The sequence below is a fragment of the Sediminibacillus sp. JSM 1682029 genome (assembly GCF_041366435.1).
GTDB lineage: Bacteria > Bacillota > Bacilli > Bacillales > Amphibacillaceae > Sediminibacillus > Sediminibacillus terrae.
In genome coordinates this window covers 1-57,671 of sequence record NZ_JBEWYY010000014.1, presented here as the reverse complement: position 1 = coordinate 57,671, position 57,671 = coordinate 1, and the positions used below count along the sequence as shown (strand labels likewise).

Annotated in this window: 52 protein-coding genes and 1 riboswitch; of the genes, 6 read left to right on the top strand and 46 right to left on the bottom strand. The window is 44.5% G+C overall.

Annotated features, from left to right (window positions below; all coding sequences use genetic code 11):
• Positions 1-12 precede the first annotated feature (12 nt).
• The 5 genes from ABVF09_RS18010 to ABVF09_RS17990 all read right to left on the bottom strand — a co-directional run bounded on the left by ABVF09_RS18010 (position 13) and on the right by ABVF09_RS17990 (position 5,430).
• Positions 13-705: a ComFC family protein gene (locus ABVF09_RS18010; RefSeq protein WP_371069783.1), complete on the bottom strand. Its 693-nt coding sequence runs from the start codon at positions 703-705 to the stop codon at positions 13-15.
• A complete protein-coding gene (locus tag ABVF09_RS18005) occupies positions 705-2,300 on the bottom strand; it encodes an ATP-dependent helicase ComFA (protein WP_371069782.1) in 1,596 nt (531 codons plus the stop codon). Before ABVF09_RS18005 ends, ABVF09_RS18010 begins: the two co-directional genes overlap by 1 nt.
• On the bottom strand, positions 2,281-3,123 hold the full coding sequence (locus tag ABVF09_RS18000; RefSeq protein WP_371069781.1) for a DegV family protein: 843 nt from the start codon (positions 3,121-3,123) through the stop codon (positions 2,281-2,283). The genes ABVF09_RS18005 and ABVF09_RS18000 overlap by 20 nt, the downstream gene beginning before the upstream one ends.
• Positions 3,124-3,307: 184 nt before the next feature.
• Complete coding sequence (locus ABVF09_RS17995; protein WP_026570984.1) at positions 3,308-3,988, bottom strand: response regulator; 681 nt, start codon at positions 3,986-3,988, stop codon at positions 3,308-3,310.
• A gap of 296 nt (positions 3,989-4,284) precedes the next feature.
• A complete protein-coding gene (locus ABVF09_RS17990; protein WP_026570985.1) occupies positions 4,285-5,430 on the bottom strand; it encodes a sensor histidine kinase in 1,146 nt (381 codons plus the stop codon).
• A 213-nt stretch (positions 5,431-5,643) separates the two neighbouring features.
• Between ABVF09_RS17990 and ABVF09_RS17985 the strand changes: the two genes are divergently transcribed.
• Positions 5,644-6,276, top strand: a complete 633-nt coding sequence (locus ABVF09_RS17985) for a YigZ family protein (RefSeq protein WP_371069780.1) — start codon at positions 5,644-5,646, stop codon at positions 6,274-6,276.
• 90 nt (positions 6,277-6,366) lie between these two features.
• Here ABVF09_RS17985 and nagB read toward each other — a convergent pair whose 3' ends face one another.
• Positions 6,367-7,098 (bottom strand): glucosamine-6-phosphate deaminase, encoded by a 732-nt coding sequence (gene nagB, locus ABVF09_RS17980; protein ID WP_202616133.1) that lies wholly within the window; start codon positions 7,096-7,098, stop codon positions 6,367-6,369.
• Positions 7,088-8,281 (bottom strand): N-acetylglucosamine-6-phosphate deacetylase, encoded by a 1,194-nt coding sequence (gene nagA / locus ABVF09_RS17975; protein ID WP_153463179.1) that lies wholly within the window; start codon positions 8,279-8,281, stop codon positions 7,088-7,090. The genes nagB and nagA overlap by 11 nt, the downstream gene beginning before the upstream one ends.
• 182 nt (positions 8,282-8,463) lie before the next feature.
• On the opposite strand from nagA, the gene ABVF09_RS17970 reads away from it, so the two are divergent.
• On the top strand, positions 8,464-9,186 hold the full coding sequence (locus ABVF09_RS17970) for a GntR family transcriptional regulator (protein ID WP_371069779.1): 723 nt from the start codon (positions 8,464-8,466) through the stop codon (positions 9,184-9,186).
• 407 nt (positions 9,187-9,593) lie between these two features.
• On the opposite strand, the gene nagE is transcribed toward ABVF09_RS17970, so the two are convergent.
• The 5 genes from nagE to ABVF09_RS17945 all read right to left on the bottom strand — a co-directional run bounded on the left by nagE (position 9,594) and on the right by ABVF09_RS17945 (position 14,006).
• The gene (gene nagE, locus ABVF09_RS17965) at positions 9,594-11,519 is read right to left on the bottom strand and encodes an N-acetylglucosamine-specific PTS transporter subunit IIBC (RefSeq protein ID WP_153463175.1); all 1,926 of its coding nucleotides are present in this window, start codon (positions 11,517-11,519) and stop codon (positions 9,594-9,596) included.
• A 160-nt stretch (positions 11,520-11,679) separates the two neighbouring features.
• Positions 11,680-12,273, bottom strand: a complete 594-nt coding sequence (locus ABVF09_RS17960; protein WP_051390451.1) for an REP-associated tyrosine transposase — start codon at positions 12,271-12,273, stop codon at positions 11,680-11,682.
• Positions 12,274-12,453: 180 nt separating this feature from the next.
• Positions 12,454-12,600 carry a hypothetical protein gene (locus tag ABVF09_RS17955; protein ID WP_371069778.1) on the bottom strand — a complete coding sequence of 49 codons (147 nt, stop codon included), beginning with the start codon at positions 12,598-12,600 and terminating at the stop codon, positions 12,454-12,456.
• Positions 12,601-13,459: 859 nt separating this feature from the next.
• The gene (locus ABVF09_RS17950) at positions 13,460-13,792 is read right to left on the bottom strand and encodes a helix-turn-helix domain-containing protein (RefSeq protein ID WP_026570991.1); all 333 of its coding nucleotides are present in this window, start codon (positions 13,790-13,792) and stop codon (positions 13,460-13,462) included.
• A gap of 79 nt (positions 13,793-13,871) precedes the next feature.
• The gene (locus tag ABVF09_RS17945) at positions 13,872-14,006 is read right to left on the bottom strand and encodes an anti-repressor SinI family protein (RefSeq protein WP_081704646.1); all 135 of its coding nucleotides are present in this window, start codon (positions 14,004-14,006) and stop codon (positions 13,872-13,874) included.
• Positions 14,007-14,029: 23 nt separating this feature from the next.
• Positions 14,030-14,116: riboswitch (cyclic di-GMP riboswitch) on the bottom strand.
• A gap of 365 nt (positions 14,117-14,481) precedes the next feature.
• On the opposite strand from ABVF09_RS17945, the gene ABVF09_RS17940 reads away from it, so the two are divergent.
• From ABVF09_RS17940 to ABVF09_RS17930, 3 genes are all read left to right on the top strand, one after another.
• On the top strand, positions 14,482-15,093 hold the full coding sequence (locus ABVF09_RS17940; protein WP_035427028.1) for a class D sortase: 612 nt from the start codon (positions 14,482-14,484) through the stop codon (positions 15,091-15,093).
• Between the two features lie 398 nt (positions 15,094-15,491).
• On the top strand, positions 15,492-16,502 hold the full coding sequence (locus ABVF09_RS17935; RefSeq protein ID WP_371069777.1) for an LCP family glycopolymer transferase: 1,011 nt from the start codon (positions 15,492-15,494) through the stop codon (positions 16,500-16,502).
• A gap of 27 nt (positions 16,503-16,529) precedes the next feature.
• Positions 16,530-18,551, top strand: a complete 2,022-nt coding sequence (locus ABVF09_RS17930) for a penicillin-binding transpeptidase domain-containing protein (RefSeq protein WP_371069776.1) — start codon at positions 16,530-16,532, stop codon at positions 18,549-18,551.
• Between the two features lie 400 nt (positions 18,552-18,951).
• On the opposite strand, the gene hxlB is transcribed toward ABVF09_RS17930, so the two are convergent.
• The 33 genes from hxlB to nikB form a co-directional block, all read right to left on the bottom strand.
• A complete protein-coding gene (hxlB, locus tag ABVF09_RS17925; RefSeq protein ID WP_035427030.1) occupies positions 18,952-19,515 on the bottom strand; it encodes a 6-phospho-3-hexuloisomerase in 564 nt (187 codons plus the stop codon).
• The gene (gene hxlA / locus ABVF09_RS17920; RefSeq protein WP_153463167.1) at positions 19,512-20,132 is read right to left on the bottom strand and encodes a 3-hexulose-6-phosphate synthase; all 621 of its coding nucleotides are present in this window, start codon (positions 20,130-20,132) and stop codon (positions 19,512-19,514) included. Before hxlA ends, hxlB begins: the two co-directional genes overlap by 4 nt.
• A 21-nt stretch (positions 20,133-20,153) precedes the next feature.
• Positions 20,154-21,107, bottom strand: coding sequence for a sugar kinase (locus ABVF09_RS17915; RefSeq protein ID WP_153463165.1), 954 nt, complete (start codon positions 21,105-21,107; stop codon positions 20,154-20,156).
• A gap of 79 nt (positions 21,108-21,186) precedes the next feature.
• A complete protein-coding gene (locus ABVF09_RS17910) occupies positions 21,187-22,467 on the bottom strand; it encodes a TRAP transporter large permease (RefSeq protein ID WP_153463163.1) in 1,281 nt (426 codons plus the stop codon).
• Positions 22,464-22,958, bottom strand: a complete 495-nt coding sequence (locus ABVF09_RS17905; RefSeq protein WP_371069775.1) for a TRAP transporter small permease — start codon at positions 22,956-22,958, stop codon at positions 22,464-22,466. The genes ABVF09_RS17910 and ABVF09_RS17905 overlap by 4 nt, the downstream gene beginning before the upstream one ends.
• Positions 22,959-23,276: 318 nt before the next feature.
• The gene (locus tag ABVF09_RS17900; RefSeq protein ID WP_026772246.1) at positions 23,277-24,287 is read right to left on the bottom strand and encodes a TRAP transporter substrate-binding protein; all 1,011 of its coding nucleotides are present in this window, start codon (positions 24,285-24,287) and stop codon (positions 23,277-23,279) included.
• A 1-nt stretch (position 24,288) separates the two neighbouring features.
• The gene (locus tag ABVF09_RS17895) at positions 24,289-25,296 is read right to left on the bottom strand and encodes a substrate-binding domain-containing protein (RefSeq protein ID WP_371069792.1); all 1,008 of its coding nucleotides are present in this window, start codon (positions 25,294-25,296) and stop codon (positions 24,289-24,291) included.
• Between the two features lie 1,081 nt (positions 25,297-26,377).
• Positions 26,378-27,352: an ABC transporter ATP-binding protein gene (locus ABVF09_RS17890; RefSeq protein WP_026571002.1), complete on the bottom strand. Its 975-nt coding sequence runs from the start codon at positions 27,350-27,352 to the stop codon at positions 26,378-26,380.
• The gene (locus ABVF09_RS17885; RefSeq protein WP_371069774.1) at positions 27,345-28,331 is read right to left on the bottom strand and encodes an ABC transporter ATP-binding protein; all 987 of its coding nucleotides are present in this window, start codon (positions 28,329-28,331) and stop codon (positions 27,345-27,347) included. The genes ABVF09_RS17890 and ABVF09_RS17885 overlap by 8 nt, the downstream gene beginning before the upstream one ends.
• Complete coding sequence (locus ABVF09_RS17880) at positions 28,328-29,536, bottom strand: anhydro-N-acetylmuramic acid kinase (RefSeq protein WP_371069773.1); 1,209 nt, start codon at positions 29,534-29,536, stop codon at positions 28,328-28,330. Before ABVF09_RS17880 ends, ABVF09_RS17885 begins: the two co-directional genes overlap by 4 nt.
• On the bottom strand, positions 29,536-30,453 hold the full coding sequence (murQ, locus tag ABVF09_RS17875; protein ID WP_371069772.1) for an N-acetylmuramic acid 6-phosphate etherase: 918 nt from the start codon (positions 30,451-30,453) through the stop codon (positions 29,536-29,538). The genes ABVF09_RS17880 and murQ overlap by 1 nt, the downstream gene beginning before the upstream one ends.
• 19 nt (positions 30,454-30,472) lie before the next feature.
• Entirely contained in the window at positions 30,473-31,300 is an 828-nt protein-coding gene (locus ABVF09_RS17870) for an ABC transporter permease (RefSeq protein ID WP_153463149.1), read from the bottom strand.
• Positions 31,301-31,334: 34 nt separating this feature from the next.
• The gene (locus ABVF09_RS17865) at positions 31,335-32,279 is read right to left on the bottom strand and encodes an ABC transporter permease (protein ID WP_153463147.1); all 945 of its coding nucleotides are present in this window, start codon (positions 32,277-32,279) and stop codon (positions 31,335-31,337) included.
• Positions 32,280-32,333: 54 nt separating this feature from the next.
• Positions 32,334-33,893: an ABC transporter substrate-binding protein gene (locus ABVF09_RS17860; RefSeq protein ID WP_235162506.1), complete on the bottom strand. Its 1,560-nt coding sequence runs from the start codon at positions 33,891-33,893 to the stop codon at positions 32,334-32,336.
• A 1-nt stretch (position 33,894) separates the two neighbouring features.
• Positions 33,895-34,968 (bottom strand): serine hydrolase domain-containing protein, encoded by a 1,074-nt coding sequence (locus tag ABVF09_RS17855; protein ID WP_371069771.1) that lies wholly within the window; start codon positions 34,966-34,968, stop codon positions 33,895-33,897.
• Between the two features lie 19 nt (positions 34,969-34,987).
• The gene (locus ABVF09_RS17850; RefSeq protein ID WP_371069770.1) at positions 34,988-35,833 is read right to left on the bottom strand and encodes a MurR/RpiR family transcriptional regulator; all 846 of its coding nucleotides are present in this window, start codon (positions 35,831-35,833) and stop codon (positions 34,988-34,990) included.
• Positions 35,834-36,500: 667 nt separating this feature from the next.
• Entirely contained in the window at positions 36,501-37,493 is a 993-nt protein-coding gene (locus tag ABVF09_RS17845) for a Gfo/Idh/MocA family protein (RefSeq protein ID WP_371069769.1), read from the bottom strand.
• Positions 37,494-37,549: 56 nt separating this feature from the next.
• Complete coding sequence (locus ABVF09_RS17840) at positions 37,550-38,320, bottom strand: carbohydrate ABC transporter permease (RefSeq protein ID WP_371069791.1); 771 nt, start codon at positions 38,318-38,320, stop codon at positions 37,550-37,552.
• Between the two features lie 50 nt (positions 38,321-38,370).
• Positions 38,371-39,369: a carbohydrate ABC transporter permease gene (locus ABVF09_RS17835; protein WP_051382208.1), complete on the bottom strand. Its 999-nt coding sequence runs from the start codon at positions 39,367-39,369 to the stop codon at positions 38,371-38,373.
• 168 nt (positions 39,370-39,537) lie between these two features.
• Positions 39,538-40,830 carry an ABC transporter substrate-binding protein gene (locus tag ABVF09_RS17830; protein WP_035427076.1) on the bottom strand — a complete coding sequence of 431 codons (1,293 nt, stop codon included), beginning with the start codon at positions 40,828-40,830 and terminating at the stop codon, positions 39,538-39,540.
• A 149-nt stretch (positions 40,831-40,979) separates the two neighbouring features.
• On the bottom strand, positions 40,980-42,407 hold the full coding sequence (locus tag ABVF09_RS17825) for a response regulator (RefSeq protein WP_371069768.1): 1,428 nt from the start codon (positions 42,405-42,407) through the stop codon (positions 40,980-40,982).
• On the bottom strand, positions 42,382-43,863 hold the full coding sequence (locus ABVF09_RS17820; protein ID WP_026571014.1) for a sensor histidine kinase: 1,482 nt from the start codon (positions 43,861-43,863) through the stop codon (positions 42,382-42,384). Before ABVF09_RS17820 ends, ABVF09_RS17825 begins: the two co-directional genes overlap by 26 nt.
• The gene (locus tag ABVF09_RS17815) at positions 43,860-44,858 is read right to left on the bottom strand and encodes a sugar-binding protein (RefSeq protein ID WP_026772238.1); all 999 of its coding nucleotides are present in this window, start codon (positions 44,856-44,858) and stop codon (positions 43,860-43,862) included. Before ABVF09_RS17815 ends, ABVF09_RS17820 begins: the two co-directional genes overlap by 4 nt.
• A 352-nt stretch (positions 44,859-45,210) precedes the next feature.
• The gene (locus ABVF09_RS17810) at positions 45,211-46,089 is read right to left on the bottom strand and encodes an aldo/keto reductase (RefSeq protein ID WP_371069767.1); all 879 of its coding nucleotides are present in this window, start codon (positions 46,087-46,089) and stop codon (positions 45,211-45,213) included.
• A gap of 102 nt (positions 46,090-46,191) precedes the next feature.
• A complete protein-coding gene (locus ABVF09_RS17805; RefSeq protein WP_026571016.1) occupies positions 46,192-46,983 on the bottom strand; it encodes an SDR family oxidoreductase in 792 nt (263 codons plus the stop codon).
• Positions 46,984-47,668: 685 nt separating this feature from the next.
• Positions 47,669-48,199 carry a chromate transporter gene (locus tag ABVF09_RS17800; RefSeq protein WP_026772236.1) on the bottom strand — a complete coding sequence of 177 codons (531 nt, stop codon included), beginning with the start codon at positions 48,197-48,199 and terminating at the stop codon, positions 47,669-47,671.
• Positions 48,200-48,787 carry a chromate transporter gene (locus ABVF09_RS17795; RefSeq protein WP_037329382.1) on the bottom strand — a complete coding sequence of 196 codons (588 nt, stop codon included), beginning with the start codon at positions 48,785-48,787 and terminating at the stop codon, positions 48,200-48,202.
• A gap of 33 nt (positions 48,788-48,820) precedes the next feature.
• Positions 48,821-50,434, bottom strand: a complete 1,614-nt coding sequence (locus ABVF09_RS17790; RefSeq protein ID WP_371069766.1) for a gamma-glutamyltransferase family protein — start codon at positions 50,432-50,434, stop codon at positions 48,821-48,823.
• A 115-nt stretch (positions 50,435-50,549) separates the two neighbouring features.
• Complete coding sequence (locus tag ABVF09_RS17785) at positions 50,550-51,527, bottom strand: ABC transporter ATP-binding protein (RefSeq protein WP_153463131.1); 978 nt, start codon at positions 51,525-51,527, stop codon at positions 50,550-50,552.
• Positions 51,496-52,491 (bottom strand): ABC transporter ATP-binding protein, encoded by a 996-nt coding sequence (locus tag ABVF09_RS17780; RefSeq protein WP_371069765.1) that lies wholly within the window; start codon positions 52,489-52,491, stop codon positions 51,496-51,498. Before ABVF09_RS17780 ends, ABVF09_RS17785 begins: the two co-directional genes overlap by 32 nt.
• 8 nt (positions 52,492-52,499) lie before the next feature.
• A complete protein-coding gene (locus ABVF09_RS17775; protein WP_371069764.1) occupies positions 52,500-54,032 on the bottom strand; it encodes a glutathione ABC transporter substrate-binding protein in 1,533 nt (510 codons plus the stop codon).
• 22 nt (positions 54,033-54,054) lie between these two features.
• Complete coding sequence (locus ABVF09_RS17770; protein WP_371069790.1) at positions 54,055-54,897, bottom strand: ABC transporter permease; 843 nt, start codon at positions 54,895-54,897, stop codon at positions 54,055-54,057.
• A gap of 71 nt (positions 54,898-54,968) precedes the next feature.
• On the bottom strand, positions 54,969-55,910 hold the full coding sequence (nikB, locus tag ABVF09_RS17765) for a nickel ABC transporter permease (protein ID WP_153463122.1): 942 nt from the start codon (positions 55,908-55,910) through the stop codon (positions 54,969-54,971).
• A gap of 304 nt (positions 55,911-56,214) precedes the next feature.
• Here nikB and ABVF09_RS17760 point away from each other — a divergent pair, with 304 nt between their 5' ends.
• Complete coding sequence (locus ABVF09_RS17760; RefSeq protein ID WP_153463119.1) at positions 56,215-56,670, top strand: Lrp/AsnC family transcriptional regulator; 456 nt, start codon at positions 56,215-56,217, stop codon at positions 56,668-56,670.
• Positions 56,671-56,847: 177 nt separating this feature from the next.
• On the opposite strand, the gene ABVF09_RS17755 is transcribed toward ABVF09_RS17760, so the two are convergent.
• Positions 56,848-57,303 (bottom strand): IDEAL domain-containing protein, encoded by a 456-nt coding sequence (locus ABVF09_RS17755; protein WP_026571018.1) that lies wholly within the window; start codon positions 57,301-57,303, stop codon positions 56,848-56,850.
• Positions 57,304-57,671 lie beyond the last annotated feature (368 nt).

The window sequence follows — 57,671 nt, the reverse complement described above, 5'->3', positions numbered from 1 at the left end:
GGGTTCCTTGGCTTAACTGCGGGCGAGGGTTAGGGAAAACACTTCCGGGCAGCCTTGATTTTTCAAGGTACGGGCTGCATGGCGAAGGGTGGTTCCGGTGGTGTAGATATCGTCGATCAGAATCACAGGTTTGTCGGTCGGCTTGGTCAACGTAAAGGGGTTTTCTGTAAAAATGCGCTCGCGGCGCGTTTTTTTGGACTGTTTTTCTCCGTGGGTTCTCGTCAAAAGCTGCTCCGCCGGTTTGCCCAACAAGTCAATCAACGCTGCGGCCTGATTAAACCCTCGTTCGTAAAGCCGTTCTTCGCTTAGTGGAATTGGAACCAATGTCGCACGCTTACGGAAATCCCTGGTGAAGACTTGATGAAAAGTATCACGGAACTCATGCTCGAAGGCTTCCCGCAATTTGTAATCGCCACGATATTTCCACTTGGCAAGCATCGTCTGCATCCGCCCATTATAGGTATAAACGGACCGGTTTCGGGTAAGTACTCCCTCCCATTGAGAAAGCTGTTCCCAACGCTGGCAGTCCCGACAAGTCTCCCCTACACGATCAACATGCCGGCCGCACTTGTCACACAGGTTCCCCTCCAACTTTTCCAACGCTGCTTCACATTTCCCGCATAAATGCGTAATTCTGTCAGGAAGCAGTAAATTCCCCCAGTGTACTTCCGGCACTACTTCTTCATCACACCATAAACAGTGCATCAGAATTTCACCGCCCGATTGTTCATTTCCTTAATCGAACGGACAGCAGCCACCATTGACCTCGTTTTCCCGGCATGAAAAAACAGCACCTCTCCATCCGGGTCATCCGGGCTTCTTCCGGCCCTTCCGGCAATCTGGACGAGGGCAGCTTCATCAAATACTTCATGACCGGAATCCAGTACGACAACATCGACAGAGGGAAAGGTGACCCCACGTTCCAATATCGTCGTAGTTATCAGTAGCTGCAGTTCTCGATTTCGGAACTGTTGCACCTTCTTTTCCCTATCCTCGTCGGCAGCATGGACGGAGGCAATCGCAAGTTCCCCCCATTCTTTTCGCAGAAGAGGACCTATCGCTTTTTCCATCTTTCCTGCAAGCTCGACATACGGCACGAATACCAAGAGCTGCCGTTCCGGATGCCGGCGCTGCCTCAACCAGTCAAAGAATGCCACTGGCGGCATATTTTTTTGCAAGTCCTTCTTCATTTTATTGGAAAAAATCAGGCGTGGAACCGGAAGCAGGCAGCCATGAAAACGGATCGGCACAAAAACACAGTCCAGTTGGCCATGTTCAAGGCGACGACGCTGCTCTTTTCTCGGAGTGGCGGTCAAATAGATACGGGATGCCCCGATTTTTGCTGCCCTTGAGGTGGCGAACGGCAATGACGGATCGTTGTGATAGGGGAAAGCATCTATTTCATCGATGATCAAAATATCGAAGGCTCGGGCAAAACGCAGCAATTGGTGGGTGGTGGCCAACACAAGTTGACCGTCAGCCGCTTTTTCTTCGCTTCCTCCATACAAAGCGGAAATCGAAGTGCCGGGGAAAGCCTGACGAAATCTCGGCAGCAATTCCCTGACCACATCGGCACGCGGTGTAGCCAGGCAGACACGCTTCCCCGCTTCCAATGAGCCACCGATGCCGGCAAAAAGCATCTCCGTTTTACCTGCCCCGCATACCGCCCACGTCAGCAGCTCACCTGCGCCTCTCTCCATCACTCCTCTAATACGGTCAGAAGCTTGCTGTTGGGCATGGGTCAGCTCTCCGTCCCATCTACATGCTTCTTCCTGAACCGGCCATTTTGGAGGGGGGCCTGTCCAGACATACAACTGCTGACATTCCAGTACCCTTCCCATTTCCACACAATTGCGGCAGTAAATGTGGGTTTGGTTGCATCGAGCACAAGGAATTTCCGCAAACATCCGGCGGAGCTTGTTCCCACACCGGCGGCAGCGCCACCCCCACCAGCGGGACTCGATTGCTTCTACAGCTTGAAGCATTCCAGTTTCGGTTAATTCGTTCCATAATACTTCTTCGATTTTCATTTCTTCACGGAGCAGTAATTTTCCTGAAAAGCGGTTGGCTATGGAAAGTAAATCTTTTGCGGAGAATACGTCGGAAAGTGTTTCTGAGGAAATATTTGTAGAAGGAATCCAGTCGAAAGCAGGGTGAACATACGACTGAATAGAGGAAAGAAAGTTAGAGATATAAACCAGCTCCTTTTCCTGAAATTCCACGTCCCGCCCAAAAAGCGGGACATTAGCATATAAATAAAATGAAATGATAGCAATAAGCTTATTTAAAATACCAGCCAAGTCCGATGGCGCCTTCGCCAAGGTGGGTGCCGATGACGGGGCCAAAATAACTGACGACCACTTCGGCGTTCGGATACTTTGCTTCGAAATCCTGTTTCATCTGCTGTGCCTCTTCCTCGCGCAATGAGTGAATGACGGCCGCCCGGATCGGCTTACCCGTTTCCGCGTCGGCTGCAAACAAATCTTCAATCCGCTTCAAAGCACGCTTGCGGGTCCGGATTTTTTCAAACGGAACGATTTTTTTATCTTCAAAGTAAAGCAGCGGTTTGACCTGTAGCATGCTGCCCAACAAAGCTTGTGCGCCATTCAGACGGCCGCCTCTGTGCAGGTTGCTCAAGTCATCGACCATGAAATAAGCGATCATCGACTGCTTCATTTCATTGAGCCTGGACAGGATTTCGTCAACCGTCGCATTGTTTGCCGCCATTTCAGCTGCTTCCAATACATAAAAGCCTTGTACCATACAGCTCATTTCAGAGTCGTACGGATATACGTCGATTCCTTCGACCATTTTCCCGGCAGAACCGACAGCCTCGAACGTCCCGCTGATTCCGCTTGATAAATGGACGGAAATGACCGCGTTATAGTCCTTGGCCAATTCCTCCAGCTTTTCCGTGATCAGGCCGATCGAAGGCTGAGAGGTTTTCGGGAGTTCTGCGGCAGCCTTCACTTTGGGATAAAACTCCTCTGCCGTGATATCGACTTCCTCCTGATAGGACTCGTTCTCAAATATGACATTGAGCGGCACCATATGTATATGCTTGTCGCGGCGGACTTCTTCTGGTAAGTAAGCCGTACTATCTGTCATTACAGCAATTTTCATAAAATCTACCTTTCATGGACAAATTTTCGATTGTGCTCACCTACTATTTTACAAGCAGGTGCCTCGATAATCTAGCACAAAAATGGTTTGCGCGCTACTTTTAATAGAATCACGTCCATACCAAAAAGGGATTCTCACAGAATCAACAAAAAGCCGGGGATCACCCCGGCTCCTTCTTCGCTGTTTATAATACTTCGACCCAGCCATTCCGGATAGCCGAAACAACTGCCTGTGTCCGATCATTTACATTCATTTTTTGCAAGATGTTGCTGACATGATTTTTGACTGTTTTTTCACTGATATACAGTGCTTCCGCAACACCGCGGTTGCTCTTACCATCAGCCAATAACTGGAGCACTTCACACTCTCTTCGTGTTAGCAAGTGCAATGGTTTGCGATAATCGATTTGCTTTTCCGCCGGCTTGTTGGCACTTTCCTCTGCCAGTCTGCGATACTCCTGGACAAGGTTGTGGGTCACTTTCGGATGTAGATAAGAACCGCCTTCGCTGACGACCTTGATTGCTTCGATCAACGCATCGGAATCCATTTCCTTCAACAAATATCCTTGCGCACCGGTTTTCAAAGCATGTGTGACATAGTTCTCGTCATCATGGATCGATAAAATAATGACGCTTATGTCCGGGTGTTTTTCAATCAAATCCGACGTTGCCTGGACACCATTGAGATTCGGCATATTGATGTCCATCAATACGACATCCGGATTGAACTCTTCCACCAGCTTCACAGCAGTGGAACCGTCATCTCCTTCGGCGACAACATTGAATGAAGGCTCGAAATCTAGAATTCTTTTCACACCTTCACGGAATAACTTGTGGTCATCGACTAGTAATATGTTGGTTGTCATACTCTGCTCCTCCTAATTGCATGAAGTGAAACTTCCTTCAGCGGGAAATGCATGCCCGCCAATGGCCAGAATAAATCAACATGTAACAGGGGCAGCAGCTTCCCGCCGCCATGCGCGTTGATTTTTCCTCTTGTTGTAATAGTTGCTATGATTTCTACCACCAGTTACTAAACCTTATCTGCTGTCGCAGCATGTCTCTTTCTCTTTATTATACATGATATAGTTGGATTTGTATTAATTTGTGCCAGTTTCTCTAAGATTTTATGGTCAACAAATTACGACAATCCTCGTTTCTGCTATTCTTCCGGCTGGTTCAACGGCACATTGATAATGACGGAAGTGCCTTCGTTGATTTTAGAGTAAATGTCGATTTCCCCATCCAACATTTCCACTCGTTCCTTCATACCGATGATACCGAATGACTTTTCCCTTCTGTTGCCCATTTCAAACCCTTTCCCATTATCCTTGATGACCAATCCAACTTTGTCCTCCATGATTTCCATTTTCACTTGGATCAAGTTCGCCTCTGAATGTTTGACGGCATTTTGCACAGATTCCTGCATTAAACGGAACAAGGCAACTTCATACTTGGTATCCAGTCTCCGTTGCTCGCCAAGCGGTGTGAATTGGATTTTGATCCGGTTATATTCTTCGGTATTCGTCAGGTATTTTTTGATTGTCGGAACAAGCCCGAGATCATCGAGAGCCATCGGCCGCAAATCATAAATGATCCTTCTTACTTCCGACAAAGAAGTATGGACCATTTTCCGCATGCTTTTCATTTCCTGGACAGCTTCTTCCACACTCCGCTCGCGGAAAGTCCGGTCGACCAGTTCAGAGCGCAAAAGGATGTTAGCCAACATCTGGGCCGGACCATCGTGCATTTCGCGGGAAAGACGTCTGCGTTCCTCTTCTTGTGCTTCAATGATTTTCAAACCAAATTCCTGTTTTTGCTGAGCATCCTGCAGGACTTCGGAAACCTGCTTGAAATCATCATTCAAGTAATTCAGCACAACCGAAATTTTTCCGACCAGCCCTTCCGCGCGCTTGACTGTCTGTTCCAGTGAACGGAGGCGGCGCTCGATTTCATCACGTTTTTCACGGAGGTTTCTTTCTTTTTCCCGTTTCATTGTCAGCTCGGATTGTAACGTATGGGTTTGATCATAAACTTCTCTGATTTCTTTTTCTGTAAAATTATCAAAATGCTTACTAACTTCGGATAGTCTAATTCTGGAGAACCGCACTTTTTGTTCGAGATCGTCGCCTTCTTCGATAACATGGATGACCTTACGCTTTGTTTCAGCTAATTCATTTTGCAGCTGTTCATATTCTTTACGTGACTCTTCGCCTATGTAAAAGACTTCATCCTTACTGTTTTCCACGGTATCGATCATCTCAGTTATAATATGGTCCAATGCTTTCTCATCTGCTTTCTTTGTCATCTTTCTCCACCTATCTCCTCATAGTACATTCGAAGGATAAATCAGGCTTATGGGGGTAATTTCCCCTGTACTGCTAAATTTTTCATAAAAAAGTTCCTTCAAATATTTCCAAGTTGCCTAAAAAAGCCCCACACGCGCAGCCAGCAGATTCTCAATTATTTGCGGCACTTGTTCTTACTTTATATAATGAAGATTTAGGAGGTTAAATGCAAGATGCTAAATAGCTATTTTACCGTAAAATCCGACGGTTCCGATGAAATCGTCATTCAAAAATCGCGCTTTATCGGCCATGTGAAAAGAGTTGAAACCGAAGAAGAAGCACAAGCATTCATCAGTGAAATCAAAAAAAGACATCATGATGCCACCCACAACTGTTCTGCTTATATGATCGGTGAACAGAACCTTATTCAAAAAGCCAATGATGATGGCGAACCGAGCGGAACTGCCGGCGTTCCCATTCTCGAGGTTTTGAAAAAGAAAGACCTTAAAGATACTGCCGTTGTGGTCACCCGTTATTTCGGAGGAATCAAGCTCGGAGCCGGAGGACTGATCCGTGCATATTCGAGCACCACCTCCCAGGCTCTGGAGACAACCGGCATCGTTAAACGCCAGCTGATGCAAAAATTTCTTATCACGGTCGACTATGCGCTGCTCGGCAAATTGGAAAACCAGCTCCGGAATTCGCCACATTTGTTGAAGGAAATTGGCTATCAGGAAAACGTGGAATTCTCCGTCTATGTCGAAAGTGGACAGGAAGAAGCGTTCACCGAGTGGATCGTCGATTTGACCAGTGACCAGGCTGAAATCACAGCCCAGGGGAACTCATACTTGGAAATCGATGTTTGACCGTTTTTTCGACAAAAAACAATTATTTCCCGGGAAATTTTTTAAAGGAAAGAGGAAAGGCAATCCCTCTGTGAAAAATCACTGGATTGCCTAAACACTAACCTTTGATAATGCTGCTTTGTCGGCGATGACTTGAACATTGGGATGTTTTTGCAAGATTGATGCGGGAAAGTCCTCCGATACTTTACCGTGCAGCAGTTGATCTAATGCCCGAGCCTTTTTCTCCCCTGATACGAGTAACACAATCTGCTTGCTATTCATGATGGTGGCAATGCCCATCGTGATTGCTTGTTTTGGTACCTCCTGCTCATTCTCAAAGAAACGGGCATTTGCTTTTCTGGTTGAAGCTGCCAGATCAACAACATGAGTTTTCGTCGTAAACCGAGTTCCCGGTTCGTTGAAACCAATATGGCCGTTCGTACCAATTCCTAATAATTGAAGATCGATTTCTTTATGATCCTTCAGCAGCTGCTCATACCGACGGCACTCGCTCTCTAGATCATCCGCCTCTCCATTCGGCACGAAAGTCTTTTGTTTATCGATATCAATATGGTCAAAAAACTTTTCGTCCATGAAATAACGATAGCTGTGCGGGTCGCTTCCCTGCATTCCGACATATTCATCAAGGTTGAAGGTTGTCGCACTCCGGAAGGATACTTGGTCACTTCGATGTGCCTCTATCAGGCGTTGATAAACGCCCTCGGGGGTCGAGCCTGTCGCCAGACCGAGCACCGGTTTTTCCAGTCTGTTCACTGTTTCCATGATTAATTGGGCGCCGGCCACGCTCATAGCTTGGTAGTCCTCTACTTGTTTAATTTCCACTTTTGTCCGCCTCCTCATATGCCAATTCTCCGCGGCAAAACGTATATTTTACCGATACATCATCTTCCACCAGCAAAATGTCGGCATCTTTGCCCGGAGCAAGGCTGCCTTTTCTCTCGTACATATTGATTTGTTTTGCCGGATTCACTGCCGTCATGTTGATAATGTCCCGCAACGTCGCATTGGTTGTTTCCAGTATATTTTTCGCGCCTTGATTCATTTTTAAGATTGATCCGGCCAGGGTTCCGTCACTTAACGTCGCCCGGTCCTCTGTTACCGTCGCTTCCTGTCCACCAAGATCATAGGTCCCCGGTTGCAAGCACTTTGCCCGGAGCGCGTCGGTTATGAGCAGGAGCCGTTCACTGCCAATGTTTTGGTAAATGAAACCGATCATTTCCGGAGAGACATGAATTTTATCGGCAATCAACTCGCTTTTCAGTTCTTCCAAAGTGAGAGCCGCTCCTACCACCCCGATATCCCGGTGATGAATCGGCGACATGGCGTTGCATAAATGGGTAACCTGTCTGACACCGTGCTCGACCGCTATTCGCATATCGGCAATCGTTGCTGCGGTGTGACCTGCCGAAACGTTAATGCCTTGACTGGCGAGATACCTGATCAGTGCTCCCTCCACGTCTTTTTCCGGAGCCATTGTAATCGTCTTGATTTTATTACCGGAAATACGCTGCCATTTTTCAAATTGTTCGACCTCCGGAGCGAGGATGTGCTCCTTCGGCTGTGCACCTGCTTTCTTTTCCTCGATAAACGGTCCTTCTAAGTGGATGCCGATGATTTCAGCTTGTGCCGGCTTGTTTTGATAAGATGCCACGTTCGCCAATGCGCGGTGGATATTGTCCTCTGATTGGGTAATGGTCGTTGCAAGAAAACTGGTGGTTCCTTCTTTTGGGAGGGCTGAAGCCATGGTCTCCAATGCTTCCGGGGTCGCATCCATGACGTCAGCACCGTCGGCACCATGAATATGCCCGTCGATAAATCCCGGGACGGCATTGAGACCTTTCGCGTCTATATTGGTCGCTGTCGTGAATTTGTGATCTTTCAGTTGACTCATGTGGCCGATTTCCGTTATTTTTCCTTGTTCAGCTATCAAATATCCGTTTTCGATGACTTCTTCTTCCGCGAAAACCTTGACATTTTTTATAAGTAACGTGTTTTCCTTCGCCACTGTCGCTCGCCTCTTTTCATTTTATTGCAAAAATCATCGCCTGAAGTTACTTTTAAGGTATCATAATGAGATATAGTTGTCTATACATTAAGATAAGTATATACTTAGCCCGAATATTTTGATAAAATTTTTAAAGATACGTTAGTTTTCCCAAACAAGCCAACTGATGAAAGGAGAAGGATATGGTCGATAAAAATTCGCCGTTACCTATATATTATCAATTGGAAGAAGAAATCAAACAGCTGATCAAAACCGAGCAGCTCAAGCCGGGAGAACTGCTCCCTTCCGAACGGGAATATGCCGAGAAACACCATATCAGCCGGATGACCGTCAGACAGGCGATCAACAATCTGGCGGCTGAAGGATTGCTGTTCCGGCAAAAAGGCAAAGGCACCTTCGTTGCCGAGCAAAAATTCGAGCAAAATTTACAGGGACTGACCAGCTTCAGTGAGGATATGCGGGCTCGCGGCCTCAAACCTTCCAGCAGACTAGTCAGTTTTGAAGAGATTGTAGCAGATGAAAAACTGGCCGCCAATCTTGCGGTGGAAGTAGGCGCGTCCATTTTTAAAATCGAGCGGATCCGGATGGCGGATCAAGCGCCACTGGCCGTCGAAACCATCTATACTTCAAAAAAAATCGCTGGAAACATGACGAGAGATGACTTTGCTCCGTCGTTCTATGACTATATCGAAAGCACATTGGGGTTCACCATCAAACATGCCAATCAGGAAATCGAATCGGCACTTGCCAATGAAAAGGAAATCGAACACCTACAGCTGAATCCAGGCGATCCCGTCTTATTGATCGAACGACTCACCTACTTAAGCAATGATGAACCGTTCGAATACGTGAAATCCGCCTACCGTGCAGACAAATACAAATTCAAACTCCAGATGCCTCGCTGAAACAAGTTGAGTGAATTCAGCACAGGCTCCGACGTTGGGTCTGGGAGTTGGTGTCTGCTGGGATTTGGGATTTGGGGATTTGGGGTCAGTCCCCGATTGTTCATTTTAAGGCTTACCAGAGTGAAAAAGGCCGTTGTGGGGTCAGTCCCTATAGCGGCCTTTTCGTACGCGTTAAAGTTGAAACATTTGATTCCATGGGCTTTATATCGGCCAGGGGACTGACCCCCTAATTTATTTTCCACAGTTTATGGCTGAAACGGGGGACAGAACGGGGGACAGTCCCCTATGCCAGTGAATCATTCATTTTTCGGTTTTCATTCTTATTTGGGGTCAGTCCCCGAACCTACACGAAACCCCCGGCTGTTTGAGGTACAGCCGGGGGTTTTGTATGCTTCTTCTTATTATGTTTACTTTACTTCGACGATATTGGCTTGGTTCGCTTTGATGCTTCCGGTTTGAACCAGGTTCACTTGATCATTTTCTTCTAGATTCGTGAAGATGACAGGCGAAATGGTGGAAGCTGCATTTTCTTTAATAAAGGCAAGATCAACCTGAAGAAGTTTGTCTCCTTTTTTCACTTGCTGACCTTCTTTTACAAAAACCTCAAAGCCTTTGCCTCCAAGCTGCACCGTATCCAGTCCAACATGGACAAGGACTTCATGACCGCTCTCGGCTTTAATTCCGACAGCATGATTGGTCGGGAAAACGTTAATAATTTCACCGTCAACCGGAGCGACAAATAAGCCTTCATCCGGCTCAATCGCAAATCCTTCTCCCATCATTTTCTGAGAAAAGACCTCGTCCGGGACTTCAGTGATATCGATCATTTTCCCAGAAGCCGGAGCAACAAAATCATCGCCGCTAAGTTCTCCTAGAGCCTCTTTGTTACCCTCTGCCTGATCGTTTACTGACTCTTCTCCGGGAGCTTCCATGTTATTGTTTTCCATCCGCTTCCGCATTGCTTCTGCCAGGAAGTCAACGGTAGTTCCGACCACGACGTGTAAGTTACGCTTGTTCAACTTCATGACACCATTGGCACCCTGCCGTTTTAACGCCTTTTCGTCGACTTGCTCCATGTTGTTCATTTCCAAACGTAGTCTGGTTGCACAATAATCCAGATTTTTGATATTTTCCGGACCGCCTAAAGCTTGTAAGTAATGATATGCTTTTGCATCATAATTCTTGCCGCCTTTTGAAGCGATCCCGCTCTCGTCGGCATGTTCTTCGTCCTCGTCTTCACGACCAGGTGTTTTTAAATCAAGTTTGATAATTAACAAGTAGAAAACGACAAAGTAAATCGCGGCGAAGACCAATCCTTGTATAAACAGAATGATCGGGTTTTGGGCTATGCCGAAATTCAACACATAATCAATAAAACCTGCCGAAAAACCGAACCCGTGCCGGACATCGAGCCATAGAGCAACCATCATGGATATACCGGTCAATACGGCATGCACTACATACAATAGTGGAGACAAAAACATGAACGAAAACTCTATTGGTTCTGTTACACCTGTCAAAAATGCGGTGAAACCGATACTGAACAACATGCCGCCGACTGCTGCACGGCGTGTCTTTTTAGCTGCGGCATACATTGCCAGACATGCTGCCGGCAGACCGAACATCATGATAGGGAAGAAACCGGCAAGGAAAGTTCCTGCTGATGGATCTCCTTTCAAGAATCGGTTGATTTCTCCACGTACCGGTTCAGAGGCTCCATCAGGCACGAACGAGCCAAAGTCAAACCAGACGAGGGTGTTGATCACATGGTGCAAACCGACTGGAATCAGTAACCGGTTGAAGAAACCATATGTTCCGACGCCAAGTGCTCCCGCACCAAGCATCCATTCACCCAGACCATTGATTACTGCTTGGATTGGCGGCCAGATGATTCCGAAGATACCAGATAATATTACCATGACAATTGCTGTAATTATCGGAACAAATCGTTTACCGCCAAAAAACGCCAGCCAGTCTGGAAGTTGAATATTGGAATATCGATTGTATAGAAGACCCGCAACAATTCCGGCGATAATACCACCGAACACTCCCATATCCAAATCATCCCCAAAGGATCCTACACCGCCAGTCAGTACCAGGAAAGCAACGGCACCCGACAAAGCAGCAGCTCCGCTTCCATCCCTGGCAAATCCCATTGCGACACCAATAGCGAAAATAAGTGCCAGATTATCTAATATCCCACTTCCAGCTTGGCTGATAAACTGGATATCCAACATGTCGTCGGCACCTAGTCTAACCAGCAAAGCCGCAGCAGGAAGCATAGCGATCGGGAACATTAGTGATTTACCAATCCGCTGTAAAAACGCTAACATTTCATCCACTCCTCTTGCTGTTTTTGAAAACGCTGTAGAAAGTATAACATCAATGATATATAGATGTCTATACCAATTTGTTGTAAGGGGACAGTTCCTCCCTCCGCAATATTCGGCTAAACCTATTATAGAGGGACTGTCCCCAAATAAAAACCAAAAATTATTGGTCTTCCGGGATAGGACCTGGCAATACCGGAGCCAAAGCGGTCACTTTTGTTTTCCTGTCATTGACATACTCATGGTAATGGAGCCTTCTTGGTTCGAAGAAATAGGATAACAGCTTATTTGGCTCTATGATTCTTTTGTGCATTTCGGGAAATATATATTCATGGTAACTGCTCCAGCGGTATTGTTCGGGGAGGGTACAAATTTTGGCAGCGCAAGGATTTAAATGGATATAGCGGGAAACATGCAGGAAGTATTGTATAGAGGTGATGTAATGGGCATGAAACCTTCCTTGAAAAACGTGTCCGACTAAATCATATTTATTGTTGAAATAAATAGCGTATTTCATGTGCAGGATTTTCATAAAGCTGCTCGGGGATTGATCAGTGGCTTCCGCGAGGAGATGGATGTGGTTAGGCATAAGACAGTAGGCATGCAAAATGAATGGATATTTTTGTTTCACAAGTTGAAGGATCTCTAAGTACTGCCGAAAATCTTCCTCCTCTCTAAACAAGGCTTGCTTCCTGTTCCCGCGGGCTGTGATGTGGTAAGTTCCACCCGGAATCCATGCTCTCGACAATCTCGCCATACGCATTTCTCCTTTCATTTTCTATTTACAAACATACCATTCGACAATATTTCCAAAAACCCTTTTCTATGCTTCGGCAGGATTTAGTGGGGTCAGTCCCCCACTTTGGTATATTGGTAGAGCGATAAAGCCAACATGCAAAGAAAAAAGCGTTGAATCGTTTCAACGCTTTTTTCTTCATTAGGCATTATCTGATTTCAATACTTGATACTGGTTCAATTCCCTGATTAAATGTTCGATAAATTCATGGGAATCATTTATTTGGGCACTCTCTGTTTTATCAATTAATTTAGTCAATACATTTTTATATAACTCTTGTTCTTTCATTTTTTCACCTCAATTTTCTATCAATCTATCAATCACTTTAAATAGCAGAATAATCTGACAACTAACCTTTTTGAAACATAATATCATTACTATACCATCTTCTGGGACAAAAAAGCGATGTTTTTTTCAAAATTTGACAAATTTTTCAGGCAGCTTTTATTTTTTTAGCAGGCTACACTCAATTGCCGGTTGGTTCCTCTTCTCTCCAGTACTTCATCCCCTACCAACAAGCGAGTTCGATTTTAGTAAAAAACGAGATTATCTGTGAATGTAATTAATTTGGAATTCAACTGTTTTCTGAAGGCGGTATAAAAACAAAGCTTCAATATAAAGATCACATTCAACCCTGCCAATATGAAGGATTCTACCAATCCATATACCCCCATTGCACGAATGCTAATCACGGTAATCTCGGACTCAGCGGATTCACAACCCCTCTCCCATAAAGGATAATCTCCAAGAAACATGCACCTAACATAAGGCTCCATGCTCTGTTTTGTACGGTTATGAGGAAAAGCAAAATCTGTTCTCGTCCTACAAATCGGCAACATCCGGAAACACTGCTTTTACAAGAGCTGCATCTCCCACTTTCCTTCATGCAATTAATTCAATCTGTCATTATACCATTCCTTTACCGCTCTACCAGAATGGGGGTCAGTCCCTAAAAATTCTTGGGACTTACCATCTAAAACCTGCTTGGCCTACGTCCCCCAAGGTTTTCCTTTTGTTAAACAATGCTTTACTGATTTACCGTACTAATAAGATGAGGGACTGACCCTTTTATATAAATTCTTTCCCCACGAAACGCAAAACACCCAGAGGGGTTCATCCCTCCGGGTGTCAGTTTTTCTATTCTTATTTATTTTTCCTGGTTGATTCTCCAACGGTTAAATTCGAGAAATTCTCTGAATTGCTCTTTTGAAACTCCTGAGTCCATGGCATCTTGAACGAGTTCCAACCAATCTTCGTCCAACTGCTTCTTCATTTCTTCGCTGTCTTCCTTCATTAGCAGTTCGTTGATGGACACTCCCAATACAGCGCCGACTTTCTCCATAAACTGTATAGAGGGATTGGTTTGCAGGTTTCTTTCGATAGAGCTCAAGTATGATTTGGCCACACCAGCTTGTTCTGCCAATTCAGATAAGGACATTTTTTTCTCTTGACGTAATTGTTTGATTTTATCCCCGATCAAGGCCATTCACCTTCTTTCAACCAGATTATATCATAAGAAAGGTGAATGGTTCTATATAAAGCACAAAAAACAATCACAGTTATTTGCTGTTCATGGAGGTGTGTTGTGTTAAAAAGAGCCTGACGTCTTCTAGTTCCAGTCCGATTTGTTTTGCTTCTTCCATCAGGTTTACCCAATCTTTATCCAAAACTCTATCGTCTACCGTTTTCAACATACAATTTACCCTCCAATATTCTGTCAGGCAGCACAGCCATCCTTGCACCTAGGCGCTTTAGATCTGTTGCTTTGCGTCCTTACTTTTCAATAAGTTTGCCTTTTTACTGAAGAAGCAATGTTATATTCAAAATATACTATATTTCCCATGGCTTTCCTACGGGGTATTTTTGTCTAATAACTACTAGTTTTGTAAAGGGCAAAAAACAGCAAGTAATGAAATTCTCCCATTAAAATGACAAAATACCGCTCTATTCGAAGTTGTTTCTTTTTTCTGGCGTTTTTCCGAAACAATATTCCGGGCAGATGGCCCTAATGTGATATATCTGCTAGGATCACTTTGAAAAGATTAGCGAATCACAAAGGTTATTGTCTGTTGTTTTGCCTACGGAAAACTGGTAAATTTAAACTGCAAGTAAGCCAAATTGACGGATTTCTATTGCTTTCAAAAAATAAATCGGAAATGGGAAAGAGAGATGAACCGGGTGAAAAAAATAGCGTTTCTGGTAATGATTGCTGGAATTGTATTATTGAGCTGCGGATTCATACAGTTGATGCACACAGAACGTGCCCAGCAAAACAGTCTTGCTGATGCTCATGCTTTACTGAATGGAGAGAAAACGAATGAAAGAATGAATACCGCTCAAACATCCGAACAAGGAGCAGCCAACACGGCTGAGTATCTTCCGGGACAAGGAGAAACGGCCGGGATTCTGTCAATACCAAAAATAGGCGCTGAACTGCCGATTGTGGAGGGAACCGATCCAGATGATTTGGAAAAAGGAGTAGGTCATTATAAAGGAACAGCATATCCAGCCGAAGATGACCAGATTGTCCTTTCCGGACATAGAGACACCGTTTTCCGACGGATGGGAGAAGTAGAAGTCGGTGATATATTTATTGTCAGGCTTCCATACGGGGAGTTCCGTTATGAAATGAAGAGCGCCAGAGTTGTCGATGCCGATGACCGAACCGTAATCAAGCCCACTGCACCGGAAGAAATATTGACACTGACAACCTGCTATCCCTTTTCCTATTTAGGCAATGCCCCTCAGCGCTATGTTATCACCGCTGTTCCCGTGGAATAACCAATTAGCAGCCTTTGGGACCAGTATTGGGGTCAGTCCCCGTAAAAGTCCTACATAGAATATAGACGACTTCTCCGTGATACGGGGGACTGTCCCCAAAACAGGAGCTTCACCCCGTTATTTCACTATAAACCCTATAATATCGGCTTTTTGCCATTGAGGGGGTCTGACCCTCCTTTAATTGTTTCTACCTTTTCAAGCGTTTAATGACCGAAGCGGGGACTGACCCCCGAATCCTGACCCCCGAATCGCTGACCCCGAATCGACCCTGCATCGATCTCTTCTCCTTTCCTTCTGAATTCACAGTTTTTTTGGTTTCTGTTTTAGACGTTGGCCGGGTTAATGGGGTATAATGGTTTTTGGAATCTTTTAACTAAAAAATAAAAAGGGGTTATGCAGTGGCACGGCAGACGCACAGGAAAAAGCGCGGAAATCGGCGGCGCTTGCTGCTCTGGTTGGGCGGTGTATTATTAGTAGTGCTTATTGCGGCGGCTGGATACGGAATCTATTTATACGAAAAGTTGCAAGACACTGTTGAAAATATCCATGAACCCTTGAACGGAGAACTACAATCAGAGGAAACCGGCACGAACAACCAGTCAGGAAACAATCAAACCGCCGATGGACAATCAAATTCATCTGACGACGATACTGTCACGAAAACCGATGACGAACAAAAGACGTTGAATTTCCTATTACTAGGAGTTGATGAACGCGACAATGACCAGGGGCGTTCCGATACGATGATCCTGGTATCCGCCAATCCAAATACCGATTCTATGGTGATGATGAGCATCCCCCGTGATACATACACCGAGATCCCCGGAGAGGGAATGGATAAAATCAATCACGCGTATGCTTTTGGCGGTACTGCACTTGCTGTCCAGACGGTCAAACAAACCTTCGATGTCCCCATCGATTTTTATATAAAGATAAACATGGAAGGGTTCCGGGACGGCATCGATGCTCTGAACGGGGTGACGGTTGAAAATAGTTTCGCCTTCACTCGGGATGGCATGGATTTCCCAAAAGGAGAAATCCATTTGAATGGCGAAGAAGCTCTCGCCTATACGAGAATGCGAAAAAAAGATCCGCAGGGGGACTTGGGACGGAATGAGAGACAGCGTCAAGTCATTCAGGCTTCCCTGGATCAGGCAGCTAACTTCTCCAATTTCACAAAGATCGGCCGAATTCTTGATATTATCGGAGGAAACGTCCGGACCGATATGAAAATGGAAAATATCCGGAATGTGTATTCCAATTACCGCCAGACCCGTAAAACAATCGATACACTGGAAATCAAGGGATCCGGAGAAACACTGGATGATGGCATTTGGTACTACATGGTCAAGGATGAAGAATTGGCACGGCTGCACGCAGAACTGAAGGAACATATGCAAGCCCGCTAACGATAAAAGAAAGGAAGGGTTCACTACGTGAGAAAAATTTATAGTTTGCTAGCAATGGTTACACTGATATTGGGACTGTCAGCTTGTTCCAACGATGAAGTCACCCCCGAAAAACGGATGGATGAATTTGTAGGACACTGGAACGATAAGGATTTTGAAGCTATGTATAAAATGGCTTCTTCCGAATCTAAAGAGGCTTACCCAACCGAGGAATTCGTCGATCGGTACGAAAAAATCTATAACGATTTAAATGTGGAAAATCTGAGTGTCAGCTATGAAAAACCTGAAGAAGGGGAAGAAAACAGCGAAGAGGAAGATAAAGCTTCTTTCCCGCTTTCAGTTGAAATGGATACCATCGGTGGACCGATATCTTTTGATTATCAAGCCACGATGAACAAGATAGAAGATGAAGATGGAGAGACTGACTGGGTAGTCAATTGGGATCCAGGCTACATTTTTCCGCAATTGAAGGATGGCGGGGAAATTTCGTTCCAAAGCGAGTCTCCTGAAAGAGGGGAGATTTTCGATCGGAATCAAAACGGACTTGCAATAAATGAAGAAATTTACGAAATCGGCGTCGTTCCCGGGGAATTCGGGGAAAACGCAGAAGAAACAAAAAAAGAAATAGCCGACCTTCTAGCAATGAATGTCGATTCCATCAATACAGCTTTGAACGCTGAATGGGTGCAAGATGACTCCTTTGTTCCGCTGAAAAAAGTACCAAAAACAAACAAAGAACAACTGGATGCCTTGTTTGAACTAGGACCGGTGTTGAGCCAAACTACCACCGGCAGGGTTTATCCATACGGGGAGTCGGCTTCTCATCTGGTCGGATATATCGGCTCTGTCACTGCAGAAGAAATGGAAGAAGCAGAGCCGGGTGCGTATTCCAATGGAGACGTTATCGGAAAACGAGGATTGGAATTATTGTTTGAAGACCGTCTCAAGGGAGAATCCGGAGTGACGATTGCTGTTACGAAAGAAGGAGAAGAAGACCAGATACTGACCCAGAAGGAAGTCAAAGACGGAGAAGATATCACGGTCACCATTGATGCAGATATCCAGCAATCGATTTACGATTCGTACGAGGATCAAACAGGGACAGCCGCTGCTATACAGCCGAAAACCGGTGAAACACTCGCACTTGTGAGTGCACCTGGATTCGATCCTAACGAACTTGCATATGGCATCAGTCAATCAAGACTGAAAGAATTGCAGGAGGACGAACAAAAGCCGCTGCAAAACCGTTTCAGCGCTACTTTTGCCCCAGGATCTTCGATTAAACCGATTACCGCAGCAATCGGACTTGAAACAGGGGCAATCGATCCGAAAGAAGCAATCGAAATCAACGGTCTCACCTGGCAAAAAGATGAGTCCTGGGGTGACTATCGTGTAACACGGGTATCTGAAGGCAGCCCTGTCGATTTGACAGATGCACTCGTCCGATCCGATAATATTTACTTCGCTCAGCAGGCGCTGGAAATCGGCTCCGACAAATTGATTGACGGCCTTAACCAATTTGGTGTCGGGGAAGACTTCCCTTACACCTATCCAATCGAGGCTTCGACCGTTTCCAATAATGGTGAAATCGATAGTGAAGCAATGTTGGCCGACACAAGCTACGGTCAAGGCCAATTGGAAATGAGTGCACTGCATCTGGCAGTTGCCTACACCACTTTGCTAAACGACGGTAATATGATTCAGCCGACCTTGGAAGAAAGTGAAGAAGACAGCAAGGTTTGGAAGGAAGGCATCGTCAGCGGGAAAAACATCGATACAATCCGCGATGCACTTCGCAAGGTCGTGTCCGCTCCGAACGGGACGGCGCACAGTGCAGCTTCGTTGGACATCAATTTGTCTGGGAAAACAGGAACGGCCGAATTGAAAAAAAGCCTGGACGATGAAAATGCCGAGGAAAACGGTTGGTTCGTCACCTATCCTGAAGATGAAGACCTCTTAATTTCCATGATGATGGAAAACGTGAAAGAACAAGGTGGCAGCCATATCGTAGTCGACCGGGCCGTTGAAGCATTACAGGAAATAAAATAGCTTCCAGCTATTGACTGCCGGGAAGACAGTGATGAGGGATGACAACTTGCAAATAAGCTGTCATCCTTCTTTTTGTTCTCTAAACTAGGATCCTTAATGTGCATGAAACACTTTTCGAAAAACCATGAAAAAGGTGAATCAAAATCCGCAGCTTTTCACAGAAATACGTTACACCCTTTATCAATGGGATGCTAATTGTACTCGGTAATGCTCGGTTTTTCTTTTCTTCTTTTTCCAAAAGCTATCATGATTTCGTTCTTGAAAACACAGGAATCCATCCGCTGATTTGGGTAATCGTAACATTCTTTGCTTTGTTTGCCTACGCTATGTCATAATACTTCCCCACAATAAAACCCCAATAACAAAAGGGACTATCGGTTTGACAGTCCCTTTTAAAATCTTATTCCAAATTTGTATGCTGTTGTTTTAGTGCCTCGTGACTGGTGCTCTTGAACGCTTCTATTGCGTAAATAATTGAAGCGTCCAACACTAAATGCAAGGTTTGGTCAAACTGATTGCCGAGCGGCTGGATTGTATCAGGCTCATGTGCCAACCTTTTTTTCGTTGCTGTCGGCAGGTAGACAGCATGATGAGCCAGCTGACTCAAAGGGGACTCAGGATTCGCAGTAACCGCTGCAACTCTGGCACCTACTTCTCGTGCTTTATCAGCTTTCGTGTACGTGCCGCCGGTCGAACCAGAACCGGAAAGTGCCACATATAAGTCGTCTGCCGCTATGCTTGGCGTGATAGTCTCACCGACCACATACACCGGAAAACCAGCATGCATCAACCGCATGGCAAATGCTTTCCCCATCAGGCCGGTGCGTCCCTCACCGTCGACAAAAATCCGCTTGGCGCTGTTCAATTCTTCAGCAAGGCGCTGAACGCTCTCGGTATCTACCTGGTTAAGTACTCCTGTGATTTCTTTCCCGACTGTATCGAGGATTTGGTTCATATTTTTCATTCGATCATCCCTTTAATCGTTTTGGCAGCTTCTTCCTTGTTCACAGCTTTTGTGATCGCACTCCCGACGATAACGATATCCGGACGGTGCTCCATGAATGCCGGCAGGCTGTCTTGATTGATTCCCCCAGCCACAGCAGTTTGGACACCGTTCAGCCCTTCGACCAGGCGAAAATGCTCCGCCTCCAGTCCGCCGCTCTTCTGTTCGTCTTTGCCGATGTGAAGCGATAACAATTCGGCTCCACTCCCCACCAGTTCTTCTATCTTTTCGCGACTCCTGATTCCAAGCAAGTCTACCATGATCTGCTTGCCGGACTGATCAGCCACTTCGACACAGTCCCTTATCGTTTGCAATGGTGCGAATCCCATTACTGTGATAACATCAGCTCCTGCATCCAACGCCAATGCCGTTTCATGCTTACCCGCATCGCAAATTTTCATATCAGCGACCAATGTTTTTTCTGGATAGGCTTGTTTCATCGCTTTGATGATTTCAACACCGAATTCTTTGATGGTACCGGTACCTATTTCAATGTAATCAACAGAACCCCTCACAGATTCGATTACCGCAAAGCATTCAGGCCATGACAGGCGATCCAACGCCACTTGTAATTTCACGGAACATTCCTCCTTCGCTTTCTACCGTTCGATTCGTTTTTTCTCCCCTATCATTTCCAACACTTCATCTAAATCAGGCAAGCCCTCATTGTCACCAGCCACGGAAACAACGAGCGCTCCCACTGCATTGGCAAACGTCAACATCCGTTCGGCAGGCCAATCTTGATTCCATGCATAGATGAATCCTGCATCGAATCCGTCCCCGGCCCCTACTGTATCGACCACTTTTCCTACAAGGAAACCAGGGGCTTGCAAGCGTTGGCCATGTATATATCCGACACTGCCGTCAGCTCCTTTTTTGATGACAATGGCTTCTATGCCAAAAGGCTCGAGCTTCTCGACCAATTCCGTTTCCTTTTCATCCATCTCGAAAAGGAAACTCAACTCCTCAATTCCCGCTAACAGGATATCGACATCCGGGAGAAAAGATTTGAGCACTTCCCTCGCTCTTGCTTTGCTCCACAGCTTCAACCGGATATTCGGGTCGAAAGAAACCTTCAATCCGTGTTTTTTTGCGAGTGAAATGGTCCTTCTGACCAATTCGACATTCCGTTCAGATATTGCCGGAAAAACGCCGGTAATATGAAGGATTTTTGCTTGTTTGATGTAGGCTTCGTCAATGTCTTCCAACGTCATCGTTTCGGTCGGTGATTTTTCCCGATAATAAAACGTTTTGCCATCCCCGGATTCACGAATTTCTTTAAAATTGACAGAAGTCGGGTATCCCTCGACAAGGCGGGCTTCCGTGACGTCGACTCCTTCCCCGCGCATAAAGTTGAGTATGAACTTTCCAAATTCGTCTTTCCCGACCCGGCTGATCCAGCCGCTGCGAAGTCCAAGCCGGGCGCAGCCTACGGCAAAATTCAGTTCTGCTCCCCCCACTTTGCGTTCAAACTCGTTTACAAACCGCATCGGTCCGGTACTTTTGGGATTGAAAGTGATCATTCCATCTCCGATTGTTATTACGTCCAGCATTTGAAACACTTCCTTTGTGTGAACTGGAAAAGCAGCCGAACATGACGCCCGGTGCGCTTGGCTGCTTTTCATTTTCTATTTAGATGTCAAACATGGTCGGCAGCCACATGAAAACAGCCGGCACAAATGCGATAAGCAAAATCACTATTAGTATGATGCCGATATAGGGCAATACGGCACGGAATGATTTGCCGATTTGAAGTTTGGCAATCTGGCTTGCCAGTAAAAGGCACAGACCGTACGGCGGTGTTACCAATCCGATTGCCAGGCACATCATGATCACGACGCCGATGTGGATTGGGTCTACTCCTAGGTTCAAAGCAGTCGGCAGAACGATCGGTACGAACAAAATGATAGCCGGAACTGTGTCCAGAATCATGCCGATCAACAGGAACAGGATGATGACAGCGACAATGAACAACCATTTGTACGGCATGTACTGGGTGAAGAAATTGCCGATGACTACCGGCAGATTGTAATAGCTGATCAAGCGGCCTAATGCACTGGCAGCTGCCAACGCAAACAATGTCAGCGAGCTTAGTTTCAATGTGTCATACAAAATAGGCATCAAATCTTTTATCTTGATGGTCCGATAAAAGAAGAAAGATAGAATAAACGCATAGATACAAGCGATTACCGCTGCCTCTGTCGGTGTAACGATACCTGCGACGATTCCGCCTAAAATAATGATCGGTGTCAGAAGGGGCGGCAGACTTTTCAGCCCTTCTTTAAGAATCTCGCCGACTTTCATCCGTTGATGACTAGGATAACCATGCTTTTTGGCGACAAAATTCACATAAATCATCTGCGCGATTCCGATGGCAAGCCCCGGGATGATACCGGCCATAAACATTTTTCCGACTGACACATTGGCAATGCTTCCGTAGATCACCATTGGAATACTAGGCGGGATGATCATTCCCATGGTCGAAGAAGCGGCTGTTACCGCGACTGATGTTTCTTTGCTGTATTTTTCACGGAGCATGTTGGGGATCAAAATTTTTCCGACTCCCGCCGTATCGGCCGTCGATGCTCCGGAAATGCCCCCGAAAAACATGGAAACCACGATGTTCGCCTGCGCCAATCCGCCTTTGATATGCCCGACGAGCGACACGGCGAATTTGATCAGCATATCGGAGATTTTTCCTTGGTTCATGATGTTGGCTGCAAGGATGAATAACGGAACAGCCAGCAAAATAAAGGAGTCAAGGCCGGAAAACATCCTTTGCACGACCGTTGTCATCGGAATGGTATCAAGCATGGCAATGCCCACGTAAGCGGTTACTGCAATGACGAATGCGATCGGCAAACCGATAATCAGCAAAATGGCGAACAATAGAACAAGTAAAAGGCCTGTCATGCTTGATACCCCCCTTTATCTTTACGGTATTTCACAATTTCATCGATAAGGCTTTCTAATGCGTAAATCATGAAAGTTACCCCGGTGATTGGCAGAATCAGCCACATATAGCCTTGTTTCAGTTGCGGCATGCTGTTGACCGTCCAACCCCAGAACTGCTGACTGATTTCATAGCCATCGGTTACCATGACATAGCCGAACCAGATCAGAATCAGTTGAATCACGATTTGCAAAACCAGTAGTGGCATCCCTTTCAGCTTATCCAGCAAAATGGTCAGCTTGAAGTGTTCCTTCTCACGCAAGGTGATTGCCGCTCCGAAGAACACCATCCATATGAAGGAATACGTTGCAATCGTCGATGCCCAAAATACAGTAATCCCCGGGATATAACGGGATGCTACCTGCAAAACCACACACACGATAAAAACGATGAAAAAGATAGCGGCCAATACCAATTGAACCTTCGCTAAGCCATTGATTAATTTCTTCACACATAACACCCCTCAATCTAAAAACCAACCCGCCAAGCACCACTACCGGGGTCAGTCCCCATGAGGGTGAAAATCCCGTCATAATAGCATTCCGCTTCTATTTCAGGCGCGAATCCGATGAAATGGGGTCAGACCCCGGAAGTTTCGTTTCGTCAGAGTTCAAATGCTGGTTCCGGGGTCTGTCCCCTTCCCTGCATGTTGGTTGTCCCCCGACAACTTTCATGCGGGGCGGCGGGTGTTTGGTTTTTTATTTATGCTGTTTACTGCTTATCCCCTTTGTTTGCTCGTTTGGATTATATACTCAACATATTTGGTGTCTTATTTCAATTCTTGAACTTTTTGATACAAGTCTTCCATTCCCAGCTTTTTGACTGCATCTTTTCTGATTTGTTCGGTGGCATCGATGAACGGTTGCTTATCCACCTCGTTGACTTTTACCCCTTGTTCTTCCATTGCTTTCAAGGATTCTTCCGCCAATTTATCATCTGCTTCAAGTGCAGCTTTCGTTGCCTCTTTTGCCGCTTTGTCAAAGGCGGCTTTTTGTTCGTCATTTAACTGGTCGTAAACTCTGTCTGCTGTAAAGAATAGGCGGGTGGTGAAATCATGTTCAGTTTCCGAAATATAATCCGCCAGCTCATAATGGCTTGCCTGGTAAATATTCGTAAAGTCATTTTCCGCTGCGTCGATTACTTTGTTTTGCAGTGCCTGATACATTTCATTCCACGCGACGTTAGCCGGTTGGGCGCCAAACGCTTTCCAAGTATCCTGAACAACTGGAGAGTTTTGCACACGAACCTTTACACCTTTTAGATCTTCAGGCTTTTCGACAGGTTTGAAACCATAGTAATTGCGGACACCAGCAGACCAGTAACCAAGCATCTTGAAAGAGGTGTTTTCTTCGATTCTATTGAAAATGGTTTCTCCTACTTCTCCATCGACAACTTTTTTCCAATGGTCCCGGCTTTCAAACAAATAAGGAAGGGCGAAGAAGTCCACATCCTGCACCGCTTGTGTCATAAAGCCTGGAGAAGCAACAACCAAATCGACGGATCCGGACTCCAGATTTTGCACCAATTCATCTTCGTTCCCGCCCAAAGCGCCGTCTGTATGAATTTCAACAGTTACATCGCCATCCGTTTCCGATTCGATCACTTCCTTGAATTTTTCAAAACCGGTGGCAAAGGCACTATCTGAATTCAATTGCGTAGCTGCAATCAAGTTAACGCTTCCATTTTCAGCAGCATTGCTATTTTCCGTATCCCCTCCACCGCAAGCAGTCATAACGGATAAAATGAGTGCAGAAAAAATAACTCCCAATCGTTTTTTCATATTATAAAACCCCTTTGTCTAATAATTTGGTTTCACTCGATTCCCTTATATTGATGGTGGCCTCGAACACATACTTTTTATCTTCCACCTGTTTGTGGTCGATCATATCCATCAGCAGGCTCGCTGCTTTTTGACCCATTTCGTAGAATGGTTGATTGATAGTAGTAATGGGCGGCTCATGCAATTCTGCCAAATGCACCTCATCAAATACCATCACCGCCAGTTCTTCCGGTACTTGGATATGCTCCTGCTTGATAAACTTCACGAGCTCCATCAAAACGAGGTCACTGGCTGCCAAAATAGCTGTAGGAGGCTGTGCCAGTTCCATCATCTGTCGGCAAACATCCTGCACATCCTTCATTTTTACGTGGTGTAGGTAGTCGTCCTCTATCGGAAGCTTCGCCTTTGCCAATGCTTGCTTATACCCTTGTACCCTTTCGATTCGCGTGCTTACCTTCAACGGTGCGGTGATTAGGGAAATCCGCTTGTGGCCAGCTTCAATCCAATGATTGATCGCCTGCTTGGTAACCTTTTGGTTGTCAACGATGACGGCCGGTATTTCCAACCCTTCGATGTATCGATCGAGAAAAACAACCGGAATATTGCGGTCTTTCAAACTCTGGTAAAGCTCCCGGTTATGATTGGTCGGAACGACTATCAAACCGTCTATCTGCTTGGCAAGCAGCATTTCCACATATTTTTGTTCTTTCTCCGGGTCATCATCAGCGTTGCAGATAATCGTATGGTATTCGAAATTGTAGCAATAGTCTTCGATCGATCGGCTGACAACGGTCGAATACCGGTGCAAAATATTAGAAATGATCACCCCTATGGTAAGCGTTTTCTTTTGTTTCAAACTTCTTGCCACTGTATTCGGATGGAAGCCGAGTTCTTCAATGGCTTCGGCGACTTTCTTCTTTGTTTTTTCCCCCATATAATGATATCGCTTGTTGACATACTGGGATACCGTGCTTGGTGACACGCCAGCTTTTCGCGCGACATCCTTTATCGTAACTGTTTTTATAGCCTTGCCCCCCTCTCCCTTACTTCCACCTTTTTAAAAGATAGAGTAAAAGATTAGCAACCGTTTAGTAAAACGGTTTAGTAAATCGATTTAGTATGAGTATAATGTAAACGCATTCAATTTGCAACCCATAAATTAAGCAGATAGCTAAATTTGTCGAAAGAAGGCGAATCAGTCAACCGTCCTTCCGCCCAACTGCCACCCCGGCTTATATTTTTTACACCCGGTAAAATTTTTTCGGAAAATCTCTTCGTCGCTTGCAAAGGATACAGTGGAATCACTGCTCACACCCCATTCATGAATGTGATTTTATGTTAAAATGACAGTGATGTTTGTATATCAGGAACATAAAGATTCCAAGGGGGAGAGAAAAATGAAAGTTACGCTTGAGACACTACGGTTTATCCTCCTGTTTTTCATTCTCTCGATGATACTTGGCGGAATTGCATCCTTACTTTTTCCATATTCCAGTGTAAATACAGTCCAATATGCTGTATCGTTCGTTGTCATGGTCACCCTTTTTTTCTTTTATAGAAAAATGGGCTGGGGAAGGGTATTTAACAAAAAAATTCTCCTCACTTCCATAGTGTTGGTTTTTCTCTTGTCTTTTTTCATTCCAGACATGGCTCCTACCCTTGTGTCTTCATCCAAATATGCTTATTCGTATGGTTTTCCCTTTCCTTTTTTAACTTTATATGTAGAAGATGGATCTGCTTTCTTCCTTCCAAATCTGTTTGCAAAGGACGTTACTGGCTGGAGTGCCGGGGTTGAGATTGTTGGAAACTTTTTGCTGTACTATTTTTTCTTACATTTCCTGTTTAATAAATCCAACCATCAGGCAAATGGATTGGAAAGAAAACGGGGTAAAAAAGCATCATCATAAGTAAGAGCCGGAAACGCAATTACTTATGATGATGCTATTATTTAATCCTTCTTTTAAGTATGTTTCCACCATCAACCGATATGCTGGCGGATCCAGAAGTATTACAGCATAGAGATTTCTTTTAAAATTCCGGGTACATACGAAGGGATCCTTTAGCGATAAAACTTCCGGCAAACATAATCATTATTCATAAAGGTGACAAGCAACCCAATGGTTCGGCTCTTTTTCAAAAAAAGCAGGCTTTTCCACCGCACATCTTTCATGGGCTTTTGGACATCTCAAATGAAACGGACAACCAGCAGGCGGGTTGGCAGGGTCAGGCACATCACCTTTTAAAATGATTCTTTCCTTTTTGATCGTTGGATCATGTGATGGTATAGCGGAAAGAAGGGATTGCGTGTAAGGGTGTAGTGGGTTGCTATACATATCTTCCGTATCCGAAAGTTCCATCATTTGGCCCAAATACATAACACCTACTCGGTCGCTGATATGTTTCACCACGTTTAAATCATGGGAAATAAATATATAGGTGAGTTTCAGGTCTCTTTGCAACTCGATTAAAAGGTTTAAAATCTGTGCCTGAATCGAAACATCAAGTGCTGATACGGCTTCATCTAAAATAACGAGCTGTGGATTAAGTATCAAAGCACGGGCAATGCTGATCCGCTGGCGTTGTCCCCCGCTGAACTCATGTGGATGCCTGTTTATTTGTTCTTTCGATAGTCCTACTCTTTCAGCAATTTCTACTACCTTTTGTTCCGCTTCCTTTTTATTTGCGATTCCATGTGTGAGCAACGGTTCCAAAAGCAATTTTTTCACAGTCATTCTCGGGTTCAGCGAGCTGTATGGATCCTGAAAAATAAGCTGCAAATCCTTCCTCACTTTTCTGAATTCCCTTTTTGAATAATCTAATAGATTTACCCCTTTAAAAAAAACTTCCCCCTCACTTGGCTCTAAAATTCTTAAAATAGAACGGCCAGTAGTAGATTTACCGCAACCACTTTCCCCCACTAAAGCAAAAGTTTCCTGTTCTTGGACGTCAAAACTTATATCATTCACAGCTTTCACATGATTTTTCGTCCTTTTAAATACTCCCTCTTTTATGGGAAAATACTTTTTTAAATGTTTCACTTCCAGCACTGCTTGTTGATCAGCCATTGACCACTTCCTCCTCCCCATAAAGCCAACATTTACTTCTATGATCTGCTTCAATAGAAAACAAAGGCGGCGCTTGATTGCGACATATTTCCATTGCATGGGGACACCTGGAAGCAAAACGACATCCTCCTGTCAGTTGCTTCGGTGTTGGCACGTTGCCTGGTATGGAATATAATTTATTCGATTTATCCCCTAGTGATTTTACCGATTCAAGTAAACCTACTGTATAGGGGTGAGTAGGATTTTTAAATAATGTGGCTACATCGGCTTCTTCGACAATTTCCCCTGAGTACATCACCGCAACCCGTTCACATGTTTCCGCTATGACGCCCAGGTCATGTGTGATCATTAAAATCGAGGTATCATAGGTATCGGTCAGTTCATTCATCAAGTCAAGAATTTGCGCCTGAATGGTGACATCGAGGGCGGTCGTCGGTTCATCCGCAATAAGGAGCTTTGGATTACAAATTAAAGCAATGGCAATCATGATCCTTTGTCTCATGCCGCCAGACAATTGATGAGGATATTCTTTCATCAATTGATGCGGTTTGGGAATCCCCACTTTTTCCAACATTTCTACAGCCAACTGTTTCATTTGCTTTTTGTTATAACTTCCGTGAAATTTCAGTACTTCCATTATTTGATGCTCTATAGGATAAAGAGGATCCAAAGCAGTCATCGGTTCCTGAAATATCATCGAGATTTCGTTTCCTCTGATATTCAAAAAATCTTTTTTTGAGAGGTTTGTCAAATCTGTTTCACCATTGAATATAATATCCCCGCTACTCATAGTCAGAGCATCGGGAAGCAGGTTCATAATGGAAAGAGAAGTCAGACTCTTTCCACTTCCAGATTCACCGACGATGCCATACTTTTGCCTTTTTTCAATGGTAAGGTTGATGTTATTTATCACATTGAATCTTTCACGGTCTGCATGCAAATCTATTGAAAGATTTTTTATTTCAAGCAACGAACTCAATGTAAATTCCCCCTCAAAACGTTCAAGCGTTGAAATGCTTGCTGCCGAGTATGCGAGATTTTCCCCATGATAACTGGATTGTCAGCTCCGGTGGCAGAAGGAATCTGGTTGGACTGTCCAATAAGACAGTGGTAGCCAAGAATGGCAAAGGCAATCGCTTCCTTCAAATCGCTGGAAAGTTGAAAATCCTCATGCTTGTAAACTGTTTGATTCGGAAGGTATCGATGTAACTGTTCCATTAAAAACGGATTATAGCTTCCTCCTCCTCCTATCACGACGTCATCAATAGAATTACAAGAGGATTCGATAAAAGACGAATAGCTTTGGGCTATTGTCTTTGCAGTCCAGGCGGTCACAGTGGCCACTCTGTCTTCAAAAGACAAATCTGCGGAATCTCTCATAAAAGTGTCTACGAATGAACTACCAAAAAGTTCACGACCGGTAGTTTTAGGAGGCTTCATCGCAAAGTATGGATGCTCCATCAATTTATTCAATAGCTTTTTATTCGCTTCTCCCCTGTAAGCTATTCTTCCATCCTTGTCATAAGCTTGTTTTCCTTCGGTTAATCTATAAACAACTTCATCGATCACCATATTCCCCGGGCCTGTGTCAAAAGACATTATCTGATCCTTTTTTGCGTTTTTCGGTATGTAGGTGACATTGCCTATGCCGCCGATATTTTGAATGGCCCTGGAACGATCAGGATTGTTGAAAAGAATATAATCAACAAAAGATACCAACGGAGCTCCCTGTCCACCTGCAGACATATCCGCTGTCCGAAAATCTCCTACAGCCGTTATCCCCGTCATTTCTGATAACATCGACAGATCCCCTATTTGCAATGTGCCCGGCACATCCATTCTATTTTCTCCACCCACCGGTTTATGAAAAATGGTTTGGCCATGTGAACTGACAAACAGGACCTCTTCTTTGCCTATGTCCGCTTTATCCAATAGTTCGTTGACGATCATTCCCAATTCTCTACCCAGGAACATATTCATCGAACAGATTTTTTCCAATGTTGCTTTTTCGGGATTACACAACTCTTTTATCGCGGTCCTTACATCTGATTCGTATTCATGGGTCAATGACTCTATTACGTTTACTTTTGTGTGGATGGAACTACCTTCTATTTCAATCAATACAGCGTCTATTCCGTCAAGGGAAGTACCTGACATCAAGCCGATCCCTAACTGTTTATCCACTAATCCACCTCCCGTCTAGCTGAATTGATCGCCTTTGCTACAAACCCAGCGTTTTCTTCCAGATACTTTCGGGAAATGCTTCTGCTAACGTTTGCCTCATGCATGACAAGGGCTTCTTTAATGTTCCATTCTGATTCAGACAGCTTGGAATAGGCGACAGATTCGCTTACTGAGGTCAACTTGCTCAAAATCCGGCATGCTCTTCTTCTTAGTTTTTCATTAGACGCCTGCAGATCCACCATATAGTTTTGATAGACCTTTCCGAGTTTTATCATAGTCGTTGTACTTAACATGTTCAGTACCATTTTTTGCGCCGTTCCTGCTTTCATTCTAGTAGACCCTGTCACTACCTCGGGACCAGTGACAGTTTCAATTGCAACATCCGCATAATCGGAAATAACGGAGCCAGGATTGCACGAAATGCTGACAGTACCAGCATCCATTATCCCCGCATACTTCAATGCTCCTACTACATAAGGAGTAGAGCCGCTTGCCGCGATTCCGACAACCACATCAGCTGAACACAGTTTCTCATCCACCAAATCTTCCGCGGCTTGATTTTCGTTATCTTCCACACCCTCAAGGGAGTGTACAAGCGCATAATTTCCCCCTGCAATCAATCCCCTCACTAAATCGGACGGAGTGTTATACGTCGGAGGACACTCAGAGGCATCTAGTACTCCCAACCTGCCGCTTGTCCCTGCCCCGACATAAAATAAACGTCCGCCATTTTTCATACTTGCGACAATTAAATCCACAGCTTTATGAATATTTGGTATTTGTTTTTTTACGGCCGAAGCAACTGAGCTATCTTCTTCATTGATGAGCGTCAATATTTCCTCCGTACCCATTTCATCTATCTTTCGGCTTGAATAATTCGTCTCTTCGGTAACAAGCTGTCTTTTTTTTACGTCCATCCCAAACGCTCCTCATGTACTATTTCATTTTCGGATCCAGAATGTCCCTTAAACTATCTCCAAAAAGATTAAAGCAAAAGATCGTGAATACAATGGCGCCTGCCGGGAACAAGATTGTCCAAGGGGCGAATTCCATATATGTCCTGCTCGCATCAAGCATTACCCCCCACGAGGGATTCGGCGGCTGGATGCCCAAACCTAAAAAGCTCAGGGCGGCTTCAGTGAGTATTGCTCCGGACAAAGCCAGTGTGATTTGCACAATGAAAGGAGCAAGTATATTAGGGGTTATATGTTTAAGTATTATATTTATCGGATTCACGCCGATCGCCACGGCACTTGTGATATACTCATTTTCCTTCACAGCGATAACTGCCGCCCTGACTGTCCGGGTGAATACGGGAGTAAAAACAATCCCTATGGCTATCATGGTGTTCGTCAAGCTGGGACCCAAAACAGCAACTATAGCCAATGCCAGTAAAATATCCGGGAAAGCAAAAAAGACATCCATGATCCTCATGATTACCTGATCGACTTTGCCTTGAAAATACCCGCTAATCAAACCGAATATCAAGCCGCATCCGGCTCCGATGCCTACAGCAATGATTCCCACCTTTAAAGATACTTGCGTCCCATATACAATTCGTGAAAATATATCGCGTCCAAATTCATCAGTCCCAAATATAAACTGTCTGCTCGGTCCTTCCATTGTATGTTCTGTGAACATCTGCTCCGGACTATAGGGGGCGATAAAGGGCGACAGTAGTCCGATCAATATGACAATGAAGATACCCAGGAAACCTATTAAACCAACCTTATCTTTTCTCAATCTTTCAAAAAAACTTTTCATTTCATCACTCTTTTCCCTGAATCTTTCCACTAACTTATTTGTACGTTATTCTTGGATCCAGATAGGAATAAAGAAGATCAACCAACAAATTGATCAATACAAAAACAAAGGCAATAAAAAGAACAGCACCCTGTACAACTGTAAAATCCCTTTGCGTAATAGCGGTGAGGACAAGTTGGCCTAACCCTGGAAGCGAAAAGATTTGCTCAATGATGACTGTTCCGCCCAATAGTGTTCCGATTTGCATCCCTATGATTGTAAGAATCGGAATCATCGCATTCCGCAGGGCGTGTTGAAAGATCACTACTCTTTCCCGTGCGCCCTTTGCTCTAATAGTACGGATAAAATCCTGCCGCAAAACCTCCAGGATAGAAGAACGGGTCATGCGCATGACAGCTCCTGCCATTGCAGTTCCCAATACAATCGACGGGAGGATCATGATTTGCAAATTGGTGGCAGGATCTGCAAAAAAACCGACATAACCAACTGGCGGACTGTAAGAAAAGAACAAAGCGAGGACGAGAATTAAAACAGTGGCTAATGCAAAGTTAGGGACAGACACACCTAGCAAAGATATAAGCCTCACTCCAAAGTCTGCTTTGGAGTTTCTCTTTATAGCAGCGATTATTCCTAACGGGATAGCGATAACCCAGGAAATGACCGCCGAAATAAGGGTTAACTCAAAAGTTAATTTAAATCGATTCAGAATATCCGGCAAAACTTCCTTACCTGTTCTCATTGATTCTCCAAAGTCCCCTGTAAGAACACCTGCCATCCATTCAAAATATTGTTGATAGATAGGCAGATTCAACCCGAAATCCTCTCGCAGTTGTCTAAGTGATTCAGGGGTGGCATCTGTACCGAGAATGGTCATGGCCACATCTCCTGGTACGATTCTCATGATCACAAAGATAAAAACAGAAACCCCGAACAATACTGGAACAAGCATTAATAAACGTCTCACTATATATGCATACATCTAGTCACCCTCAATGCCAAGAGAATAGGAAGGGCTGACAAGCAGCCCGGAAAATCATTTTTTGTAAACCTCCACAATTTCTTCCCCGTTATGCGGGTAAGGTGTAAAACCTTCTACACTGTCTCTGACTGCTACGTAATTCATTGGAGAAACCAGGAATAAGTTAGGTGATAAATTAATTATTTGTTCCTGAGCCTGCGCATAAATTTCCTTGCGTTCTGTTTTATCTAAGGTCTTCCTTCCTTTTTCTACTAAATTATCATAATCCTCATTTGAAAAATTCCATACATTTGCAGAACCTTCGGTATTAAAAAAGTAGTTTAACGAACGATCTGGATCAGTCCCAGAACCATTTCGCCCAACAAGAACATCTGCAGAGGTATTGGACCATGTGTCAATATACTCTCCCCATTCAATTTGGTTGATCTCTGCTTGAACTCCTATCTCTTTCCACTGTTGTTGTAAAAGTTGAGCCGTATCGACCATGTCTGGGTAAGTTGATGCCGTTGTGATGACAGTCTTGAACCCATCTGGATAACCCGCTTCCGCTAGAAGCTCTTTGGCCTTATCCAGATTCCTCTGGTAAAGTTCTTCCTTCGAAACATCTATTGCCCAATCTCCCATGGAAGGAGCGACAGGACCAGAAACCACTGCATCGCCATCCCAGACTATTTCTGCAATGCTTTGGCGGTCAGTTGCCAGACTTAATGCCTGACGGACTTTTTCATTGTTAAATGGCTCTTTATCGACGTTGAAACCGACATAACTGTATTCCAAGGACTGATAATCCATAATATTCACACCATCTTGATCCTGCAGCAATGATGCAGACTTGGCAGATAATGTCGTCAAATCCACTTCACCCGTACGGATAGCTGACAGTCTCGATGATTCTTCTTTCATCGTGTTATAAACGACTTCATCCAATTTCGGTTGATCATCAATGTAATAATCTTCATTTTTGACTAAGGTGACATGATTGTCCGGAACCCATTCTTCCAATTTAAACGGCCCGGTTCCAACAGCCGTTTGTTGCAAGTCTTCATTCTCTTCCACAACTTCTTTAGGTACCACGACGGCACTGGCATTTGTCAAGTAAGAAAGAAAGGTGGCATCAGGCTCACTTAAGGTAAACTTGACAGTATAGTCATCTTCCGCCTCGACTTTTTCAACATTGGAAAAATACGACGCGATATGAGAAGCGGTTTCTTCATTCAAAATTCGCTCGAAGCTATACACCACATCATCGGCGTTCATTTCACGTCCATTGTGGAACTTTACGCCTTCCACCAGATGAAAAACATAGGAGGTATCATCAGGTTGTTCCCAATCTGTTGCCAATTGCCCTTTCACTTCCATATTTTCATCAAAAGTAAGTAGCCCCTCGTAAATTTGCGAATAAATTCTTATAGATGAATGTGCCGGTGTCTTGTGCGGATCCAACCCTGCCGGCTCTTGGTCATTCGCTATGTTTAAGACTTGTTCTTCGGCATTCTCGCCTTTTGCCTCCCCACCGTTCTCTTCTCCCCCGGTCTCATCAGAAGAACACCCGGCAACGATTAGTGAAATAAAAAGGAACAAACATGGCAGCCACTTTCTTCTTTTTCCCATCATTTTATAAATCCCCCTTTAATTTTTCATATCTCTTAAGTACTGTTTCAAATATTTCTTTTCTAAAAGGATTGATATTTTTCGGTTTTTCAACATGAAGACGGTTTGTAAGAATTCCCACGGTCAACTTTTTTTCAGGTACAACCCAAATAGAAGTTCCTGTGAATCCCGTATGCCCCGCACCTTCAGGAAATACACCACCCGTTTCCCAGCCGAGCCCGCGATTGTGTGCTTGCCGATCAAGACTGTGATCAATCAGTTGCTTCCTTATCAATTGCTTCCCTTTATAACTTCCTCCTTTCACATATAAATCACCTAATTTCATTAAATCTTTTATATTAGAAAACAAACCAGCGTGACCTGACTTTCCAGAAAAGAAATAATAGGCATTTCCATCATTCACATCCCCGGATATCGGATGATGAAGTGACCGCCAATCTTCAAACCGTAAATTCCTTTCTTCACACATTCTCATCTCTGTTCTATTTCCAAATTCTGTAGCAGCAATTTCAGCGTGCTCTGACGGCTGGTAAGTCAGGGAGGACAACTCTAATGGTTTTCCTATCTGCTGGTATACAATTGTTTCTAAATCTTCGTGAAACTGCTCTTTAACTACTTCACCCAATAACATGAAGTTTAAATCACTATAAATTACTTCGTCACTGCTTCTCTCTACTAAATCTATTTCCTCAAGTACTTCAAAAAAATTATCGTTGGGTAAATTGGTGTAAAAAGGATGCCACGCTTTCAATCCAGAAGTGTGCGTTAGTAATTGGTTAATTGTTATATTCGCTAATGTGGAATTTCTTGATGTAATCGGAAGGCAATGTTTTAACGGTGTTGAAAGAAAAATCTTCTTTTTCGTTATTAATTGCAGGATTATCGTTGTGGTGAAAATTTTAGTGATACTGGCTAAATCAAAAATGGTGTGTGGTTTCGTATCCAAATTTTTTACAAGGTCGGCTTTCCCGTAAGCTTTAAGAAACACCGTTTCCCCATCAATGGATATAGAACAAACTCCTCCAGAAAAGAATTCACATTGGAGAAAACGCTCAAATATCCGATCGATTTCGTCCATGGGCGTCCCCCCCTTAAAATCAAAATCTGCTCTGAATAACATTTCTTGTCTTATCCAGAAAACCTATAGATTCTTGATAGTTTTTAGAAGCTAATCCAGTAAATAATATGTCGACAATATTAAGTTGGGCGATTCTTGAAGCAGTTGCCCCACTTCTAATGCTTTGTTCTAGATTGGAAGCAAATAAATTAACGTTTGATAAGCCTTGCACCTCGTTATTTCCATAACTGGTGATAGAAATAACAGAGGCTTTATTTTGGCGGGCTATTTTTATCGTATCGACGATTTCTTTGGTTTCTCCTGAATAGGAAACAGCAAGAACTACATCTTCTTTGGTGAGGTGAACAGCGGAAGTGAGTTGGGCATGACTGTCAGTCAGTGCTTCACACCATTTGTTGATCCTTTTGCATTTTTGTTCAAAGTCCTGCGCCACGATGGCCGAAGCCCCTACACCAATTACTAAGATTTTTCTTGCGTTTTCCATCAGTGTAACCGCAGCTTCCATGGAATTCTCATTCAGGACAGATAAGGTGTCTTCTATTGATTGGAGATTATTACTTGATACAACTTCGATGATTTCCTTGATGCTTGCAGAAGTAGAGATGTCTTGATATCTCTCTGGCTGTGCCTCTCTTTTATTGACAGATGCCGAAATGCTTAACTTTAATTCCCGAAATCCTTTAAACTGGAGGGACCTGCACATACGGATAATGGTAGCTTCACTAGCTTCGCACTCCTTGGATAATTGAGCGATCGGCATCGCAAGTATCTTGTCAGGATCTTTTAATATGTACTGGGCCACCTTTCTTTCTGAGGGCTTCAAAGTTGTTAATCCTTGCCTTATTCTTTCCAATCCATCATTCATCCGTAATCCTCCATTAACACTCATTGAAATCATGAAGTTTTATTACATTAAATCGTTATTTCTGTGTAGTTAAACTACATTTTAACGGATGATCCATCAGGGGTCAACTTATTTTTACAATTTTCTTAAAATTTGAGCTTTTTATTTCAGAAACCCACGTTCCGCGACAGGAGTTTCTGAAAAAATCAAAAAAAGACTGTCAAAGTTTGTTGTTGACACCAGTCGGTGGATGCTTATCACGGGCATGGGATCACCCCGGAATCACAGAAGCCCATCTAAAAAGAGAGATTTACTTGTGGGATGAAGGGGTGCAAAAGGCTGGGCCGTCAATCATCCAGGGATTTAAATCCATAAAAGAAAAGCTCTACGATACGGTGGTTCCTGAAAAGCAATGAGCTTATAGAGATTTATACGATCGGAAGGATAAATTTCGTCCTGGCAATGGACGAAAAATGTTTCGAGGTCCGTTTCATCGGTGGAGCCCAAAAAGGCATCAAGCAGAACATATGAAACGAATGTCAAACTAATGGAGGAATAGAGGGACAAACCTCTTGAAATCAGACGGAAAGCGGTCTGTATGGAAATTAAAATTCCACACAGACCGCTTTATAAAATTCTGCCTATCATAGAGCTGCAGTTTTCATTGGAAGCTTCGACAGGATGTTTTTCACATCCGCACTGCTTTCCCAGTCGCAATCGACTTATAGCAGGCATCTATTGTTCTGATATTGTTCAGCATTTTTTCTTCTGTATACAGCACAGCCTTGTCTTCCAAAACAGCCTCGGAAAAATGCTCGACTTGCAGTTTGTACTGATCCCCTTCCACACGCATTTCGACCGTTTCTCCATCCGACTTCGTTACCCGCAACAAACCGGCACCGTCTGAATTTTTGTCGGGACGATAGGCGTTCTGCACCTCGATTTTCCCGGTAGATCCCACTACTTCATAACCGTTTACCGGCAATTGGTCGAAGCTGCAATCGAACACCGCTTCCACCCCGCTCGCAAAGGAAAGGGTACCGGCTACAGTTGTATCGACATGGGCAGTGTTTTGCTTGGCATGAGCATATACTTGAGTCGGTTCTTCCTGCAAAATCTCCCGAATGGAATGGAGGCAATAACAGCCGACATCATATATCGATCCACCGCCCAACTCCTTGTTCAGTCTGATGTTTTGCGGGTCATTCTGCAGCAGGAAGGAAAAGCTGGCCCTTATCAAGGAAATTTCGCCAATCTCTCCTTCCCTGATCAAGTCTCTGACTTTTTCGTGCAATGGGTGAAATTGATACATGAAAGCTTCCATAAACTTGACGCCATAATCTTTACATACTGCCAGCATCTCCTGCAGTTCTGTTTCATTCAAAGCTGCTGGCTTCTCACACAGAACGTGTTTGCCATGTTTGGCCGCTTCAATCACCCACTGCTTATGAAGACTGTTGGGAAGAGGGATATAGACTGCATCAATTTCCGGGTCATCCAATAACTGCCCGTAACTTGTATAAGATTTGTTGATTCCTAGTTCTTCCGCGGCCCGCTTGGCTTTATCCCCTCGGCTGGCAATAGCGGCAGCTTCAGCATTGATCGAGCGCTCAATCGCCGGGATCAACTGCTTCTTTCCAATACTCGCTGTACTGAGTATTCCCCAATTCACTTTCTTCACGTTTATCCGCCTCTCTTTCATTTGCTTCCGGTTCTATCTAGCTGTCTACTACTAGTTTAGCCTTTTACAGATCCGGCAAGCAAGCCGCGGACAAAGTATTTCCCGAGTAAAATATAAACCAGAAGCGTCGGCAGTGCAGCCAGCAACGCGCCAGCCATCTGTACGTTCCATTGGACGATTTGGCTTCCGGACAAGTTCTGCAAAGCCACCATGACTGGCTGGCTGTCCGAGTTGGTAATGGTCACGGCAAACAAAAACTCGTTCCAGATATTGGTGAACTGCCATATCGCCACGACGACAAATCCGGTAATCGACAACGGAATGATGATATGCCGGAAGATCCCAAGGAAATTGGCCCCATCGATTTTCGCCGCTTCCAGCATGGTATCCGGAATATTGGCGTAAAAGTTACGGAACATCAAGGTGGTGATCGGCAATCCATAAACCACGTGGGTCAGAACGAGCCCGGCAATGGAATTGTACATCTCAATATTACGTAAAAACTGTATAAGCGGAATCAGGATGCTTTGATAAGGAATGAACATCCCGAACAAAATGACTGTGAAAATCAGTTCCGATCCTTTGAATTTCCACTTAGACAACACATATCCATTCATTGCACCAAGTAAAGCAGACAATAACGTCGCCGGAATCACCAAGTACACACTGTTCATGAAATTCGGTGCTAGTTCCGAGAATGCATGGGAATAGCTGCTGAAGTCAATCGTGGAAGGCAATGCCCACATATTCGCTAACGACACCTCATCCAATGGCTTCAAGCTGGTGACGAGGATAACGTAAACCGGCGTCAGGAAAAGGACGGCCATCACAATTAAGATGAAATACTTGATTGTTTTCCATACGTTGAATGTAGCCATTATCCATCACTCCTTCTGTTGGCCAGTAAGTAAGGGACGATAAACACCGCTACCAGAAGCAGCATGATAATTGCGATTGCCGCACCATTGGCATAGTAATTGCCCCGGAAGGTCGTTTCGAACATATACACACCTGGAACGTCGGTGACAAAGTTCGCACCAGAACCAGTCATCGCATATATCAGATCGAATATTTTCAACGAGATGTGCGCCATGATGATGATGACACTTACCGTGATCGGCATCAGCATCGGTAAAATAACCTTTTTGTAAATCTGAAATTCAGAAGCGCCGTCCATCCTGGCAGCTTCCCGCAATTCGTCCGGAATACCGCGCAAACCTGCAAGGTACATCGCCAGCGAAAATCCGGTCATTTGCCAGACAGCGGCTATCACGACCGCTATAATGGCAACAGGAAGTCCGAATTCGATACTGCCCCATTCAAACCCCGCGAGTATATTCGTATCTGTATACCATTTTGGCTGGATTCCGAACAGTGCCAAAAACTGATTGTAGCCAGTCGATGGATTGAGCAGCCATTGCCATACAACCCCGGTAACAACGAAAGATAAGGCCATCGGAAACAAAAAGATGTTCCGGAAAAGGGACTCCCCCTTCAGTTTCTGGTCGATCAGGATGGATAAACCAAGCCCCATCACAATAACCAGTCCGATAAAAAGAATCGTGAAAAACACTGTGTTTCGCAAATCCGCCTGGAAGCGGTAGTCATTGAATAAATAAATGTAGTTTTTTAATCCTGCAAAAGAAAAATCCGGGACAAGTGTATTCCAGTTACTTACGGAAACCCAGCCGGTCCAGCCAATGAAACCATAGACGAAGATAAGCACCAATATGAATGAGGGGGCCAAAAACCCTAGGGCCACCCACTGGTCACCGGAGATTTTCTTTTTTGGTTTCTTTTCTTTCTGCGCTGCCGGCTGTTGCCGGTGGTTTTCCGGGTATTCCTGTTCCTGTCTGTCAACTGCTTGTTCTGCCATGTCATCAACCTCCTGTCAGAGGGTAGAGTCTCAATCAGGAAAGAGGCTGACCCGTCACGACGGAGCCGTACTCTTCACCGCCAGGCCTGCTGGCAATGGAGAGAAGCTTGAACCATTGTTTCGGAGTCAGCCGCTTTTTGATTAATGTTGCATTACCCTTTTTAATTCTTACAATTCAGATGCCGCGTTTTTCAGCGTATTGATCAAGTTATCGACGTCAAGTTGTGTGACGAAGATATTCACCGCCTGGTTCGCTTTGGTCACGAAGCCTTCTGCAGCTGCGGAACCATGCGCCAGGCTCGGCGTCAAGTTGGATTCATTAAAGTCTTTCATGGCATCCTTGCCGTATTCGTCATATTTTGATTCATCCGCATCAACACGTGCCGGAATGGAGCCTTTCAGCGGATTGAACGCATCCTGGCCTTCAACAGACCCAAGAACACTCAAGAATTCTTTCACTTCATCCGGATTTTCCACACCCTTAGGCAAACCGAAAGTGTCCGTGATTACCATGAAGTCGCCGTCTGTTTCCGGGAATGCAAAGTAACCGAAGTCTTTGTTGGTTTCCAAATCAAGATCGTTAGAGAAATATCCTTTGGCCCAGTCTCCCATGTTGATCATTGCAGCTTCGCCGTCACCGACCAACTGTGCTGCATCCTGCCAGTTACGGGATGCGTGGTCTTCGTTTACATAGCCAAGAACCGTCTTGAATTTCTCAGCTGCTGCCACGACACGATCATCATCGAATGCAATGTCGCCCGCCCACAGGCTCTTGTAATCATCAGGTCCAAGCTCTCCAAGAAGGATGTTTTCAAAAATCTGTGTAGCTGTCCAAGCCTCTTTGTCACCGAGAGCAAGCGGAGTCACACCCGCATCCTGCAATTTGTCGGCTACAGCAATGAATTCGTCGTAAGTAGTAGGTACTTCCAATCCGTTATCTTCGAATACTTGCTTATTGTAGAAAATCACATTGCCGCGATGGATATTGACAGGGACAGAGTAAATATTGCCGTCCTTGCTCACCATGTCGATCAAGTCTTGAGGAAATTTATCCATCCAGCCTTGTTCCTCATAGAAATCATTCAAAGGTTCCATTTTATCGGCTGCCACCCAGCCTTCATTCAGCTCAGCTCCACCGTGAACCTGGAAAGTGGATGGTGGATCGTCCCCTTGCATCCGTGTAGCCAGAACCGCTTTTGCGTTTGTTCCCGCTCCACCGGCAACAGCTGCATTGTCCACGGTAATGTCAGGATGCTCTTGTTCAAACAGGTCGATCAGCGCCAACAGTCCGTCTTCTTCACCGGCTCCTGTCCACCAGCTAAAGATTTCCACTGTTCCTTCTCCGCCACCGCCTGATTCAGCTGATTCTCCAGAATCGCCGCCATCTGAAGCGTCGGCATCCTCTCCTCCATCAGAAGATGAATCAGAACTACAAGCTGCAATTACAAGTGCCATAACCATTAATAAAAGAATTCCTAACAGCTTTTTCACTTCTAAATCCCCCTTTTCTTCGACTCGTAAAGCGTTTTCAGTTAACGCTTACATTATCATTATAAAGAGGACTCCCGCAAAAAAGGGAGCCGATTTTCTGTAATTTTTTATGATTTTCTTCACTTTTTTAAGATTTCTTTCTGATACTGCTTCGGTGACAGCGAAAAATACTTTTTAAACACCCTGCTGAAGTAGTTTGGGTCCTTGTAACCAATCATGAAACATATCTCCTTCAAAGTGTATTGCTGCGAGCGCAAGAACTCTTTTGCTTTTTTCAACCGGACGTGGGTCAAATAATCGATGAATGTTTCTCCAGTCGAGACTTTGAATAAATTCGAAAAATAATTAGCGCTTAATTCAGCATGCTCCGCGACATCCTCCAGACTGATCGGTTCATGAAAATGGTCATGGATATATTTTTTCGCCCGTTCCATTTTGTCCTGCGACTGATAGTGATGCTGGACATTCAAGCTGGCGAGTTTCAAGTAGTCGGTCCATCCTTGATAATCACCCTCCGGAGGAAGTCCGGTATCTGGAGGCTGGATGCCTCGTTGCTGCAATTCCTGTTTCACATGAAAGTATAACTCATGGAGCATTTCCACGCTGTCTTCTTTCTCCCTCCACCATTCGGAAAAAAAGTGGATGGCATTCGCGTGATTTCCACTAGCCACTTCTAACAAAATATCCTCCAGGAAATTGTTGCTTCGCCCCTGTTCTGCAGGGGGAAATCCAAAATTGCTGTTGCCGATTTGCTCAAGGTGTTTGACAGCCTGCATTGCCTGATGATAAGCGTTAGGCAACTCCTCCAATTTAGCAGTCGGGTATCCTGCCCCTATGAAAGCCTGGGGACCCAGCTGCATTTGCAACTTCCGCGCCAGCTTCAATACGGCTGCCTTATCCTTCCCCGTCCTCGAAAGCACGACAATGATCAGCTGGTCATCTTCCATCCGGTAAATATAGTCATCCTCTCCAAAATAGTCGGTCCAAGCTTCTGCATCTTTTTCTTCTAGCTGCGGATATTTTAGGGCAAGGAAATAGGCGGACTGCAACCCCGGAAACAAGTTTTCCTGCAGTTCGAACGTATCGGTGCCCACTTCATATTTCATCAGCTTTGTCAAAAACAACTCTCTGGCAATCAAACTCGAATGTCGATGCTCCTCCATCCTTGCCGCATCTTCCATCACTTCTTTTTTCACTCGGAGGACCGCCCGTATCGTTTCCTCTTTTTTACTCGGCTTCAAAATATATTCCTTCACTCCCATTTTCATCGCCTGCTTGGCATAATCGAATGAATCATAGGCAGATACTAAGATGAATTTGATATTGGGATCCCTTTGATGGATGGATTCTATCGCTTCCAGTCCGTTGATACCCGGCATTTTTATATCCATCAGAATTATCTGAGGCGCTAAATTTTCTGCCATCTCAATCGCTATCCTGCCGTTTGCAGCCTCTCCCACTACCGTCAAGTCAGAAAAGTTATCTTCGAGGAATTTGCGCATCGCCTTCCGTTCCAGCAGCTCATCTTCCGCTATTAGTACTCTCATTGTTTCCTCCCTCCTGATCACCGGTTTCCGGCAGGGTGAACTGCTTTGGCAGTAACAGTTGGATTTGTGTCCCTTTGCCTGGCTGTGACTCTATTTCGATAACATGCTCGGTTCGATAAAATAACTGCAGCCTGCGAATCACATTGCTTACTCCCAATCCGGTGGAATGTCCGATATGGTCTTCCGCCTTATCCCTGGTGACATTAAGAATGCTGGCAACTTTTTCCCCGGTCATCCCCTTGCCGTTGTCGCTGATTTCTACAATGACTGCTCTTTCCTCCTTATAGACGAACAGCTTGATTTCGCCGCCTTCCTCCTGTTCCTCCACCCCGTGGATAAAAGCATTTTCGACCAGCGGCTGCAAGGTCAGACGCGGAATCGGAAAGTCGAGGCAAGTTTCATCTACTTCTACTGCAAACCGGATTCTTTCCGTAAACCGTGTTTTCTGAATCGTCAAATATTCTTTCACAGCCCGCACTTCTTCCCGAAGCGTCACAAATTTTTCGATATCCCCTAGACTGTAGCGAAGCAGTGCGGCTGTCGAATCGATTAAATTGGAAGTCGATTTGGCTTCCTCCAAGTATGCCATTTTGGAAATGGTATTCAAGGTGTTGAACAAGAAGTGAGGATTGACTTGGTTTTGCAGATGTTTCAATTCCAGTTCCTTCATCAATCGTTCCTGTTCGGATTGATCTTTAATTTCTTTGATCAGTTCCCGAATGTTGGCCCGCATCTGGTTGAAGGAACTGCCAAGCAATTTCAATTCATCATTCGAACGCACATCGACAGGTTCTCCATCAAAATCGCCGCGGGACACCTCCCGGGCTGCCCTTGTCAACGTTTGAATCGGCTTGTTGATACCATTGGAAAACCAAATGGCAAAAAAGACAGCAAGCATGACTGTTGTCGTGAATACAAAGAAGGTAAACCAGCGAAATGCTTCATTACGGTCTTGTAAGTCCTGATAGAGTGTTTGGTACTCGGTCAATTCCAAGTCGATCAAATGCAGGGTGGTTTCCTGAATATAAGAAGCAGTACTTTCGGTTTCTTTCAAATGGGCTGTGTACCTTTCGATGTCATCGCGAAGGACAAAGCCGGTGGTGATTTCACTTTCATAGATGATGTTATCGATCAGGTTGATATAGTTTTTCGTCTGGATTTGTTCCTCACTGCTCAACATATCCTGAAGCTGTTTTTCTTCCTGTTTCATAATACGCCTGGATTGGTAATAGGCGGCTTGATTTTCTTCTGACTGTTCCATCACATATGCCTTGGTATTTTCATATAGCTTGTTGGCGGATTGAGAGATAGAATTCAATAACAAAAATCGCTCAAAGCTGGAATGATATGAATTGGTCAACGTGTTGGAACTGACGTAAATAGAAATCGATACAATATTGAAAAGAATGACAAAAACAAAAAAGTAAAAGATCAATTTCGATCGGATCGATTTCATGAGCCCTCACCCTTCCGGATGATTTCCCCATTGTTGATATCTTTTGCCCGGATGATTCCGGTCCCGGTATATTGCATCGGCTCTATCTTCCTGCCATGCTGCAGGTCGACCATTCGATTGACTGCCTGCTTCCCCATTTCCGTCGGGTATTGCGTGACCGTGGCTGCAATCTTCCCCTGGTCGATCATTTCCAACGTTTGCGGCAAAATGTCGAAGCTCAGCACGTATGGCGTTTGGTCTAGATGGATTTCCTCTATGCCTTGCACGATCCCCAATCCATCCAACGCACTCATTCCGACTAAGGCATTGATTTGGGGATGCTGTTTCAATAAAGAATAAGTAGCTTCGGCTGCACCGATTTCAGTGATGTTGGACTCCAGTACATCGACCAGTTCGATTCTATCTGATTCTGCGATAGCTTCCTTGAATCCCTGCAGGCGTTCTTGCTGGTTCAAAGCATCATACATTCCGATAACAGCGCCGACCTTGATTTCACCTTCAGTATCTTTAATGACAGCCTGTCCGGCCGAAAAACCGGCCTTGTAATTGTCGGTTCCGACATATAACTGCCGCTCACTTTGCGGGACATCGGTATCTACCGTGATGACTTCAATACCCCGTTCGACCGCTTTATGTACGAGCGCCTTGAAACGTTCTCCCGGCATCCCCTGGGTGATGATTCCATCCACTTTCGAGGAAATCATCCTGTCAAAGGTTTGCAGCTTCTCTTCATTATCGCTTTTTCGCGGACCGATATATTCTAAATAAACATTATGCTTGGCCGCTTCTTCTTTTGCTCCATTCTCAATCTGCCGCCAATAGTCATTGCCGACCTCCTCGGTGATGAGGGCAAAATGATAATCATAGAGTTGCTGGGAGGAAATTTGCTTTTCAACATAAAATGTTTCCTTGCCATAGTAAAGCATTAGAAAAAAACTGGTTGAAAATAAAGCAAGCACGATCGTGAACAATATACTTTTCGGCAAATTTTTCATTGTCTTCCCCCTGTCCCAATCGATGTAAGCGGTTAACCAAAAGAACAGAATCGCCTATTGCTGTTTCTTGATTATCTCATTCAGCATAAATTTTTGCCAGTCCCTTCTAGTAGTCTACTAGGCTGATTGTATGGGATTTTTGCTTTTATGCAAAAGATTTAATGATAAACTGTGAACTGTTTTCTCTTGCCGACTAATGCCTCTATGCTAAATGTGCTGGTATCCTTTTTTATAATATAGATTCACGCCAAGTGACCAAAGCAAAAACCGAACGCTGATTCGGAATCACCCCAATCGAAATCGTCCGGTTTTTAACTGAGTTATTTTATTTATGGCTCGACAATTAATTCGTTCATGCGCTATATACTGCTGCCGCACGTTGGAGGAGCCATTCATCCACTTCTTCTTCCAATACATTCAAGTATTGGTTGAATTCTGCCAGCCCTGCAGTTTCAATAAGGACAGTATTGATTGCTTTGTTGTGAAAGAGAAAATGCAGGGCAAGACGTTGCAACAGTTCCCGATCTCCTTCCAACATATCCAGTAATTCCTGAAACTTGGTATCGTCCGTTGCGTTGCTAGAATTGGCAGCAAGCAGCCCATTTGCCAGACCGTTCCGGATGAACACACCGATTCCTTTTTCATTGGCCAGTTTGATACTACTTTCATTGATCTGGTTGATTAAGTTGTACTCTATCTGGATGGCATCAAACGTGTTTGTCAATATAAATTCCTCACCGAGGAGGTTGTCGAGACAAGCACCCAAAAACGCTACTTTGCCCTCATCCTGAACGGCTCTCATCGCCCGCAGTATTTCTCCTTTTTCGATTAGATGGCCGGGAACAGCTGCATAATCAAAGAACAAGATATCAATCGTTTCCGCAGGAAATTGATCAAGAAGTTTATCGATAGAATCTTTAATCGTCTGGAAGGAAGTAATGTCCTCTTCTCTCAAAGAAAGCGAAGTTAAATCACAGGTCAAACAGACGATAATGTCTTCCTTTTGATAGGGTAAAAGTGTACGGAAGTGTTCGATGAATCCGGCGCTTGCGGCCTCGACGACGTTCATTCCTTTATCAAGCATGGCTTCCACTATGCTGTATTCCGTCTTTTTTGCAGGCACGTTCGCTTCCATTGCTTGCACAGCCTCTGGGATAAACCGGACACCGAAAAAAGTGGGGCTTGCATCCATTTTGGTGATAAACCGTCGCTGCAAAGCTTTTTCCGCCATGTAAAGAAGCCTCCTTCCGACTGCAAAAACATATTATACGTTTCATTTATGTCCTATTTTTCCTATCTTATTACTTCGATACACATCGATCCCTGTCATTGTTCATAGCGCCTTCACCAGGCCACCATCCACAAGCAAGGATTGGCCGGTAATATACGTGTTGGCTCCAGACGCCAGAAACACCACCGTTTTTGCAAACTCCTCCGGTTCTCCCAGGCGGTTTAAAGGGATTTGCTTGTCCGCCTCTGCTTTCACTTGTTCCAAACTAACACCCTTGCTTTCTGCTGCCTTTTTATTTAATTCTACGATCCTGCCTGTCTCGATTCTTCCCGGGCCGACGGTATTGATTAATATATTGTCGGACGCAAGCTCCTGGGAAAGGCTTTTGGCGAGTCCGACGATTCCTGGCCGCATCGTGTTGGAAAGAATAAGGTTGTCCAAGCTGGCTTTGATCGAGGAAGAAGCGATATTGACGATTCGTCCACTTTGCTGTTTTTTCATAAAAGGGACCACCTCCCGGATGGTTCGGATAAAACTTAAAAGATTTAGTTCAAAAGCGTGCTGCCAATCCTCATCAGAAAAATCGAGAAAGTTTCCGGATGGAGGACCTCCTGCATTGTTTATCAGAATATCGATAGTGTCAGTCCGTGCAGCTGCCTGTTCGACCATATTCCTTATGTCTGAGGGATTGGTCATGTCACAGACAACATAGGCGACCTTGTCATTGTTTGTTTTCCCTTTGATCTCTTCAACGGTGGCTTGCAGTTCCCGCTCATTCCGGCTGGAAATCAGAACATTTGCCCCTTCATAAGCCAATTGAAGTGCTGTCGCTTTTCCAAGTCCCTTGCTGGAAGCAGTCACGACAGCTGTTTTTCCTGTTAACTGAAGATCCACGCTATCCTCTCCTTATCATCTGGTTTGTTTGTTAGCTTATACCTTTCCCTTTCATTCAGCAATCAAAGTGTTTATCTATAGATAGGGGGAATTGCGAGACCAGCGAAAAATTCCTTTTTATTTAAAGTTGCTGTCAACGTTAGTTGTCGAGCCTACGTATTGCTTGTCGGTGAATGCTTGCCGCGGTAACGGCCTCAGTTAACTTGATCAGGAAGGTCACTTGACAAAGGGGATCCTCGGCTCGCACAGTTCCGGCAGGCGTCGTCACCACCGATTGCTTATCGCCGATTCAACAGAGGTCAACCTGAAAAGAGTGATTTTCTTATATCCAACAATGAATATCACTCTTTTTTCTTCTCCAATGAAAGGAGTACATAAAAGGGAGGGGGGATGATGCTAGACCGTCAATTATCGATGAATGGAAGTCAGTACGAATGGGTTAAGAGTATGAATGGAATAAAAACTCCGCACATCCCCCTTTTCTTAATTCCATCTATCCTAGTACTTCAGGTTTTCAGTGGCCGTCGAATTGCCTGCTGATATTTCATTAACTAGGACATAATCCTAACTTCCCACGTCAATTGAGTGGAAGCTAAATTGACCCCTCCGCCTTTCCAGGGCAGCTGGGTGCATTTCCGGCAATGGGCGGAACAACAACGTTTGTGTTATATCACCAGTTAATTTTCTATCCCATGAAAACAGCTCCATAAGCCAAGGCACCCATAATGACAAAGGCTGGGTGCACTTTCCATTTTTCCAGCAATAAAAAACTGGCCACTATCAGAAAGATTGTTTGCCAAATACCGGCGTCCTGATATGAATTATGAAAAAAGCTGAAAGCCATGATACCGAGCAGGACTGCTATCGTTGGACGAATCAGTGCGGTCATTTTTTTGACACGCGGAGAATCTTTGAACTTATTCAAAATGCTAAGCAGCACAATCATTAAAAGGAGAGAGGGGGCCACCGTGGCAAAGACACCGACTACCGAGCCGAGTATGCCGCCCTGCTGATAACCGATATAGCCGGCCATTTTGGTCGCAATCGGGCCGGGAAGGGCATTCGCCATCGCCAGCATCTCACTGAAGTCGCTGACAGACATCCAATGGTAGCGGTCGACAACCTCGTTTTCCACCAATGGTATCGATGCCGGCCCGCCTCCATACCCGACGATTCCCGGTATAAAAAATGCCAAGAATATTTTCCAGTAAATCATTTACGATTGTCCTTTCTGGTGATTGACAGATTCAGGGTTTTGCTTCTTTTGCTCTTGCTTCATAGGGCCGAAGAGGGCATAAAGCAACAAACCGGCAATCAACAAACCCGGATGCATTCCGGCCCATTCCATCAAAAGCAAGGAGGAAACCGCAAGTGCGGCCGTCACCACCCATCCTAGTCCACCTTTTGCTTTTTTCAAAAAGTCATAAGTGAGCACCGCAAGCATTACGCCGACCACAGGTACTACGGCGGAAGTCATTCCTTGCACCCAGGGGCGGTTGCTCATCGATGCCAAGAAAGTGAGCAAAACAATCATGAAGACGATCGTCGGAAGAATGGTTGCCAATACAGCATTGATCATGCCAATAAGCCCGGAGACCCGATAACCGATGTAACCGGCCATTTTGGTTGCAATCGGCCCCGGCAGGGAATTGCCAAGTGCCAGAACGCTGGCAAACTCTTCATGATCCATCCACTTATATTTATCGACTACTTCCTTTTGCACCAGCGGAATTGATGCCGGTCCTCCGCCATATCCAAATATGCCGACCCGGAAAAAAGCTAAAAATAGGTGCCATTGTGTCATTTGCTGTCCCTCCGAATTCATTCATGCTGCCAATCAAAATACTGCGATGGAACCATCGGTCCGTGATTCGGTCCCACCATAAAGCGTACCTGTCTCCGGGTCCCGCCAAATCGCCTGTCCACGGCCGAATGCCCCTTTTTCCAACTCAATCTGGATATGGTGACCCTTTCTGGCCAATCCCTCGGCAATAGGAGTAGGGAAATGCGGTTCGACAATGATTTTTTTTCCTTCTATCCATTGCCATCGAGGTGCATCCAAAGCAGCCTGAGGGTTCAAGTGAAAATCAACCGTGTTCATAATCACCTGCAGATGCCCTTGCGGCTGCATATAACCGCCCATGACCCCAAAAGGTCCGACTGCCTGTCCATCTTTGGTTAAAAATCCAGGGATGATGGTATGATAGGTTCTTTTACCACCTGCAAGCGCGTTTTCATGTGCTGAATCCAGCGAGAAATCATGCCCCCTGTTTTGCAGTGCGATTCCCGTTCCCGGAACGACCAGTCCGGAACCAAAGCCCATGTAATTGCTTTGAATGAAAGAAACCATATTTCCTTCCTGATCCGCCGTTGCCAAGTAAACCGTTCCGCCTTTGGGAGGATTTCCCGGTTCAGGAGTCAATGCTTGCTCGCCGATCAAAGCACGACGCTGCTCGGCATATGTTGCTGACAGTAAGTCTTCCACCGGATGAGTCATGTGCTCTTTTTCTGTGATATATTGTTTGCCGTCTTTAAAAGCGAGTTTCATCGCTTCCAATTGTTTATGATATGTATCGACCGATTCCTTTTCATCAAAAGTATAGCCTGTTAACGTGTTCAAAGCCATCAATGCGATCAATCCCTGTCCGTTAGGTGGTATTTCCCAAACATCGTAGCCACGATATCGAACGGAAATGGGATTGACCCATTCCGGCTTGTATCCTTCCAAATCCGATTTTTCAAGAAAACCTTGTCCGGATTGAGAAAAAGCAGCGATTTTATCTGCCAGCTCCCCCCGATAAAACGATTCTGCATTGGTACTGGCGATAGACCTAAGCGTAGCCGCGTGTCCCGGCGACTTCCATACCTCTCCGATTTCCGGAGGTCTTCCATCAGGGGCGAATGTTTCAAACCAATGCTTGAATTCTTCATCTGTAAGTACTTGTTTGAACTTATTATATGCAGACTTCCAAAACTTCCCCAAAACCGGAGAAATGGGATAACCGTCTGCCGCGTAATCAATTGCCGGCTGCAGTACCTCTGTCAAGGATAACTTACCAAATCGCTCCGAAAGCGCAGCCCAAGCCGCTGGTACCCCCGGTACTGTCACAGGAAGCCAGCCGAACTTCGGCATGCTGGCATAACCTCTTTCTTTCACCTTTTCTATCGAAATTTTCCCGGGGGCAGGACCGCTGCTGTTCAATCCATGTAGTTTGCCTTTTGTCCAGACCAGGGCAAACGCGTCGCCTCCAATACCGTTAGAAGTAGGCTCGACTACCGTCAATGCTGCTGCAGTGGCAATGGCAGCATCGATGGCATTTCCTCCTTTTTTCAGCATTTCCAAACCTGCTTGTGAAGCAAGCGGCTGGGATGTCGCAACCATTCCCCGATTTGCCACGGCTGTCATCCGTTGAGACGGATAAGGATAATTCAAATAGTCGAATGCTTTCATTGAAAAACTCCTTCCCAAATACATAGAAAATTGGCAAACCGCCTGGCGATTCAAGCGGCGGCCTGTTACTAGATGCGTTTAAATATCATTACCATCGAGTACAACCATTGCTCTGTTACACTTCATGACAAGCCACAAAATGGCCCTGCTCTATCTCACGCCATTCCGGTCGTACCTTGGCACATTTTTCCGTTGCCAAAGGACAGCGTGTATGGAACGGGCAGCCTTGTGGATAGTCCGCCGGATTGGGCAGTTCGCCTTTTAGCCTAATCCGCTCCTTTTTCCTTCCAGGTATGGGGCGCGGAATCGCGGATAACAAAGCCCGTGTATAGGGATGGAGCGGATTGCCATATAGTTGATCAGAACTTGCCAATTCTGCTGTTGCACCAAGGTACATGACCATCACCCGGTCACAAACATGACGAACAACACCTAAATCATGGGATATAAACAAATAGGTTAACTGATGCGATTGCTGCAATCTTTTCAACAATTTAATTATTTGTGCTTGCACCGACACATCCAATGCAGATACGGCTTCGTCGCAGACAATAAGGGATGGGTTGAGCGCTATCGCTCTGGCAATTCCAATCCGTTGCCGCTGTCCACCGCTGAATTCATGCGGATATCGCTCATAATATTCTTCTTTCAAGCCAACCTCCACTAGTAATTCCCTTACACGCTGCTGACGTTCTTGTTTAGGCAATTCCGTATGGATAATAAACGCTTCTTCCAAGGCATCCCCTACACGCTGCCTCGGGTTTAGAGAAGCATAAGGATCCTGAAAAATCATTTGCATTTCTTTTTTAAACTTTTTTAACTGACGGTAAGACAAGCCGCCTACTTCTTGACCTCGAAATTTTATTGTCCCTGCCGTCAGTGGTTCAAGTCCTAAAACCGTTCGACCAAATGTGGATTTTCCACAACCAGATTCACCTACAACGCCGAGTGTTTCTCCCTCATAGACATCAATGCTTACATTTTCGACGGCCTGCACATTTCCTGTCGTTCGTTTTAAAATCCCACTTTTTATGGGAAAGTACTTTTTAACATTTTTCACTTCAAGAAGAGGTTGCTGCTTTGTCATGGACATTCACCTCCTGAAGCCAGCACTTGGACTGATGGGTTTCCCTTACATCAAAAATAGGCGACGCCTCTCTTTTACAACGTTCTGTCGCCAATGGGCAACGTGGATGAAAACGACAGCCCTGGATTTTTTCATTCAAGTTGGGCAAAGAACCGGGAATAGATTCCAGTGTATGATATTCATCATCTACATTCGGCACAGAAGCAAGTAAACCCTTCGTATAAGGATGTTGTGGGTTGTTAAAGATCTCTTTCACTTCTCCTATTTCCACTACTTCTCCAGCATACATTACCATTACTCGGTCAGCGATTTCTGCGACAACCCCCATATCATGCGTGACAAAAACGACACCCATATCCATCTTTCTTTTGAGATCATCTATTAAGTCAAGAATTTGTGCTTGAATCGTTACATCCAGTGCAGTGGTCGGTTCATCAGCAATCAGCAGGGAGGGATTACAGGCAAGGGCAATAGCAATCATCACGCGTTGTCGCATTCCGCCGCTTAGTTCATGAGGGAATTGCTTCAGTCTCTTTTTCTGGTCTGGAATTCCGACTTGTTCCAACAATTCTACTGCTTTGTCAGTCGCCTGCCGTTTGGACATATGCTGATGAAGTATAAGCGGTTCCCGCAGCTGATAGCCAATCGTGAACACAGGGTTCAATGCCGTCATTGGTTCTTGAAAAATCATCGACATCTTATTCCCACGAAGCTGCCTTAACTCTTCCTCTTTTTTCCCCGTTAACTCTTCATCTTGAAAAGTGATTGACCCTTCTGCGATTTCTCCATTAGAAGGAAGCAGGCCCATAATCGATAAAGAAGTGATGCTCTTTCCACACCCGGACTCTCCGACAATACACAGGGTCTCCCCTTTTTCGACGGAAAAGGATATCCCACGGACTGCCGAAAGTTTTCCTTCAGCAGTCCTGAACTGGGTAACCAGATTATCGACTTGCAACAATTTGTCCATCTTCCACCCTACTCTCTTGTAACGTTATAAAGCTTCCATTCACCCGTCGGATCTAATTCCAAACCTTTGACACTTTTGTCATACGCTGCTGAAACCACATCATGGTTCATTGGAACCCATACGGCATCTTCCATCGCAATTTTATTTGCTTCCTGCAGTTTTTTCTGTCGGGCTTCCTGGTCCACAAGCGTCCTGGACTCATCTACCAATGCATCAAACTCCTTATTGCTGTATCTCATACGATTGGAAGAGCCAATATTATCGGAATGAAGGTTAGGGTATAGCAGTTCACTCCCATCAGCAGTGCTATTCGTCCAGCCCATAAAGGTCATTTCAAAATTCCCTTCCGAAGTCGTATCAAGGAAAGTTCCCCATTCCATTGACTCGATCTCTGCATCGATACCTACTTCTGTCAATTGAGATTGAACAATTTCAGCCATTTTCATGTAGCTTCCCGAGTTGGAAGCAAGCAGTGTGACTTTTTGGCTAGCAAACCCGTTTTCTTCTATTATTTGCTTTGCTTTTTCAACATCATATGGATATCCAGCATCCTTGGCACTCTCATCAAATCCGAATACTTTGGGACCGATGATACTATCGTTTTTCACTCCCAAACCATTCAACTGATCAACATATGCCTGCCGGTCGACCGCGTATGCCACTGCTTTACGGAATTCGGGATTATTGAATGGTTCTTTCTCCATGTTAAAACCTAGATAGTACACAGGCGTACCAGGCTTGGTCTGTACTTCGACGTCACTCATGGATTCTATGCGGGATAAATGCTCTGCCGGGATTTTGTCTAGGAATTGAACCTCTCCTGTTTCGAGCATCGAAACGGCAGTTGAGTATTCCGGTACTACTTTCAATGTGACGGTTTCCAAGCTAGGTTCACCTTGCCAGTAATCTTCATTTTTCTTCAAGGTAATGTGATCACCCTCTGCCCACTCTTCGAAGGCAAAAGGGCCAGTGCCGACTGGCTCACTGTTAATATCGCCTTCTTTATCAGCCGTCGGACTTACGATGGAAGCATTGGTATGAGACAAGGCAGCCAATAATGGACCGTACGGTTCCGATGTTTTTATTACTACCGTGTACTCGTCCTTTATTTCGACAGATTCTACTGGAGCCAGTAAGGAAGCACGAGGGGCAGCCCGATTTTCATCCATAAATTGGTCAAAAGTGTATTTGACAGCCTCTGCATTGAAATCTGTTCCATCCTGAAACTTAATGCCCTCCTTCAGTTTGATTTCCCATGAGTTTTCGTCAGGAGTTTCATATGACTCGGCAAGAAGCGGTTCTATTTCCATCGTTTCCGGATCCCGGGTAAACAACGTTTCGTAAACCTGGGCGATAACATTTGAAGAAACAGAATCATTAGTATCGATTGGTGATAAACCGACTGCATCAGATGTGGTCGCGTAAGTCAATTCCTGAGGTACATTGCTGGCACCTGCACTGTCGCTGTCCGAAGAACTACTGCATCCTGCTGCGAAAGCCAAAAGAAAAACTAGCAAATAAAACATGATTTTTTTTCTCATAATATAATTCCTCCCCTGTTTTTTAGTTGTTAAAATCCATATTAGGATCCAGTGCATCTCGTAAACCATCGCCGACAACGTTAAAAGCAAATACGACTAACATAATCGCAATACCAGGAACAATCGTCATGTGAGGAGACGACCACATAAAATCTTGCCCTGCCGCAATCATCGCTCCCCATTCTGATGTCGGCGGCTGAGCACCGAGCCCCAAAAAACTTAATGCTGATGTAGAGAGGATAGAAGTGGCCATTCGCATTGTAGCGAAGACAATAATTGGAGCCGTACAATTGGGTAGGATATGCTTTAGAATTATCCGTATGTCACTTGCACCCATTGATTTCATAGCCAGTACATATTCTTGTTTTTTTACGGATAAAACACTTCCTCGGACAATTCTGGCACACCCTGGTATCGACCAAATACTGATCGCAATCACTACATTGATCAGATTTGTTCCCAACATGGCAATAATCAGCATTGCCAGTAAAATACCAGGGAAAGCAAAGAGTAAATCAACAATCCGCATGATAATCCCATCTAGTTTTTTGTAATAGCCTGCCAGAAGGCCAAGTACTATGCCGCCAGCAAGGCCAATAACCACAGAAGTAACTCCGACCAATAGGGAAACCCTCGCACCGTAGACCAACCGGGACCACATGTCCCTTCCATAGTTGTCGGTTCCCAGCCAGTGACCTTCTGAACCGACCCCTAACTCTGCATCGGACAGATTTTGCTCGATTGGTGTATAACTGACAATCCACGGTGCAGTTATGGCCATCATTATTTGAAGCAAAATAACTATTAAACCAAACACGGCCAGTTTGTTTTTCAGCAGTTTTCGGATGGTCTGTACGATTTTCATTTCCCTTTTTTTATGTTTTCTGTCGACATCTGTATGAAGGGCTTCAGAAGCCATATTCTTTCACCTTCTCTCTAGTCATAACTGATTCTTGGATCGATCAATGCATAAATAATATCGACAATTAAATTAACAAGGACAAACAGAGCTGCTACCAGCAAAACCGTGGCTTGTACAACAGGAAAGTCTCTTGCTGCAATAGCATCGATCATTAACCGTCCCACACCGTTAATGGCGAAAACTTGCTCTGTAATGATCGTACCGCCGAGCAATGCACCAAAGTTAACACCTATTACGGTAATGACAGGTATCATGGCATTCCGCAATGCATGAATCCATATTAGACCACGCTGCCGAACACCTTTTGCCTTGGCAGTACGGATATAATCAGCACGAATCACTTCGAGCATGGCAGACCTGCTCATTCGGGCAATCATAGCAGCGGAGCCCGTTCCAAGAGTAATGGCCGGCAAAATCAATTGTTTTATCCCTTCCAGTGTATAAAAGGGAGCGTTCAGTCCTCCGACCGGCAGCCATTGCAAAGTAACAGAGAATAATAAAATCAGCATTGTCCCCAACCAGAAGTTTGGAATGGATATTCCGGCAAGAGCAAATGTAGTACTGGAAACATCGAACCAGGAATTTTGTTTGACAGCTGAAATGATACCAGCTGTGACGCCGATGATGATGGCCACAATCATACTTGCGATAGCAAGATTCAATGTGTTTGGAAAGCGGGTAACAATGGCATCGGCAACAGATTGGTTCGTCTGAAAGGAATATCCTAAATCCCCATGTAAAACTCCCGACAAGTAATCAAGATATTGGACAAGCACAGGTTCATTTAGACCTAAACTTTCTCGTATCGCCTCCAAATCAGATGCACTGGCTGTCGGTCCACCAATGATTGATGCCGGATCTCCTGGAGCGATATGCATACTCATAAATACTAAAAAAGAGATACCGATGAGCAATAGAATTAGCTGAAAAAAGCGACGGACAATCAGGCTAACCATTCAACCTCCTCCTCCCTAGGAAACTTTATTTCAGGTAAGCATTTTTACACAATACTACACCTAAATTAATGTAACCTTCTTTTTTCCTGTCGTTTGTTAATCTTTTTTAATCTTTTAGTTAACAAACGATTCAATTATAGTTTTTGATTATATATGAATATTTCGAAAAAATAAACAATTTTACGCAAAAAAATTATGAAAATTCAAATAGTTACTATTTTCTGATATCAGATTGAGTTTTAGAATAATCTTTAGTACAATTCCCTCTATATAGGACGAAAGTATAAGAAATAGGGGGATGGCGATGGATAAACATTTGGATAAAATAGATAAACAGATTCTTGAACTTCTGATCGAGGATGGTAGAATCTCCTATACTGATATTGGTAAGCAGCTGAATTTATCAAGAGTTTCTGTCCGCTCGCGGGTTAATCAATTAATTGAAGAAGGGATAATTGAAAAGTTTTCATGTGTTGTAAATAGTGAAAAAGTAGGAAAAAACGTCTCTGCTTTTTTTGACGTGGATTGTGATCCAAGTAATCTGGTAGAAGTAGCAGAAAACCTTGCAAACAACCCATGTGTAGCAAGTTGTTATCAAATGACCGGTCCTAGTACACTGCACATGCACGTACTAGTCGATGATTTTACTCAACTCGAGTCATTTATCAATAATGAACTATATGCTTTAAAGGGAATTTCACGTGTGGATAGTCAGATTTTATTACGCCGTTTCAAAAGTCGAAGTGGATTGAAGTTATAATAAAACAGGTCAGGTGATAAGGGGAGTGATGGGAGAGGTTAAGTTACTATACAGATGCACTCCTTTGTAAAAGGAAACTTTTTCACATAAAAAAAGCCAATTTACCCTCTACAGGTTAAATGGCCTTTTTTTATTAGAGCCTATTTTGAAGCAATGGTTGAATACTGAAATCATCAGTCAGGACTGGCCTTGGCCGTACTCTTTATTAAGCATGCCCGAAAGTTTTTTGAACCTCGCTTGATCACCTGCTTCAAGTGCCTTATCGATCAAACGTTTCAGATTTTCTTTTTCAAGCTGCTCAATAACCGTTTCGGCTTCATCCAAAATTGTCGGCGAGTTGGTTAAGTAAGGATGGATAATGGTATTTAGTTGTGTAATAAAGTCCTTCAATCTGATTAAATCGGAAAGTGGCAGGCGATTATATTCCTTCCCTTTTTGGAAGACGAATACGTCATCTTGATTCTCTACTTGGCGTGTTTCCCGGTTGACGATAATTTCACGTGATTCAAGCGGGACAAACTGATAAACCTTATCGTCCAGCAGGAGCGAAAAATATTGGTAAGCAAGTACCACCCTGATACAATCACGCTCTTCTTTAATGTAATATGGTTTGAATCGTTTAACAGACAGCATACCTACACCCCCTTGATTTGTGGACCCTTGGCTGCAACATGATGTATTTAAGATAGTGTATGATAGCAGCAGAAAAAAAGTGAAACGTAAAGTTTCGAATCATTCTTATATAATGATTATTAACCATCATATCACATTATGATAACGCTTTCATCAGTTTTTCACCAAACCCTTTTCGGGGTCAGTCCCCCACCCTTCTAACATGCGATCGCTTTACCACACTACCAGGGTGGGGGACTGACCCATTGGCATTGCATCAATGGGTCACCCTCCCTTATTAGTTAAAATTTTACATTGTGGTCTTGATGTAAGATAAAAAAAGAGAATCCGGTCTTAAAGTAGACCTAGTTCCCATTATTTTACATGTA

Excerpts from the sequence above, each read along its gene's own strand:
- ABVF09_RS18010 (WP_371069783.1), bottom strand. The coding sequence starts at position 705 with ATGCACTGTTTATGGTGTGATGAAGAAGTAGTGCCGGAAGTACACTGG.
- ABVF09_RS18000 (WP_371069781.1), bottom strand. The coding sequence starts at position 3,123 with ATGAAAATTGCTGTAATGACAGATAGTACGGCTTACTTACCAGAAGAA.
- ABVF09_RS17995 (WP_026570984.1), bottom strand. The coding sequence starts at position 3,988 with ATGACAACCAACATATTACTAGTCGATGACCACAAGTTATTCCGTGAA.
- ABVF09_RS17990 (WP_026570985.1), bottom strand. The coding sequence starts at position 5,430 with ATGACAAAGAAAGCAGATGAGAAAGCATTGGACCATATTATAACTGAG.
- ABVF09_RS17985 (WP_371069780.1), top strand. The coding sequence starts at position 5,644 with ATGCTAAATAGCTATTTTACCGTAAAATCCGACGGTTCCGATGAAATC.
- ABVF09_RS17970 (WP_371069779.1), top strand. The coding sequence starts at position 8,464 with ATGGTCGATAAAAATTCGCCGTTACCTATATATTATCAATTGGAAGAA.
- nagE (WP_153463175.1), bottom strand. The coding sequence starts at position 11,519 with ATGTTAGCGTTTTTACAGCGGATTGGTAAATCACTAATGTTCCCGATC.
- ABVF09_RS17960 (WP_051390451.1), bottom strand. The coding sequence starts at position 12,273 with ATGGCGAGATTGTCGAGAGCATGGATTCCGGGTGGAACTTACCACATC.
- ABVF09_RS17955 (WP_371069778.1), bottom strand. The coding sequence starts at position 12,600 with ATGAAAGAACAAGAGTTATATAAAAATGTATTGACTAAATTAATTGAT.
- ABVF09_RS17945 (WP_081704646.1), bottom strand. The coding sequence starts at position 14,006 with ATGTTGAAAACGGTAGACGATAGAGTTTTGGATAAAGATTGGGTAAAC.
- ABVF09_RS17940 (WP_035427028.1), top strand. The coding sequence starts at position 14,482 with ATGAACCGGGTGAAAAAAATAGCGTTTCTGGTAATGATTGCTGGAATT.
- hxlB (WP_035427030.1), bottom strand. The coding sequence starts at position 19,515 with ATGAAAAATATGAACCAAATCCTCGATACAGTCGGGAAAGAAATCACA.
- ABVF09_RS17915 (WP_153463165.1), bottom strand. The coding sequence starts at position 21,107 with ATGCTGGACGTAATAACAATCGGAGATGGAATGATCACTTTCAATCCC.
- ABVF09_RS17910 (WP_153463163.1), bottom strand. The coding sequence starts at position 22,467 with ATGACAGGCCTTTTACTTGTTCTATTGTTCGCCATTTTGCTGATTATC.
- ABVF09_RS17900 (WP_026772246.1), bottom strand. The coding sequence starts at position 24,287 with ATGAAAAAACGATTGGGAGTTATTTTTTCTGCACTCATTTTATCCGTT.
- ABVF09_RS17890 (WP_026571002.1), bottom strand. The coding sequence starts at position 27,352 with ATGGCTGATCAACAAGCAGTGCTGGAAGTGAAACATTTAAAAAAGTAT.
- murQ (WP_371069772.1), bottom strand. The coding sequence starts at position 30,453 with ATGGACGTAAAAAAAAGACAGCTTGTTACCGAAGAGACGAATTATTCA.
- ABVF09_RS17870 (WP_153463149.1), bottom strand. The coding sequence starts at position 31,300 with ATGAAAAGTTTTTTTGAAAGATTGAGAAAAGATAAGGTTGGTTTAATA.
- ABVF09_RS17865 (WP_153463147.1), bottom strand. The coding sequence starts at position 32,279 with ATGTATGCATATATAGTGAGACGTTTATTAATGCTTGTTCCAGTATTG.
- ABVF09_RS17860 (WP_235162506.1), bottom strand. The coding sequence starts at position 33,893 with ATGATGGGAAAAAGAAGAAAGTGGCTGCCATGTTTGTTCCTTTTTATT.
- ABVF09_RS17855 (WP_371069771.1), bottom strand. The coding sequence starts at position 34,968 with ATGGACGAAATCGATCGGATATTTGAGCGTTTTCTCCAATGTGAATTC.
- ABVF09_RS17850 (WP_371069770.1), bottom strand. The coding sequence starts at position 35,833 with ATGAATGATGGATTGGAAAGAATAAGGCAAGGATTAACAACTTTGAAG.
- ABVF09_RS17840 (WP_371069791.1), bottom strand. The coding sequence starts at position 38,320 with ATGGCCGTCCTTTTCCTGACGCCGGTTTACGTTATCCTCGTCACCAGC.
- ABVF09_RS17835 (WP_051382208.1), bottom strand. The coding sequence starts at position 39,369 with ATGGCAGAACAAGCAGTTGACAGACAGGAACAGGAATACCCGGAAAAC.
- ABVF09_RS17830 (WP_035427076.1), bottom strand. The coding sequence starts at position 40,830 with ATGGTTATGGCACTTGTAATTGCAGCTTGTAGTTCTGATTCATCTTCT.
- ABVF09_RS17825 (WP_371069768.1), bottom strand. The coding sequence starts at position 42,407 with ATGAGAGTACTAATAGCGGAAGATGAGCTGCTGGAACGGAAGGCGATG.
- ABVF09_RS17820 (WP_026571014.1), bottom strand. The coding sequence starts at position 43,863 with ATGAAATCGATCCGATCGAAATTGATCTTTTACTTTTTTGTTTTTGTC.
- ABVF09_RS17815 (WP_026772238.1), bottom strand. The coding sequence starts at position 44,858 with ATGAAAAATTTGCCGAAAAGTATATTGTTCACGATCGTGCTTGCTTTA.
- ABVF09_RS17810 (WP_371069767.1), bottom strand. The coding sequence starts at position 46,089 with ATGGCGGAAAAAGCTTTGCAGCGACGGTTTATCACCAAAATGGATGCA.
- ABVF09_RS17800 (WP_026772236.1), bottom strand. The coding sequence starts at position 48,199 with ATGATTTACTGGAAAATATTCTTGGCATTTTTTATACCGGGAATCGTC.
- ABVF09_RS17795 (WP_037329382.1), bottom strand. The coding sequence starts at position 48,787 with ATGACACAATGGCACCTATTTTTAGCTTTTTTCCGGGTCGGCATATTT.
- ABVF09_RS17790 (WP_371069766.1), bottom strand. The coding sequence starts at position 50,434 with ATGAAAGCATTCGACTATTTGAATTATCCTTATCCGTCTCAACGGATG.
- ABVF09_RS17785 (WP_153463131.1), bottom strand. The coding sequence starts at position 51,527 with ATGTCCATGACAAAGCAGCAACCTCTTCTTGAAGTGAAAAATGTTAAA.
- ABVF09_RS17780 (WP_371069765.1), bottom strand. The coding sequence starts at position 52,491 with ATGGACAAATTGTTGCAAGTCGATAATCTGGTTACCCAGTTCAGGACT.
- ABVF09_RS17775 (WP_371069764.1), bottom strand. The coding sequence starts at position 54,032 with ATGAGAAAAAAAATCATGTTTTATTTGCTAGTTTTTCTTTTGGCTTTC.
- ABVF09_RS17770 (WP_371069790.1), bottom strand. The coding sequence starts at position 54,897 with ATGAAAATCGTACAGACCATCCGAAAACTGCTGAAAAACAAACTGGCC.
- nikB (WP_153463122.1), bottom strand. The coding sequence starts at position 55,910 with ATGGTTAGCCTGATTGTCCGTCGCTTTTTTCAGCTAATTCTATTGCTC.
- ABVF09_RS17760 (WP_153463119.1), top strand. The coding sequence starts at position 56,215 with ATGGATAAACATTTGGATAAAATAGATAAACAGATTCTTGAACTTCTG.
- ABVF09_RS17755 (WP_026571018.1), bottom strand. The coding sequence starts at position 57,303 with ATGCTGTCTGTTAAACGATTCAAACCATATTACATTAAAGAAGAGCGT.